This window comes from Paenibacillus taichungensis (assembly GCF_013359905.1).
In the GTDB taxonomy this organism is placed as follows: domain Bacteria; phylum Bacillota; class Bacilli; order Paenibacillales; family Paenibacillaceae; genus Paenibacillus; species Paenibacillus taichungensis.
On record NZ_JABMCC010000104.1, the window covers coordinates 1 to 57671 of the forward strand.

Here is a 57671-nt window from a genome sequence, read left to right on the forward strand (position 1 = left end):
AGGAATTGTTATAGAGTGTAGCGTCAAGAACGGAAAAACAGCTTCAGGTAAAGGAAAAACACTCCCATTCTACATCAAGTCGCATGAATTCAATTGATTTTTTACGTCCATTTTTTATTTACTATTTATATCATAAGGAAATGCATCAAGCTCGTCGATAATGACCAGATCGAATGCCTGGTAAAAACGCATCAGTTGATGTGTGGTCGCGAGTGTGAGCTGCGCGTCTTTCCAGCGTTCGGTGCTGCCTCCGTATAGCGTAGCGAGCGAGATGTCGGGGAATGCTTTCGCCAAACGAGGGGCGAGCTCCAGCACGACATCCCGGCGCGGCGTAGCAACAAGCGCTCGTCCACCGCGCTCCAATATGTATTGGAGCAAAGGGAATATCATTTCCGTTTTGCCGGCCCCGGTCACGGCCCACAGCAAAAATCGCCCCGGCCCATCCCCTGCGGATGGCTGGGCCAAAAACGCCAGCGCCGCGGCAGCCGCCGCGCTCTGCGCAGGGCTAAGTCCCCACCGGGCAAGTCCGCCCTCGGTGGGGGCAACGGCCGTGCCACGCTGCGATGCATCGCGTGGCACGCCCCCTGGCGCTGCGCTGCGCAGCAGCAGCGCACACGCACGGCTGCGCCCCAGCGCGAGGCAAGCCTCGCAGTAGGCGCACGCCGCCAGGCCGCAGGCAGCGCAGGGCACGCGCTGCCCGGCAAAGCTGCCGCATCGGCGGCAGCGGGGCGCGCTGCGCGCGCGACCAAGCCACGCGAGGCGTTGCCGCTGCGTGGCAGGCCCTTCCAGGGCGGCTGTTATGCTCAGCCGCCCACGCAAGTGCGCGAGCTGCGCAGCCGCGCGCCAACCCGAGGCAAGCTGCGGCGATGTGTCCGCCAGCAGCGCCTCTGCCTCGGCCGCCAGCAATTGGCGGCCGCGAAGCCGCTCAGCCAGCAGGGCCGCGCCCCGCTCCAGCTGAGCCCATTCCCCGGCGGGATACGGCTCTGGCATCCTGCCCACCTCCGCACCTCTTTCTGCGCCAATCCTCGCTTTGCCCGCTATCTCTCCCCTAGCCTCCAGATCCCCGGAGGCCCGCTCGTACTTTTCCAGTTTGCGCTGCATATACGCCTGCCAATGCTCCTCTCCCCACTGATCCATCCCCCGCTCCATCTCAAAATTCTCTACCATCCAAGATGCCTGACTTAAAGGCAGCTCCCTGCCTAACAGCAACCATCGCAACGCCCGCTGTCCGCTCCCCCCCTCAAGCCACCACGCTACATCCACTCGGACATCCAGTGACAGCATCATCTTCCACTCTTCTCTCACTCGGCACACATACAACCCAACCTTCATCTGCTCTCCTCCCTCATTCTCCATGCCCCAAAACGCAAAAAAAGCACATGCCAACCGACTATTCGTCGGAGCATGTGCTTCATGTCCATATCTAATTCCATTCAATATCCATTTGTATTATCACTATATCAATTGTGGAGTCGTCCCACAAGTCGTTTAGTTTCCAAAAGCAATTGTTACAATCATTTTACCAATTCAATTAGCATCGATAATCTTTCTTTGATCATGCGAAACTTTTTCCAATCTGCTTCGTCTATACTTTTAACTTAAGAGTTCTGAATTCAAAAAGGTTCGTGCTGCGATCCCCACAAGGCTCCAACAGGGACAATAACCATAGATTGCATAAAAACCCATATTTAATTTAACAGCAAGCTTGGCTACAATGACAAAAAAAGACTACAGCATAAGCTGTAATCTTTAACCTCGAACATGATGAAATTCACGCTTATTTTGGCAAGCTGGCATGACTTCATTGAAAGTGCATTCTGACTGATGACACGCTTTAGCCAGTCTGTCTCAGCAGCTTGCACGATGAATGAGCCCAACTGTTGCAAAAAAAGCATCTACTGCTTTGGCTCACGCAAATCGATAAGGCGAATAGAACGATTCCCGGTCTGATTCCACTGTTCCATATCGGTAGGGACAGCAGACAAGTAGGATAACTCCATTCCTTGCCTAAGCATAAGCTTCTCAATAATACGAACCGTTTCGGCTTCCGTACGATCAGCGACAACCGTCAATGTGAAGCTCTTTCCACGGTAAAATAATTCCCGGCAAAGCGCTCTTACAATGCCTTCTATCCGCTGCTCCTGATTGGAAGGAATGAGCATAATCTGCTCGTAGCCCTCGGGGTCCGGACGGGAAAGATGGCGCTGGTGCATGGCATGAACGGCCATTGCCGCCAGGAAGTATATGAGCAGAATCATAGTCAGATGAGCAACCATGGCAACTGCACCTCCTCGGAAGGTCATGCTCACCCATGGCGAACATCCCTGTATACAGCAGTATATGCTGCATTCCCCGAAGGGTTACACTTGCAAATCCTAAAGCGCATATTCCATTCTGATCGACACCGGACGAAGAAGACAGGCCAGGTCGTTCACTCATTCATGCCGAAGCTTGAACATAAGTTCGCCTAACTTCATACTTTGCTCATTTGCAGTAATAAAGTCCATTAACCCGCTAACCAGTCCAACATTCTGGAATGGGCGCGAGTAAACAGAATCCTATAATTGCTATAATCAAACTGCATCTAAATACAATCGTATATTAGAGGGTAACCCAACCATATTTGATCGAGTTGATAACCGCTTGTGTACGATCGTCCACTTCCATCTTCTGCAGAATACTGCTGACATGGTTTTTTACTGTTTTCTCACTGATGAACAGGAACTCACCAATCATTTTATTGCTCTTACCTTCAGCCATCAGACGCAATACTTCAGCCTCACGACGAGTAAGCGGATTATTGTCGCCAGCGACAAATTTAACGCCTGCTTCCTTCGAAGCTCCTTCGCTCATTGCCCCTGTCTCATTAAGGTACGTCATACGACGCAACTGCATGATCAGTTTGCCAGTTACTTTAGGGTGGATGAATGCATGCCCTTCATGAACAGAACGAATCGCATTGATCAGGGACTCGGCCTCCATATCTTTCAGCAGGTAGCCATTAGCACCTTTACGCAGCGTCTCGAACACATAACTCTCATCATCATGAATAGACAAGATAATGACTTTGACATCTGGGAACAGCTCACGCAATTTCTCCGTCGCTTCAACCCCGTTTTCCACAGGCATGTTGATGTCCATCAAGACGATGTCCGGTTTATCCTGATTACAGAATTCGAGCACCTGAATCCCATCGCCGCATTCGCCGATGACCTCAATGTCGTCCTCCATATTTAAAATGCGTTTCAGACCTTCACGGAACAGCTGATGATCATCAGCCAAAAGAACTTTAATTGATGTCTTTCCAGTATCACGGTTTTCCATCCTGCTACTCCTTTCCCTTATCCACGTTTGTCGGGATATGAATCACTATTTTGGTTCCTTGATTTTCCGCGGACTCGATCTCTATTCTTCCTTCTAACAGTTCAACCCGCTCTCTCATCCCAATCAGACCGAAGTGGGTATGATCCTTGCTCTTCTTCGCAAGAAGCTCCGGTTTGAACCCAAGCCCATTGTCCTGCACGACAATCTTAACGAGCTGAGCCTGGTATGTAATTTCCACTACAACATAAGTGGGATAAGCATGCTTCGCAGCATTGGACAGACCTTCTTGCACGAGGCGGTAGATCGCAGCCTCCATTGCCGAAGATAAACGGTGTTCCTTGCCTCTCGTTTCAAAAAGCGAGCGGATTTTTGTTTTTTCTTCAAAATCCTGCACGTACTTCCGAAGCGTTGGAATCAATCCCAGGTCATCCAGTGCCATAGGACGCAAATTGAAAATAACTTTTCTCATTTCTCCAAGACTCGAACGAACCTGGCCTTTCAAATCTACTATTTCGGCCTGGACCATCTTAAAATCCTGCTTTATGAGCATTCTTTCTACAATTTCCGTCCTAAGCACTAGATTTGCGAGCATCTGCGCAGGTCCGTCATGGATCTCACGGGCAATACGTTTCCGCTCTTCTTCCTGGGCCAAAATTATTTTCAAACCAATCATTTGTCGATTTTTGGCGGATTCAATGATGCGGGTCACTTGACCCAGCTCACCCGACAGATACTCCAGTACAACCCCCATCTGGGAACCGATCGTCTCGGCGCGCTCCACGGAAGCTTCCACATTTTTGGCACGCTTCTGCAGATCATCCCGACGGGCTTTCAGATACATTTCCTTCTCACGGTAAATCATCAGATCCAGCTGTAACTGCGTCGCTTTCTCATACGCCTGCTTGATATCATGCTCGGAATAACGGACGAAGTCGCGGCTAACCTCAGTTAGCCGGATCCGAGAGCGGCGGTAGTTCAGCTCCAATTGATCTACTTTCTCGATCGTTTCCGCCGTCTCTTTCAAAACCGACTTCAATTCCTCGTTCAGCGTTTTTAGCTCATTCCGAGTCGAGTCCATAATCTCAAACATTTGATATTTACTGTTTTCCATGACTTGTATGGCGTTTTTTATGACGCGGTCTATGGCATCGGCTTGTAAATCCACGTTTGTTCGACTCCATTTCTATCGTTTCCGGTATATATCATACCATATCACGATGAGATGGTAACGGTCTTCGTGTTCTGTTCCCATTTTACAGTCAGTCCAAGCTGCTCTGAAACGAGTCTGAGAGGGACTAAAGTCCTACCACCAGATACGTAAGGTGCTACTGTCGCACTTTGTCTTTTGCCATTGATGATGAATTCTTTCTGGCCAACAACCAGATCAATCAGTTTGCCGCCACGTACAACGGTAATCCGTTGATTTTTGCTATCCCAGCTCGCCTGCCCGCCAAAAGCATCCAATACATGCTTGATTGGGACATATGTTGTACCATTTTTCAGTACTGGCGCAGCATCAATTGCCTTTTTCGTTCCATTCACGGTCATCGATTTCTGTCCAAGCACCAATGAAGCAGTTCCTGTAGGCAAGCCCACTTCACTGGATTTGGATGGCATGGTGAAAGCAATATTGTCAAAAGCAACCGTGCCCGTCTTCGCGCGCTCATCCTGACCTTCTTCCACATTCACCACATAAACCCGTTTCAGCTTCGCCGGATAAGAAATATTCAGCCCATTCAGGTCCACATTCAGCTTTTTCCAACCATCCCAATCAATCGCCTTAGCGAGATCGGCATAAACCGTTTTGCCACTGGCATCCGTAAATTCGGCACGCAGCCAGTTCAGGCTCTTATCTCCCATAACATCCATTGACATGGATGTCGCAGTTGCAGATACCTCTTTGCCAGTGGAACCGTTCAATTGGGCATAAGCATACATTTTCCCTATTCCTGCAGTCATGTCATAGCTCAGCTGCAGCACCTTGGAGCCAGCCTTTTCACCTGTTCCTGTTGTCACGGAAGCCGATCCAGTTACACCTGATGCGTTAGTCGTGAAGTTGATCGGGTAGCTTACATTCTCGAAGTTCTCCCATATCGTTTCACTTGCCGCAGCGGAGAGCACAACCACCGTGCTGTAGCCGTCATAACGACCGATCGCATAGCCAACTTGAGCGCCGGAGTTCACGGAGGATACAGTTAATTGGTCTGCAACCACTTTACCTTTGAAACCAATAAATTCCCAAGTTAGCGAGTCCGCCGGAACCGTTACACTTTGTCCGTCTTTGGTCTTCGCCGTTACCGGAATGGAAATCGTTGTGCCCGCTTGAAGCGATCCCAAGCCAGATCCGGCTGTCAGCGAAGCCAGTTCATTTCCGCCCAGCACGGTAACTTTAATGGAAGATGATGCACCATTACTTGTTGCAGTCAGCGTCGCTGTACCTGGTTTCACACCTTTGATCGTTCCATTGCTTACACTCACGATGGCATTGTTGCTCGATTTCCACGTCATCTTGATATCGCCTGTCGCAATCGGGTTATAGTAGGTGTCATATCCTTTGGCTGTATACTTGCCCTCTTGCCCTACCAGCAACGTTTGGCTGCCACTCACGGCAAAGCCTTTCAGCTTACCTTCTGGAGCCGTAGAGAACACGCCCAGCGTGTTTACGACCTGACGCTGCTCTGTACCATACTCTGTATTGAACGTAAGCCCTGCTGTCTCCTCGCCAAGTGGACGAGTTACCATCGTTGTGGAGCCGCCTCCGTCCAGATTCATGCCTTTCCATACACCAATGCTGGTCATGAAGGATTGCAGTTCTGTCAGCGACAAACCGCTGCTGTTACTGTTTTTCTCCGCTGCAATAATGTAGACATAACGACCATCTTGAGAGTAGCCGACTGCTGTTCTCGCACGAATGCCACCGATGCCGGAAGCAGCAATATCACGGGAAAAAGTAGCCGCCTTGCCACCATTCACCAGAATGGTATGACCACCGATCATCATCTGCAGATTGCTTGGATCAACGGTCTCCCCCGTCGTTTTGGCTTTTAACTTGTAATCCGCATTCAGCGACTGTCCTACCGCCAGGTGAGTCATAATCCATGTCGCTGCCGTTCCGTGCGCACGCAAAATGTACCCATCCGCCGGCACCGTCATGTTTAACGCCTTTTTATCGGAAATTTGGGTGATCACACCGTTCTGCACAAGTACCTCAGTTGGTGTTGTGGAAGGATCATTCGGCCGTTTTGTGGACGTCCAAGCCGGTGTATAAATATACATCGAATTGGCGTGACTGTACTTCACCGAGCTCGATTCGACCGTGTAGTCCTCTTTATTTATCCCACGCAAAGCAAACGTTGAACCATCATCTGCCTTCACGGTGCCATCGAATGAATATTCATCAATCATCGGCTTGCCGTCTTTGGTTACGGTGAGGGCATACATCCCTGACAGTTCGGATGGAGTAGATACGAGGACCCCATCCGAGACCTGTCCACCAATTGGGGCAAGTTCCCCGGATACATTAAAATAATCGCCGTTCACGGCGGCTACTGCACCATTTTCCTTAGCCATGCCACCCGTGCTTTGTTTACTATTCAGATTGCCACCCTTGCCTGTCATGACATCCAGCTTCACATAGGGATTTTGCAAATCCACTTGAATGACGTCTGCCAGTACGTTCACCTTCGAGCCGGAACGTGTCGTTGTATAATTGTATTTCATCAACTTCGCACCCGAAGTCAGAATTTCTTCACTCAGTTTGCTTGTTGTTGTAGAAGCCGCTGCAGCCACCGACTGCCATGAACTTCCCGACCACACCTGTTGTCCCGCTCCCAGAACCGGTGCAATCCAGATCACGCCTGCCAGTGTCACAATCGCCCATTTCTTCGCCTTGCTACCCTTAACGTCGTTCAGCCGTTTCCCTTGTTTCCCCAGCATGTTTGAAACGTCTCTCCCATCTTGTATATCAATCTTAGATATCACGATCTCTCCCACGTGGCAGCAGATAGCGAGATTTCTAGTATACTCTTCTATTAATAGACTACTTTTTGTGGAAAAAGTTACGCCCCGAGCCTGAATTCAGGTATTTATTGGGTTACGCGACATCCTATTGTTTTGTTATACGTTTTTACAGTCAAAAAAATAAACTTCAGTTATGCTCGATTTAGCACAACCAAAGTCTATTTGGAGTAGATCTAGCTGTTGAAACAATTGATGTAACCAAATCAACGTTAGTTTCTACATTTAGGAATGTTGAAGCTAATATTTACGGTGACGGTTTTGAAATGATAAATTCACCAATAATTGTTGTTCCATCTTTCTCGTACACAGGTATACTTCGATCCATCTTCTGCTGGCTCTGCCATTGCAACGCTTCTTCAGGGGTTCTGTGATCTGGTCCAAGACCAGAACTATCTAGTATTAAATATAAAAAAGGACCATTTCAAGAAATAAATTTCCTTGAAATGGTCCAGCATGTTACTTTCGTTATCATGACTATTCTTGGATTGCACTATTGCAATATCACTTCGTTTTACAAGTATCCTAACTTATCCAACACACGCTTCAACATTACCGCTGCTTGTGCACGAGTAGCATTACCTTGAGGGACAAACGTTTTTGACGTCATACCTTGGATGATTCCTTCTTGCACTGCTTTGGCGACAGAATCCTTGGATTGGATTTTGTTGCTATCCTTGAACTTCGATAATGTTGAGGAAGCTGAAGATTGGAGTGAGACCGTTTTTCCACCATAATTCATGGCCCGAACCATCATAATGGACATCTGTTCACGGGTAATTGGACGGTCTGGCTTAAAGGTACCATCCGTATTCCCTGTGATGATTCCTGCTTCAGCAGCTGCACCGATATAAGCACTCGTTGTGCCACCGCCCAAAACATCACGGAAACGGCCTGCTGCTGTTTGGTTCCCCGGCAGCCCCAATCCTCTAGCTACTAATTCAGCAAATTCTGCACGTGTAATATTCTGATTCGGTCCATAGAAAGAACCGTTCGGCGTACCGATAATCCATTTGGCAGAAAGCTCTTTAATGACTGCACTAGCCCAGTGGGATGATGTATCCTGGTAGTTTACAATATGTGTAACAGGAACAACCGTTTGATTGCCATTCAACTGTCCTTGGATAACCACACCATTGATCGTGGTTTTAAACGAACTAGGCACGTTAGATAGGATAAATGTACCTGGATCCATATAGGTTAGCCCTGAAGTTGTCGTCGGTGTTTTCAGTGGCAATTGTATAGCGAGCAGGCTTTTAATGTTCTGCTCCACACGTAGGTTGTTATTTCCGTTAAATGCAGATAAGTATATATTCGTATTATTGCCTAACTTCTGTGCGCCTGCAGCTAGTAACAAGCCATCCAATGTACCTGATCCGGATACCGGTACTGTCTCGATCTGCACGTAAAGATAGGAAGAACCTACACTCGTTGATCCCCCCACGTCTTGAATCATGGAGGACACATCCAAACCAGACAGGGGAAGTGTCCATAGGCGATCACCATATTTGATTCCAATTGAACCCGTACGATTGCTCGATGCCAACTGAGCCAGTGCGCTTAGTGGGAAGCCGACATATGCTGAAGATTCATCAGCATTCATCTCAAATACAACAGGCTGTGCCGTTTTTCCAGCTGTCCTTGCATACTCAAAGGCCTGTAGCAATTTGGCAGCATCTACGTTAAATTGGCGAGTGGAGAGATTGTTGCGAGTCATTGCTGACACATTGGTAGCCGTATCGTTACTCATGACAAGAACAGCCTGACCATAACTCGATGCATCTAATTCTGTCAACCAGGAAGGACGGCCATTCGTCTGACTGCCTGTGGAATTGCCATTTACCTGTAAGTTAAGCGGCCCGAAGGCTACAATTGTGTTATTGGATGCATCTCTTAAAGGTACGGCTCCCGGTACGTAACTAACCGTTCCCGTCTGTCCCGAGGTAGCTGAACTTGAAAGCTTCAGAGTTACTACGGAACCGGAACTTGCAGCTGAAAGTACACTTACCGTGGAACCACCAAGCTGTACATTGAACTGTGACGATGTAAGTGCTGTCTGAGCCTGAAGTGGGTCCTTAAAGTTAATGGATACGGTGTCTCCCTGAAGGACAGCCGAAAGAATTTTTCCGTTTCCATAGGTGTAGGTCACTGGCGCCAAATTAATGTAACCAGCCGGGTTGCCATTCAAGTCGGTTAATCTCAATGTTCCAGGCACGTAGGATAAACTAACGTTTTGCGTACTGGAGACGGCACTTGCCAATGTTAAGGTAACCAAGTCATCCTCAATTTCTGTATCATTTACAAACACTGCCTTCCCATCTACCAATACGGAGTATTGACTCTTTAGGGGCTTGTTCGTCCTGCTCAGCGGTTCATTGTAACGAATCCATAACGTAGATCCGCTTACTTCTGCGTTTTTAAATTCGGGAGCTTTCGTATCAAGACTATTGCGTACGTAGAATCCACTAAAGCCCGCAAGTGCTTGTCCACGAGTGTCTTTTACAGGCCATGAGCCTGGTTCATACGATACTCTAACCACTTCCCCATTTTGTATGGAACGACTGAGGCTAAGTGTCACCAGAGAACTGTTGTTGGTAGAAATGCTGTTAATTCCCACCGCTGTGCCGTCAGCCGTAACACTAAACTGTCTTACAGCATCACTTGAATTGATATAGACCGTCTCTGGGTAATACAAGCTAATCGTACTATTATAAGCTGTACCTTCACGTGGTTTGGACATGATGGAATCCAGATTATTCTCCACATCTCTGGCAGAGAATGCTGCTACAGCGTTAAAAGACAAATCTTGAATTTTACGAGTTCCTGTTCCCGGGGCGTACGCAATTCTAACAACCTGTCCTACCGCTACACCCGTGTCCAGTACAACATAGACACTATCTCCTGAGACATAGGAAGTACTCACATTCCGGTTCTCTCCGTTAACCGTGACCGTGAAGCTGGAAGCAAACGGATCAATACTTGAGAGCAACTCGTCATATGTCAAACGTATGATGCTATTGCTGTACATTTTAGCTGTCTTTAAAACTGGAGCGGTGGTATCCGAACCCAATGTCCTGAATGTCCATGAGTTTGTCCCATTCAATCCTGTAAACAAGTTTCCCGCGTTATCCCGCAGAAAGCCTCCTAATATATCCACAGTGTAGGTGGTATTGCTTGTTAGACCATTTAACGGAATAATCCGTAATTGTCGGTTGTTAGTACTGTTGAGTAATACTGTTGCGGGTATTGCAACACCATTTGCATTTTTTAATATAACCGCTCCAGTAATGTAAGCTGAGCTCAACTCTTTGCTGAATGTCACTGTAAGTTCACTCGTTAAAGAAACATTGCTTGCTCCATTAGTCGGAGATAACGAGGATACGGTTAATGCTGATGGATCAGAAGAAAACGCAGTGAAGTTCCATTCTCCTCGACTAATCCCTTTTACATCATTACCAACGCTGTCCCTTAATACCCCTTCAGGTATCACAACGGAGTATGTAGTGTTATTCGAAAAGTTGTTCGTTGGATCAATGGTGAGCGTTCTACCATTTATCACAATTCGCGGTGCACCTGCACCTATATCCAGTTCTTCAACAACTGTACTTCCTTGTAGAAGCTGAATTTTGCCTACACCCGCTGAAATACTATCACTGTAAGTCAGTTGTATGTTGGACGTAGTAGGAACAGAAACTGCTCCTAGATTGGGGAAATAGGAGGTTACCATAGCCGTTCCGATTCCCTTTGTACTAAATTTCCATTGTTGCGATGTCAGGCCTTTGACCGCAGTCCCTCCATCAGCAGTTAGCAGGGAGCCTGAATCGAATTGTACATAGTATGTTCCTCCACGTAACATTGGATGAGCAATACTTACTTCTTTTCCTACCCCTTCAACACTCTCAGGTGCATCCGGATCTGCTAGAGTTCCCTTGATCTTTACATCCGGGCTATCCATTCTAACAGTAGCCACTGGTGAATTATCCTGAAAACGTCTGATTATTACATTTCCCACAGCGTTTTCAGACTTCTTAACCGCTTCCTTGAATCGAATTACGAGCGGTGCTGCACCATCAACCTCCGTTGATCCCACCGCAGGGATTGTAGTTTCAATCAATGTGTCGTTAAATTCATCGGCGGCATACACCGTATTTGTGTCCATAAACGGAATACCTTGCCAACCTTGAATAGACATCAGCACGATTAACAGTCCGATGATGCCCCTGCGAGCCGTTCTTTTTAAACTCACCGTTCCTTCCTCCTCATCCTGTTTCATTTCAACTGTCTGATGTACAGACCTCATTATGTATGTCGGTTACATTACCAATTTTATTTAGTTAAAAGGAAATAAAAGGAATATTATTACGTTTCTTCAAAGTTCTTAATGTTTGCATACAAAAAGCCCCTAATTCCATATCGGAATCAAGGACTTTATTTAAAGATCGTATCGTTAACTTACAGACCTGCTTGCTCTTTCAAAACGTCTGCTTTGTCCACTTGTTCCCAAGGTACATCCAGATCTGTACGGCCGAAATGACCGTAAGCAGCCGTTTGTCTGTAGATTGGGCGACGCAGATCCAGCATACGGATAATACCAGCCGGACGAAGATCGAAGTTGTTACGCACAAGCTCAACCAATTTCTCTTCGCTGACTTTGCCTGTTCCGTATGTATCAACGTTGATCGATACCGGGTTGGCTACACCAATCGCGTAAGCGAGTTGGATTTCCACTTTGTCGGCAAGACCTGCAGCAATCAGGTTCTTCGCAACATAACGAGCTGCATAAGCCGCGGAACGGTCTACTTTAGTTGGATCTTTACCGGAGAACGCGCCACCGCCGTGACGTGCATAACCGCCGTAGGTATCTACGATGATTTTACGTCCAGTCAGGCCTGCATCTCCTTGAGGTCCGCCAATAACGAAACGTCCTGTTGGGTTGATGAAATATTTAGTCTGCTCATCCAGCAATTCAGCTGGAACGACAGGCAAAATTACGTGTTCTTTGATGTCTTTTTGGATCTGCGCAAGTAGAGTCTCTTCAGCATGCTGAGTAGACACGACAATTGTATCAACACGCACCGGTTTGTCACCGTCGTACTCAATCGTTACTTGAGTTTTACCATCCGGACGGAGATATTCCAATGTACCGTTCTTACGCACTTCAGCCAAACGGCGAGCGATACGGTGGGACAATGCGATTGGCAAAGGCATGAGTTCAGGTGTTTCATTCGTTGCAAAACCAAACATCAGACCTTGGTCACCGGCACCAATGTTCTCTGTCTCGCGAGCCATTTGTTCCGGGTCACGGTTCTCCAGAGCTGCGTTAACGCCTTGGGCGATGTCAGCAGACTGCTCGTTCAGAGAAGTCAGGACGGCACAAGTATTATAATCGAAACCGAACTTGGCACGAGTGTACCCGATTTCCTTAATCGTATTACGAACGATGGACGGAATGTCCACATATTCAGACGCGGAGCTGATCTCACCGATGACAAGCACAAGGCCTGTAGCTACGGAAACTTCGCACGCTACACGAGCATTTGGATCATTCGCCAGAAACGCATCCAATACGGCGTCCGAGATCTGGTCGCAAATTTTATCCGGATGTCCTTCAGTTACAGACTCCGATGTGAATAGATGTCGGCCTTTAATAGACATTGAAGTTTCAACCTCCCATAACGAGTAGTATGGCGATTGCCCGAACAAAACATTTACGTTGATTCGTTCACTGTACCCTCGAAAGCTTTCCGGGCGGAATAAGGACGCAGGGTCCGCAGTTACGAAGATAAGGATTTTTCAGGTAATGGCCTCAACAAAAAATCAACCTTTCCCTAGCGGAAAAGGTTGCGTACCTCAACTGCCATCTTAACGTATTTGTCAAGACGTGTCAAACAGATTGGGATAAGGAAAACACCCTATAAGTGCTGCTCTGCCTGGCGAATTAGCCTTTTCGTAATCTCTCCACCGACCGATCCATTCTCACGGGAAGTCAGATGGCCCCAGCCTTTATACTGGCCATAAGAGTGATCACTCACCTCACCCAGTTCAGAACCAAATTCGGTATCTGCACCAGCAAGACCTCTACCGCCATATCCCACATTCAGACCAAACTCAGCGGCAATTTCATACTTCATTTGATCCAACATCTGACGACTTTCGGGTACCACTTTGCGGTTGCTTCTAGCCATGATTCCTGCACCTCCGGTTATTGGTTGTGTACAGTTATAGAGTGAGCAGGAACAAGGCTGGCTAGCCGTATTAATGTTTGTTAGAACTGGTTAATCTGAACAAATGAAATGAATAAAAAGTCTGACAAGTGCTCATCCTATTTCAGAGAATATCCACCACGTACCATGACAGTCAGGCTGTACTTGTTACCATCCAATACCGTTATACCCCGTCCATCTCTTGGAAAAGAGAGCAAGTGATTAGTCGGCGCTGTCTGACCATTCGTCAAATCAACCCCGTCCGTCAGATCAGCTACACCATTCGTACCTTCACTGACGATCACAGCTTTACCGCTACGCACAATGAACTCCGCGCCAGATGCACCGATCAGCTGTTGACCAGGCTTCACGGTTACAATCTCAACAGCATCAGAGGCACCAGAGACCAATGGAGGTAACGATGTATCTCCACCTGTACTGCCCGAGTTGCCATTTCCCGTAGAGCCGCCGCTGTTACTACCTGATGTATTTCCAGACCCTGTGTTCATGCCTCCACCCAAAGCTTTCTGAATTTGCTGATCAACATAACTCTTCGTCACTACCGGATCATCTGCTGTTCCCGGTTGACTTGTGCCTGCACCTATTGCTGTATTGCTGTATACAGACCCTACCCACACGCCAACACCAATCGCTAGTGCAGCCAGGGATACTTTCATATAAGGTTTCATGTGATTTATTTTCCTCCTCTGGAAATCTATTAACTTTAACTATAGAGAAAAAATAGTGCTGCGACAAGCAAAACCTCGCTTCCGTTGTGATAGAAACGAGGTTCGCAATAATAATAGATCATTAAAAATGCTATTCTATAACAGGTTCTTCTTTAGGAAGCTTAGAGATATCATATCCATAGACTTGTTCGGCAACACGAAGACGTTGTCCCTGGAATTGATCATACACGGTTAGACGGTAAGATCCTCCACGCATTTTTTCATAAAAGCTATCCTCCACGCTCCAACTTAACGTTTGATTGGTGCCCACCTTCAGATCGGTACCTGGAGTCAGTTCTTTCTCAAATACTTTACCGTTTTGATCCGTAAGGGTAACAATCCACTTGTGTTCATTCTCAGCCATCTCAATCTCTTCGCTACGAGTAAGCGTGTAATTCATATCAACTTGTACTGAATTACTGCCAGCCAAATATGCGCGCACACTATTAGCTGTCAACGTATATGGATAGAGGTCAATATTTGAAAGATTACCTTGAACACTTACGGAGATTGGCGGTACCTCGAATGCAATTGCATTTACATAAGCAGTCGCTTCCCCTTCACCCGTTACAAACTTGCTGTCTGCAATACCTTCACCCACAATCAGGCGCAGGTCTGAGAAGGTAACGGACTTCGGAATCTTAGCCCAGAACGTAACAATCGACTTCTGACCGGGCCCAGGAAGACGCTCTGCTTGCTTCGCAGTTGCTCTGTAATACTGGCCATCGGAAGTTTTGAAGTATCCAACAAGTTTACCTAGACCACTCTGACGCAGTGACTTGTTCGTCATTTCAAATTCGGTATAAACAATGTCCGATGATGTCCCTGGGTAACGAATTGTTCTTCGAACACCCATCTCAGTCTCTTTATCTGCAATACCAGTTGTATAGGTCTTACCCGTTGCTACGTAAGATACGGGCTGGATCAACCCCGACGTATTTAACGTGATCCACTCATTTGTTTCTTCTTCACTTACCTTTTCAATCAGACTTACTTCTAACCGCCCCATACGAAGTTCAGAAGGAATTTTGGTCAAAAGATAAGCCTCAGTTGTCATACCCACCCCAAGTAGTTTTCCGCTTTGCGTATAGATTAACTTTTTATCTCCATCAATTTGAGCCGAGTCAATGATGAACATGGCTTCGAGCTCTGGGAGCTGCACCGTTTTGCTGCCCGCATTACGAATCGTTACTTTCGCAGCCACAATGTCACTATCTGACCAAGGCAATCGCTGTAACGTGCCCAATGAGACACCAAACGTTCCTTTACTATTCTTAATGACAGTCTCTGTTGTCAAACCGTCTCCAGTGGATACAGATTGCGGAATGGCATATACGCCTACAGGATAGGAGAAAACAAAGCTACTTGTACTTGTTGGAGTCGTTGACTCCGTGCTCTCAGTTTTATCCACAGGGCTCATAGCGTACAGCTTAATTTTGCTCGTATCTCCATCACCTTGTATGGTTGCGTTAAGTTTAATCGTTTTAATATCTCCTGGGTTCAGCTTTAATGCGTCTAATGCCTTGGTTTCAATCGGATAGATTGTTCCGTCATCAGTTCGTACCTCAAAGGTATAGGTCGGCACTTTAACAGCTTTCTTACCTTCGTTCTTAAGCACAAATTGCATATTCAGATCATATTCACCGTCATCAATACGAACCTTTGCTGACTCAAGCAATGTAGATAGTCGTTGTCCCTCAATAGATATGATATTCGGTTGATTCGCAGCCACCTCTACGTTCCTTACTTTGCTTGCCTCAGGCAGCTGCAACGCAGCAACAGGTAAGACCGTTTTCTCTTCACCCTGCTCTTCAACCAGCAATAATTCAGACTTTTGCAGCATCACCGATGTGGGGAGAGAAGTCATCAGACTCAAGGCCTTATTGGCCTGTGCCTGTATACTGACGCTTGTACTATCCTTGTCTGGCGTCAACGGATAATTCGTGCCACTTGGCGTACGCAAAATCCATTTGATATTCGGGTTTTCGAGTAATTTGTAACTAATATTGTTTAAATTTACACCAATTTTCACATACTGATTCTTATCTTCACCTGGGAACACTTTAATACCAGACACTTTTACCTTCACGGCAGAATCACTTAGACGAACCGTCTTCGGTTTGCCTACGGGTGTCGTAATACTATAGGATGCGGGTACATTAAACTTACCCAACGTACGTTCATAGTTAGATTGACTGAAATCCCATTTTACGATGAGGAAATTCAAATCACTCAGCTTCACTTCGCGACCAACCTTCATGACGTAAGTCAGATCAACCGTTGACCCAGGTGCGACTGTTTTCTTTTCTTGATCTTTCGCAATCAATTTAGGCGAGAATAGCGTTCCACCCGTGGTTTTTACCTTGCTCCAATAATCTAGCATCATCATTGGGGTGCTGTCATTGTTCTTATAAGATAAGGTGTACGTAACCACATTGCCATCATCCTGAGCCAAGATATTTACATCTGTTAATCTTACGGAACTTCGTGCTGTCACTTTTACAGGTGACAGGTTACCCAGTGTATGTACAACCTGTTTGGTGGTTGTTGTCGTTTTCTTCAATGTACTGCTATCTGAACTGGTGGCAGAAACTTTATTGGTTGTGCTCGCTGCCATGGCGATGCCAGCCGTTGAACTGATCAACATTGCACTTGCGAGCAAGCTCACAAACATTTTCTTTTGATCCACTTCCAAACCTCCCATAGTTTGCTTGTTGCTATATAGTATAAACGTTTGGGATGGGGAGAAAGTTACGATGTTGTTGTGTTTACATACAAAAAAAGATCCCCTACAAGTAGGGGATCTTAGTAAAACTATTATTACTTAGTGAAAGTAGCTGGTGCAATTACATTACCGTCAGCATCTTTGATGTTGCTAACAGTAACAGAATCATCAGTATCGAAGTCATTAGTGAATGTTACAACAACTGATTTGTTATCAGCTGCAGGAACTGCACTAACTGTAGCATTACCATCACTTACAAAATTATCCACATCTGCAAGAGTTGCATTATCAACGGCTTTGTTGAAAGATACTTTAACTTCTTTGAGATTAGTAGTACCAAATGCTGCAGTTGCAGTTACTGCATTGTTAATTACGATAGCGTTATTGTTAACAGCGTCGTCTTCAACATTGAAGTTGCTCACTGCGTTTGCAAGTGGTGTAGAACCATCGAAGTCAAAACCAGTTGCTTTGTCTGTTACATATTTAGAATCATTGTTGAAAGTAATACGATAGATACCGTTGTATCCACTTACTTTAGAACCATTAGGGTTCAATTTAATTGTAACAACAGAACCAGAGATTGTTGCAGTGTAATCTGCACGTACTCCGTAAACCAATTCAGTACCATCGGATTGAGTCACTTTGAACAATTGACCAGCAACATCTTGGTTAGCTGCTTGGATGTCTTCTGTGAAGTTAACCCAGATAGTGTTGGAAGCAGCATTGAATACGATACCGCCTTTTGTAGCATCGTTAGCTGTAGCAGTAGCAACAACGATTTTTCCATCAGCGTTTTTCAGAACACTTGCTTTGATTGCATCTTTCACATCAAGTGCAGCAGTAGCAGGTTTAATTGCAGCGCCAGCAAGAGATTGAGAAACACCATTAGTTTTAGCATTTACTTTTACGTTAGTAACAGCTGTATCCAAAGTGTTGTCAGCCAATTTAACGTGTACCAAAGTGTTGTCGGAAGCATCAACCCATGCATCAGTTGCAGATTTTGATTGTCCTCCAACAGTTACATCGTAATCACTAGCAATAGCAGATGCAGCAGGTTGAGTCAATTTTACAACGATCTCATTCGTTGCAATTGCTTTTGCTTCTTTAACAGTGAAGCTGTCAACTACATAATCTGCAGCAAGAGCATTCGCAACATATCCGTTCAATACATTACCAGCAGCAGATCTTACACCTTGAACAGTCAAAGCAGTAACTTTAACGTTAGCAGGCAGTTTAATCAAAACGCTCTTTTGATCAGCAAGTGTTTCATAAGTTGTACCTGCTGGAAGTTGGCCTGTAACAGCGCTGTTACCATCAACTGTGTAAGTAGCATAGTAGTTAGCTGGGTTCAGGATTGAACCTTCGCCGTCCAATGCCATTTTCTTATCAAAATTCAAAATGAAAGAAGAATCAGTTTTTACTGTAGAAACCAATTTAGGTTGAGCAATATCACCTACAGTGATTTCACCAGTGTAAGGCAACATAGTGTTAGCCAAAGTTGTAGTATCTTTCAAACCAGTCAACTCAAAGCTGTATGTGCCTGCACTCAAAGCATTGGAGAAGTTAATTGTCAATGTTTTGCTAGCATCAGACCAAGCTGGAGTGAAGATATTAGTTACTGCTTTACCAGTGCTGTCTTTGATTACTACGTTTTTAGCTGCAAATGTAGTAGTGTCAACAGCTTTAGTGAATTTCAATACAGCGGATTTATTAGTGTTAGTATTGAAAGTGAAGCTAGCGACTTCTGGACGAGTTTGGTCGATTACTGCATTCACAGTTGTTTTGGAATCAGTAACGATTTGGTTTCCAGAGTAGTCTTTAACTCCATTGATATACAAATCAGTAGCGTACGAAGGAAGTTTTTTCAGTCCAGTGAATGCGAATTTGAAAGTTTTTCCGTCGATTTGTTTTTCATAGCCACTTTCGGCATAACGTTTTTGGCTTCCATCCAACCAGTAGATGTTAGCACCGGAAACTGTAGAAGGATCTACATCTTCACTGAATGTTACTGTTACACCTTCGAAAGTAACATTAGAAACGCCTGCAATTGTAGGAGCAGTAGTATCTTCAGCTACAGTAAAGTCAAAAGTTTTTTCAAGTACTGGGTATCCAGCATAGTCTTGAATTGCTTTTTTAGTAACGATTTTGTGGTCGCCGTTAGCAAGTTTAGTGAAAGATTTGATAATTACAGTGTTGCTGTTTACATCGAGTGTACCAGACACAACTTTACCATCAATTTCAAAGTAGTTGCTTGCAGCAGATTTGTTAGTGATATTTACTGGCTCGCTGAATGTTACTTTAACAGCGGAGTTACCCAGAGCTTCTACTTTATCAACTGTAGGAGCAGCAACATCTGCAGTTGTGAACTTAACATCTTTAGTAGTTACGGAAGTAGTACCACCTGTTTTAACACCTGTTGCAGACAATTTGTATGAAGTGTTGTTCAACAGAGAGTTTGTAACAGTCAAAACTACGGATTTTTTATCAGCAGATACTGTAGCTTTTTCAATAGTGTTAGCAGTAGCACCTGTGATATCTCTTACTACTGAGTACAATGCAACTTGCTCAGCAGAAGTTTCATCAACGCTACCATCGAAGTTTACAGTTACTTCTTTCAAGTTAGTAGCAGTTACGCTCTCAACTTTAGTAGCTGTAGTTACTACATAAGTAACTTTCTCAGTGAACTCTTTATCTTTGTAAGTGAATTTCACTTCAGTTTCTTTGTTAGCTTCGAGAGCTTTATCCAAAGTTACTTTAACGGATTCACCGTCGCTGATTTTGAAAGTAACAACTTTACCAGCTTCGCTTACTTCATAAGAAGCAACTTTCAAGCTTTGAGCTTGATCAATTGCGTAAGCAGCGCCTACAAGCAATTGACGGGAAGCGTTGGATTGGAAGTTCAAGCTAGTGTCAAGCAAACCAGCGTTGATTGCTGCTTGAACATAACCTTTAGCCCATGCTGTTGCAGTGTTATTAGTTTCAGTTGGAACTTCGAGGTCCAAAGCGATTGTCAGAACTTTCGCCATTTCTTCGATTGTTACTTTACCGTTGAAGTCGAAGATTTTCTTCTCAACGTTTTTACCTTCCATGATGCCTGCAGCTGTTACTGCTTCGATGTAAGGAGCAGCCCAGTTTTTAGCATTGTAGTTTTTATCGTTGTAAGAATATACACCAGTGATTTCTTTCAGGCCAAGCAATTTAGTGATAACTTTTGCGAACTCAGCGCGAGTCATCTCTTTGTCCAAACCAGCTGTTCCATCTGGGTAACCAGTGAAAACACCTTTTGCTTTCAATGCATCAAACTGTTGTTGTGGCGAAACTGCTGTATCACCGAATGCTACAGATGCAAACATTGAGAATGCCATTGCTGTAGACAGAGCTACGGATAAAATTTTCTTCATAACCTTTTTTTCTCCTCCTTGGGCGTTCATAACATTGGAATTTTCTTTAATAGGGTCGCTCGTGTTCCTCATTCTATTGTCGCACCCCCTTTCCAGAGTCATGAGCAAGTTAATATAAATGATGTCTGTGAGCATATCACAGAAACTTGTAAACGAGAATAATGATAGATCCATACGAAAATAGAGTAGTTTCCTAATCCTACCTTACGTATTATACAATGGGTCTTCCGTGCCGTAAAGCAATTTTTTCTAATAAATAGACAAGATTCTTCACGAGGTCATTCTTGGTAAGTTCCCCAATGTTTTTGACTCTACATCTTAAACGCAGCAGATTTCAAAAAGTTGCGGATTCATCAAAAAAAGTTTTGAACTTATTTATGTATTGATGCAGTGCGGGTAAATGCGAGGTTCAAAACCTTTAGACCATCAATGATGGAGCAGTCTGCATGAGATTATGTTGTGTCTGGATTGATGGGGACGTTTATTTATACCCGATAACCTGCTGCATGAAGCGACAAATTCTTCTAAATACAAAATAAATAAAAGGCATTCCATATGGAATGCCTTTCGTAATGCTCTGGTTCTATAACTTAGCGAATTTTCATCGCAAGATCAATAATTTGAGCACGCATATTCGGATCACTATTCAATCTCAGATACATGTCGTCAATGGGTTGTCTATTTTCCCGGTATGTCTTTTCATGCTTCATCGTGGTGTGAGACCATTCAATTAAGTCATTCTCAGCCAGAACCAAATTGTTATACGCATCATGGAAGCCAGTCGCCTTGACAAGCCCTTCCATCACTTCTTGGGAAACTTCCTGCGTTTTACGTGTATCTTCTATTTTCTTCTCCAGAATGACTGCTTGTTTCTCGAACTGTGTCTTTGCCTTCATGTAGCCCAGCTGGGCTTTCGAATAAATCGGTTTCATTAGCTAACTTCACCCTCTAGATCATTGTGTATTTACCGCTATTGTATCTTAATCTCTAGCAAATTACAAAAATAGATATTGGTAAAAAACAGATTTCTTCTATTATAAAAGTGTTCTTTACCAGTTGATTTACAGTCATAAAAAGACCCGTCCCTTTAGTCCAAGGGACAGGTCTTTCAGAATTGAATAGTTTTCTATACAGATTAGCTCAAGTTTTTAGGGAACAGCTTCGTACTCTTCTTAAGTAATTCAACTGCAATTTTGGCAGCTTCTGCACGAGTCATATTACCCTTTGGATTGAACTGATATTGAGCTTTGGTTGCGCCAGGCACCGTGACCGGGCTACCTTCCATGATTTTCGCTTTGGTTATTGCGAGAACAGCAGGACGAGCATAGAATTCAATAGAGCCTGAGTCCAGGAATGACTTTCCAAGCGTAGCAGCTAGTTTACTGTCGTTCGTCGCCAAATTGGAGTTCATTGCACGAGCAATCATAACGGCTGCCTGTTCACGTGTAATTGGCATTTCCGGTTGGAAATATCCATCACTCAACCCCGTAACGATACCTGCCCGAGCAGCTGTCTCGATAGCTTCATAAGTCCAACGATCAGACTTGGTGCTGATTGAGACGTCCTGGAACGTTTGTTGGTTGGCATAATTCAACGGAATATCCAGACCTCTAACGAGTAACGTTGCAAATTCTCCACGAGTTGTCTGATCATCTGCACCAAAAGAACTTGCTCTCAATGGATTCATAATTCCTTTGGAATACAAAGCATTAAGCAAATTACGAGCCCAAGGGTGGTTTGTAATATCAGGATAACTTCTACTCAATTTCATTACTTTGTAGTATCCGAATTCATCAAATGGTACCGTAATCGTGTGACCTTTTGTATCAACGACTCCCCCAATAGGAATCCACTTGCCTACATTGGTTTTATCTGAGTATCTGAATACTGTAATGGTAGAACCTACATCGTCTACAATGGAAGGATCATAAGCGATCGTCAGGCTACCTCTTTGAGATGGAGTTAGGACTCTCTCAGCAGCATATTGCGTAAAGTTCCCTTCCAGACTGTAAGGAGCCAAACCATTGGTTCCTGCGCTATAGCCACTTTCTCCTTTATCTCCAAGCTCCCCAATACCACCGTGAATCCAGTAAATATCAGAAATTGGTGTAAAGTTGCTTGTATTGAGTGTTGAACTAAACAAACCCGTAAGTTCAGGCGATACAGTAATGAAACTTTGTGCATTTTCACTACCTTCATCCGGAGATCCGATCCAGTTACCGTAATCATTCTTTCTCTCTACAATCCCTTTATCCGGATCAGCAATTCCGAACAAAATCTTGTTATCTGGATAGAACTTGGTCATATTTCTTACTGTTGTGGATTGCAGAACCGTTCCCTTCGGAAGTGAAAGCTGCAGCTCTTTGTTAAATACAGTATATTTATTTGCAACTTTCGGAGCCATGTATTGCGTATCTGTTGTAATTGTAGAGGTATAGAATACATTGACTGTGTCATTAATTGTTCCGCCCGGACGAGTAATTTGAATCTTGATTGCGTTATTTTTGTCGGGTTTCAAACCTACATAGTCCAGTATAAAACGATTGTTAGAATCCGTACGTTTAACCGCAGGCTGCTTATCAATAACAACCTGAGTAGCCCCTTCTGCCTCAATATCGAATCTTACAAAGTTTTTATTAACAACAATCTTATCTCCTACGGTTGGCTGAGGAGCAAGAATGCGATAAGAAGATGGTTCACGTACAATCTCTAAGCGCTGAGTTGTTCTAGCACCTGTTCTATTAATAAGTTCGAGTGTATACACGTGCGTTCCAGGTGCATCAAATTTCAGGTTTTGAATTCTTACGAAGAACTGATTTTCATTACCTACAAAATCAAATGTAGGCATCCCATTTTCACCTAATTTATTCGTTTGTAGTACACGATCAGTAGCTTGTGTATGGGTAAACACTAGTTTGGAGCCAAAGTAAACGTTAGCAATTTGTGCTCCACCGCCATTAATCACGAGATCATAATTTTCTTCACTTGTTACATATTTATCTTCTTTGAATGCAAATTCAGGCGTAACTGCGAAGATTTTCTTCAGTTCATCCTGTGTATAACTGGTTAGAGCCTTATCAATAAAAGGTTGTCTGGAATCCTTAGGAACCAGCGTAGGCATAAAGGTTGTCACTGTTGATTGGTTCGTATCAATAACATTGATTCTAAGCGTTGTTGTTATAGTTGTAGGCTGTTTGTTGGCATCCTCATCAATTGCACGAATCACAATCGTGTTCTCACCATATACAATCGGCCCTTCCTTCAACACTTTCAATTTAATGGAAAAATCTCCATCGCTGTTCGGGAAACCTGATGTAACCTGTGTATATTCAGTATCTTTAAGCACCTTACCATTCACTACAAGCTCAGGCTTAAAATCAATCCCCAGCGTCTTAAAGCCAATAAACTTACCTTTAACAGACATTGTCTGTTCCGTACTCTTCGAGTCGAAACTATACGTCTGTCCATCTTGCAAATTCTCTACATAGATCGAACTAACAGATGAATAAGAAATCTTGACTACTTTCGGAAGATCGGTTGGTTTACCGAAATAAAAACGAATTTGCTGTTCACCACTTACAAATCCCGTAATTTGATAGATCTGTTGTTTTGTAGTCAATCCCATTGCGGGAACAGTTGGGACAGCATCAATTTTCAGTTTATTTACACCTGTAGGTAAATATTCACCAAAAAGAGTTGCTGCATTAATATCTTTGCTGGATTCAACCAAAATGAAGAATGTGTCGCTTTTCACTCGTGATCCATCCAGTTTGGTCTTGGACTCTATCGGGCCACTTTTGTAATCCGGAAGGTAGTACATATTCAAGATATCCTGGGAACCAGGCGAATACACGTATCCTCCAGTAAATCCTGTGCTGAAATTACCATAAGTGAGGCTGACTTTCACTTCCTGATTCTTCTTGACATCAGTCCCGCCCTCTTCCAGCTCCATTTTGAAAGGCGTGTCCACTACAAAATCCACGAGTCGATATTCCAAACTAATTCCGTCTGCTCCTGCAATCGCAGTTGTTTTGGTTACGTGAAAAGTGAACGTTGGAGGTTGATCTATATTGCTATTCGATAATGTAATTGTTCCATTCGTTGGACTAAAATCCGTGCTACTTGCTGAATAAGGTAATAATGCTTGTCCAGACAATTTGCCTTCTTTTTGGTCCGCTATTGTAAAATTCGGATTTGTGTCATTCAATATGGATTGCGTCTCTGTTCCTACCGTTAAGTCGAGCTTAGTAAACGGTTGGTTTTTATCAAAATAATACACCGAACGCTCCGTTTCAATGGAGTTTGATGCACTTGATATTTTAAATTTCAACGTATTTATTCCTGCTTTAAGCTTAAGCTGCGGCAAGAAAAATGATCCATCTTGTAGCATAGCCGAATCAAAAGAATCGCTACCATTTACTGTAACGGTAACCTGCGTAGCGTTTTGCACCTTACCTTGGATAGATACACGTTCCGTATTAACAACTGTTTCAGAACCTGCGTTAAGATCGTAGGTTGCATTCCCTGTACCTCCAGAAACAACCGTGGAGATTTTGAAGTTCTCTATAAAGGGAGCTTGGTCATATAAAACATAAAATGTATCCGAACGTTCAACAGAACCCTGTACTCCTAAAAAGGTGATCTTGTTGAATCCGGGAAACAGTGTAAGGTTGTTTGCATTAAACTTGTTGTTCCCACTGCTATCTGCAGTGACTGCAGTTGTAATGGATTTCGTTTCATCTGGAACCCACTTATCCACATTGCCTTCAGTCGTGGAATTCAACTGCTCTACTTTTACTTTCATCGTATCTTTCGAAACAAATGCATATGAACCTGAGATACTAATAGTTGAAGTTGATGTGGTATATGCGTTACTTCTTGAAAGGAATTTCTTGCCTGTCTCTCCTGAAACCAAAGACAGAATGGATGTTTCCCTTAATACCTTAATATCTGGTGTAAAGTAAGTTGAATATGCGTTAGATCCTGTAGTGTCACCGTCCGCAGCCGAAGCAACGGCCCCACCGAACAGACCCTGTGGGAACAATGAGAACACCATAGCGACCAACATGATCCATGCCAACGGCCGTTTCTTTTGTTGCATTACGTATCATCTCTCCTCTTTTTAAGTCAGTTACCGTTATATATCGGCCGAAAGGTTCCAATTATTTAGTAAAAACAGCAAAATAAACAAAAAACCTTGTCCACGAGGGACAAGGTTTGGGTTGAAAGAATATTCAATAAGATCAGTAAACGAGCGTTTCTATTTAGGATTTCGAGCGGGTCTCCGGGTTCAACTTGACGCGCATACGCATCAGGAAGTTAATGACCGGCCTTCTGGTTTTGCTTACAAGTCCAATGACTTCTGCTCCAACCTGGAGGAAGAACATCATGATACAGATCACGACGAACGTTACCCAGTTGGCTTCGAACATCGCAGCAGAAGATTGGATAATCGCCAGTACACCGAAGAATGCGGCAATACCGTAGATGATCAGCACCGTCTGACGGTGACTGAATCCAAGCTCACGCAGGCAGTGATGCAAGTGACCTTTATCCGGTGAGAAAATCGGTTTCCGTTGTACCGCACGACGAATGATCGCGAAGAAGGTATCCGAGAGCGGCACACCGATAATGATCAGCGGTGTAATGAAGGACACGACAGCAATTTGTTTGAATCCAAGCATGGACAGCATTGCCAGAGAGAAACCAAGGAATAGAGATCCCGTATCCCCCATGAAGATCTTGGCTGGGTGGAAGTTGAAGAACAAGAATCCAACAATACTACCAAGCAGTACAAGACACATCAAGGCAATCATCATGTTACCCATCAGGAAGGACATCACAGCAATGGTACCAATGGCGATACCGGATACCCCAGCAGCCAGACCATCCAGACCATCAATCAGGTTAATTGCATTTGTTACACCAACAATCCAGAGAATCGTCAGCGGAATGGATACCCAAGCTTCCAGTGAGGAGTAAGCATCCTGAAAAGGAATATTGACGAAGTCTACACGGATATTGAATCCGAATACGACTACAGCAGCAGCAACAATTTGTCCGAGCAGTTTCACTTTGGCTGACAGTTCAAAACGGTCATCCAATGCACCAATCAGTACGATGATCGATCCACCAATCAGAAAAGCACTGACAAAGCTCATGTCTCTTGTCGTAAACCATGCTGACACAAAAGGAAGCAGAGCAGCAACCGTAATGACAAAGGCCAGGAAAATCCCTAGACCACCAAGACGTGGCATAATCCGAGTGTGCACTTTACGAGCATTCGGCGTATCCATTGCTCCGATTCTGACTGCGAACTTTTTGACAAGTGGTGTCAAGGCAAGAGCCAGTCCCATTGACACGATAAATCCAATGATAAAGATCGCTACCATTTGAACATTCGACCCCCAATTATAATACCTGTAAGAAATTATAAATCCCCTGATCTCTTTTTATATATAAAAAATCATTTGTTAGTCATTTTTGAATACTTGTTACACGATAACGAAGAGAGCAAGGAAAACCTGAAGAAGCGAAGCGTTCGCCTTTATCACCTGATTTCAACCTTATAAAGGGTAATAAAAGAAATCTGGGGATAACAGCGATCGGAAGGTTGCCTTGCTATCGTAGTTGCTCAGTTGTAACGTTTTAATTCAAGCAGCACGACACATGTAATCCGGAATGAATTATACGCTGATCACAGGCGAAATGCCAACCTCAATTTTTAGCAAAAACGTGCATTTTACTCGTAATAGCCTAATTTTAACGGACTTTAGTCACGTTTTCTTTGTCCCGCATCACTTTGACAGCGAATTTCGGAAGCGCAAGCATTCGGCCAGCCCGGCTAGGTTCCCGAAGTAGACGATAAAACCATTCCAGTCTTAACTTTTGGAACACTTTAGGTGCACGTTTGGTTTTGCCCGAAATCACATCAAAGCTGCCTCCAACCCCCATGGTAACGGGAACCTGAAGCGCGTCTTTGTACTTGTGAATCCACGGTTCCTGTGTGTCTGCCCCACGTGCAACAAACAGGAAATCAGGTGCAGCTTCACGGATGGAAGCGACAACCTGATCGTCCTCAGCCGAACCAAAATAACCGTCGCGATAACCTACAATTCGAATCGCCGGATATTGCTCTTGTAACCGAACTGCCGTTTCTTGAATCACCTCAGGTGTGGAACCGAGCAGATACACGCCCCACCGATAGTTTTCTCCAACACGCAGCAATTCATGTAAAAGCTCAAATCCAGGTACCCGCTCTGCCACAGGCTCCCCACAATAATTGGCAGCCCATACAACCCCTGTTCCATCGGGTACAATCATTTCCGCAGACTGCATAACCTTCATCATCGCCGGGTTTTCCAGCGCGGCCATGACCATGATGGGATTGGCTGTAATGACTTGGTGCGGCTGTTTTGTAAGCACTGCTTGGCGTAGAACCTCCACCGTTTCTTTCATCGTTAGTTTGGAAAAAGGAATACCATAGATTGAAACGGTAGGTATTGGTCCGGTCTGATTCATCTTATTTCACCCTTTGCGGCCTAAATATTTAATAATTTGCTGAGCAGGCACTTTGGCTTCCTGCTTCAATTCGGTAATGCCTTCTTCATGTTCCTTCAGCCACTGTGAACGCTGATCCAACAGGTTAGCCACCGTCTTCGCCAGCTTATCCCCATCCAGCGCATCCGTACTGCCCACGGTTTCACTATCCAGACGCAGCATGAACTGATCAATCTTCGGATCATACGAGATACCAACGGGTGGAACATACTGTGATGCTGCATAGATCAGACTGTGCAGACGCATGCCGATAACGACATCACAATTGCTGACTTCCTGAAGCATCAGCTGCGGATCGGTGAGATCCTTGGTAATACTTACTTCGCTACCCTTGTTACCGAGGTCACCGAGCATTTCCATGACAAAACGCGAAGCCTGCTCATCAATCGGTAAGTGAAATGGCATAAAGCGCAAGTGAACGGCTTTTTTGGAGCAAAGCTTCTTCAATCCAGCAGCAATCGCTGTAAGCTCTTTCCGATCCGACTCCCAGAAACGTACGGATACGCCGATCACCGGGAGTTTGGTATGAACGCTTGCTCCTTGAGCATTAACCGCGACTGAACTTACTTCTTCCGCTTGGACTTCAGGCAGTGGCAGACCCATCACAGGGTCAGGGACCACATGAATCTGATTCCACTGCAATCCGAGTCCGCGCAAATATTCAGCAGATTGTTCATCACGTACAGATACATAATTACAAGCCTTAAAGACCGAACGAATCATTGGATTGAACATTTTGCGATTTACAGGTCCAATGCCCTGCGCATAGATAAATGTTGGTTTTTTCAACCATTGTGCCAGTTTGATAACACCCAGGTAGTAAGGGATGGATTTTAGTCCAGTTGCATCCTGCAGCAGACTTCCTCCCCCACTAATTAAACCGTCACTTTCCTTGATCGCGTCGCGAACCTCCTTCAACTTCATCCGATGTACTGAACGTACACCGTACATTGAAGTGGTCGACTCCGGGTCACCGGAGAGCACAATCGGCTCAATCGTGACATTCGATCTGTGACTCTCCTCTTCCAGCGCCGTCAAAATTGACTTAAGTACCGCTTCGTCTCCGCTGTTGCGGAATCCGTAATATCCCGAGATGACTAACTTTTGAGAAGTGGTGACCATTTTTTCCAACATCCTTCCGCTACTTGCCACACACCCACAGCAACGATACCGAAGATTAAGCCAAGTCCCAATCCCATCACTCCACGAATGAGTGACAATACAGCTGGCGTATGGATATGCGCGAACGTATCCACCATAGACAATTGTCCAATTGCTGCAATAATGAGCACAAAGATGACTTTACGATATTTTAAAGCGGCGAACACGCCAACGATAAACAGCGGGTGTCCCAGCATAAATTCTTTGAATCTTGGTCGCACGCCGAACGTGTCTTCCAACACAACACGCAGGAACATCTCGAAAGGCGTAACCGAACCCGAGTTGCCTGTACGACTCAAATAGTAATACCCAACAACGGCAGCAACAAGTGCCAATACAACCATTACAACGGTGATCGGAGTACGAAGCAGGTTCTTAATTTGCTTAATGGAGAATGTACCCGAACCACGGTAAAACACAATATAAATCGCTACCAGCGCCATAGGTGCAAAGTGTAACAAACTCACGCCTCGGAACTGGTTGATCACCAGACTGTACGTAATGCTGTTCAGCAATGCGATGACAAAAGGCACCGCCAGGAACGAAAGAATCGACGTTCTTACATATAAGAAGATCGTTTGTGCCAACCGGCGACCCGCAGGTGCGTCTGGCTGACGCTGTTGCTGATAGTTCACTGTACGAACCGCCAGTACCATCGCGATGGTCGGAGCACTAATCGCTACTAGTAATGCAATTCCTTGCTCCAGCAGCGTCGGTTTGAGCAAGAATAATCCGGCACTACCCACCAGAGCCAGCGCAAATACCAGTAATGTCAGCAGTGGTACAAAATAAGAAACCATAAGCGTAATCATTGCGATTGCACCAATCAAGGCAACCAGCTTGGCATAACGCTGAATGGAAGAATCCTTAACCGTGAACGCTTCAGCTTGTCCGAGTTCAAAGCCGTGTTTGCCCATACGTTCAATCGCATGACCTGGCTCACCCAAACTGTTGATCAAATTATCAATCGGATTGGTGATCATAGCTTTGGCTGTATTCCGACTTGGCGAAGCATTCATATAGAGCATACGAATGTTGCGGTCTTTGGTAGCCAAAACAAAACGGTCAGCAATGGTGTCTACATCCAGATTGGCATCCCCGTCACTTAAGGAGTACAGACGAGTTACATTGTAGTCAATTTTATAGGAGAGAGTCTCAAAACCGGATTGTGGTTTCTTCAAATTCTCAATAGCCGCCAGTCCAATATGGTGCTTGTTCAGCAACTGGGCAAACATATCGATACTCTTCATCTCTGCATTATCATTGTACCCTTTCACAGCATCGCCATCAAACAAGATGCGCTTTACCCCATTTTCTTCGAAGAAGGTAAGCAGGCGTTCCATGGATTCCTGATTGTAAGGAACACTGTCTGCGATCCGTGGCAAAATGTAAAATCCTTTATCACGCAGCATCTTCACGGCAACCGGATCTGGTTGCAAAGGCTGCATGTTGGCATTCTCCGGTGGAGTCTGCAATATTAAGCCGCTACGACCTTCATATTCCCATGGAAGCACAGGAATCTCCCGATCGGCGAACGTTTGTTCAATGATAGGGGTATACGTTTGTGCATTTTCCTCGTTTGTGAATAGCACATACGTGTAATTATCGTTAGCAGGAATGACATTTTTGGTCATGTTCGCAAGGTCCTGCCCGTTATATACCATCAGACGGCGGGACTTCTTCAACTCATCCAGTGTACTTTCGAACACCGCCATGGTTGTCACTCCGGCGTCTTTCAACCGAGTCAGTTGTTCATTCATAAAGTCTTGCGGATGGGCCTGATAAGCCGAGATATCCAATAGCCCCCGATAATTGAAGACAAGCTCCACCTTTTTGGCGGAAGATTCCGTCTGTACCCGATCACTGATGACAGGGATGGAAGCAATCAAACCGATAATGACAACAATCCACAGCCACTTCCGTGAAGCGGTATTCCAATAAAGCCATTTTTGACGCACTACATGTACCTCCTCAAGTGTTGGAACCAAATGCACGTTCAGCTCATGATTTTCATTGCATAATAGTGAATAAATACCGGATACAAACAGCTTGTGTCAACAAACGTGCATCTATCCGCAATTCATCCAAAATAGACGTAGGAATTCACCCTTTTTACCTAAAAGAAAAGCCCCTCCGCCAACCAACCTTACGGTGCGGAGAGGCTTTCTCATGTTCTTGCTCAGTACTGCATTCATATTTATTGTGCGTCTACACGCGTCATCACCGTAGTAGCCAAACGCTCAATACGGCTTTCCGCGTCTTCCAGGTTCTCTCCGCGCACAGCGAAGTATACTTTGATCTTCGGTTCTGTTCCCGAAGGACGCAGGCAGAACCAGGATCCGTCTGCCAAAATAAATTTCAGAACGTTCTCTTTCGGCAAGCCATCCAAGCCAAGGGAGTAATCTAGCACATCTTGTACAGCGATGCCGGCTACTTCTTGTGGCGGATTAGAACGCCAGTCGGTCATTTTCGCCTGAATTTGAGCTACGCCATCCTTGCCTTTCAGCGTACGGGACTCCAGCTTCTCGAGGAAGTATCCGAATTGGCTGTACAGCTCTTGCAGGACATCATAGAGCGTTTTGCCTTGGTTTTTATAATAAGCAGCTGCTTCAGCAATTAGCATTGCAGCCAGGACTGCATCCTTGTCACGTGCGTAACTGCCTGCCAGGTAGCCGTAGCTCTCCTCATAACCGAACAAGAACGTATGACTGCCGGTTGCTTCGAACTGGTTCATTTTTTCACCGATATATTTAAAGCCTGTCAGGGTGTTCATCACTTCTGCACCGTAATGCTCGGCAATGACCGCTCCCATCTCGCTTGTAACAATCGTTTTGATAACCGCGCTATTTTTCGGCAGTTTACCTGTCTCTTGCAAGCGGCTCAACACATAATGCACCATGATGGCTCCGGATTGGTTACCCGACAGTACAAAATACTTGCCATCCTTGTCTTTCACTACCGCACCCATGCGGTCTGCATCCGGATCTGTACCAATCAGAATGTCCGCACCCACGGATTCACCCAGCTTCATTGCAAGCGTAAATGCTTCGCGCTCTTCCGGGTTAGGGGATTTTACTGTGGAAAATTCAGCATCAGGCTGTTCTTGTTCTGCCACAATGTGAACCTGCTCGAAGCCGATCTGTTCCAATACACGACGTACAGGCACATTACCTGTTCCGTGCAGTGGAGTGAAGACGATTTTGAAATCACGGCCGACGCCGGATTGAATCAGGTCACGACTTAGACTTACGCTCGCAACGGTATCAACGAACGCCTGATCTTCCTCTTCCCCAAGCCATACGAGCAACCCTTGAGCTTCGGCTTCTTCCTGCGTCAGCTTTTTCACATCCGCGAGGGAAGGCACTTCCTGAATGTATTGAATGACTTTCTCCGCTTCGTGCGGTACCAGTTGGCCACCCTCGTGGTTGTACACTTTGTAGCCATTGTATTCAGGAGGATTATGGCTCGCTGTCACCACAATACCGCCGGTTGCTTGCAGATGACGTACACTGAAGGAAAGCTGAGGCGTTGGACGCAGGGAAGTAAACAACTTAGCCACAATGCCATTTCCAGCCAGAACCAAGGCAGCATCCAGTGTGAACTCAGGTGAGAAATGACGGGAATCATGCGCGATCACAACAGAAGGTTTACCTTCTTTGTCGCCATGCTGCTCCAGCAAATAACGGGCAAACCCTTGCGTTGCACGACCCACGGTATAACGGTTCATCCGGTTGCTTCCCGCTCCGATCACACCACGCAATCCACCTGTACCAAACTCCAGATTTCTGTAAAAACGATCCTCCAGCTCTTTCGGCTGATCCTGCAAATCACGAAGCTCCTGTTTCGTCGCTTCATCAATCGAAGCATCCTCCAACCACTGCTGCAATGTTTGTGCTGCTGTTGCGCTTAACTGTTCCATTCCTGCAAACCCCTTCCTTCTATATAAAATTCAATTAAATGCTGAACGATACAATCATTAGCTTGGGTCAGACAGTGCGAACATGATCTCGCCTTCAGCTACCACTTTGTCGCCTACTCTGGCTGTAGCTTTGCCTTTACCAATTGAACCTTTGAGACGTGTAATCTCCACTTCCAGCATCAATGTATCTCCAGGCACAACTTGTCCACGGAATCGGAAATTGTCCAGTCCCGCCAAAAAGCCAATTTTGCCTTTGTTGCCTTCCAAATTAAGAATGGCTACTGCACCGACCTGTGCCAGTGCTTCTGTAATCAACACACCCGGCATTACCGGATACTCTGGAAAATGACCAATGAAGAACGGTTCATTAATGGTTACATTTTTCAAACCAACGGCACGTTTGCCATCCTCTAATTCTACAATCTTGTCCACCAGCAGAAACGGGGGACGGTGCGGAATAATTTCTTGGATCTGTTTGATATCGAGCACAGTGTAATCTCCTCTCAGGGTCATTTATACGAGGGTCATCCCCAACATAATGTATTGCCTACTACCAGCGTGTTGAACGTTACGGTTACGGATCGTCCTTCTGATCGCTGTTGTCTCCAAATTTTCTAGATGCAATATTAGAAAGGTTAAAATTTGGAGACAAAGGCGAGCGCTTTGCTTCTTCAGGATCGATTCCGTCCCCTCCACTACGCCGGTGGTGAAACAAACATTATGATAATGCACCTCATATAAATGTGGTTTTCATTTAATTTGTATGAAAAGCATATTTTCAGTTAACACTAGTTATATCCTTCATGACTGCAGTAGTGAAGGTTGAGATAAGGGGTCTCTCTTCGCGATGACGAATGTCTTTCGCAGGGGAGGCCTCTTTTGACGTCAAACGTCATCCATCATTATACTGTTTTCAACGCCAAAAAGAAAACTCCTGCCTGCGCAGGAGTTTTCGCATATATCGTTCATCTACGGAGCGAATACCAAATCATATACATGTTCCCATGTACTCCACTGCAATACGGAACCGATATCCTGTTTGCCCAGTACCACGTAGCCAGCCACCAATCCGCCAGCGAGGGCAAGAACAAGCAGGACCGGAACCAAAAACCATCTTGCGATGCGCCATCCACTCTTCTTCTTCTTGACTTTCGTCTTATCCGGCTTGCTGTTCTGCTGCTGTGTATCTGTCATCACATTCACCTTTTATGCTCTCATATTGTTGGCAAGACCCGACATTGAATCACTGGATGTCAGTGCGCGTGCCGCCAGTTGGTAAGTCCGCTGTCCTTGCATCAGCAAAGCCATCTCTTGTGTCAAATCCACGTTGGATTGTTCAATGTAGCCTGCACGGATCATGGCTGTCGCTTCACGTGTAGCTGCATTAGCTCCAAATACATCATCCTCGGTCAGACCCGCATCCAGACCAAACAGGTTATCCGCATACTGCACAAGCCCTTCCGGGCGCTCGATATCAACGAGTTGCAATTGGGCTCCAATCGTTGCATTGGCTTCATTGCCACGACGGATCAACAGATTGCCTTTTTCATCAAATGCAACCTTGCTGTTATTCGGTGCCGTAATGCGATTACCTTGACGATCCAATGCAAAGTGGCCTTCGCCATTGACCAATACCATCATGTCTGGCGCATTGGGATTCGTTTTGGGTCTTGTATCAGGGACAAAATGGAATGCACCCTGACGCGTCCACATTTTCTCACCATTTGCTTCAACTGCAAACATTGCATTTCCTTCAATTGCCAGATCGGTAGGATTGCCTGTCTCATTGAGTGTACCTTGAGTCATATCCTTTGTCACATCAGCCAAACGTACGCCAAACCCGAGGTTGTATCCCATCGGGGTGGAGCGTCCATCCAGCTTGTACTTGTCCGGTTGCTGCTGCACACGTGTCAGTACATCTTCAAAGGCTGCTTGCTTACTCTTATAGCCTGCCGTATTTACGTTGGCAATATTATCGGAAATGACATCCAGACGCTGCTGTATTCCGGTCATGGAGACCATTGCACTAATCATGGAATTATTCATTCGGTGGTTACCCTCCCTGGTTCTACCCTCCCAAACCCTCCCTGGTAGGGAGGGCCCCAGATGGCGCTGCCCTCTGGACTCCCGAAACAGGCGGAGTGGGTGCGTGGGGTATGATCTTGCTAAGCGACGGTGGTGTATGTGCGCCGCGACTGCCCAACTAATATTTACGCCATAGTTTCACATGGCTAAATATTAGTTGGGCACGCTCTTTGTGCGACGAGTAGCTCCGCGTGGTCTCTCCTTGCTTTGCTCCGCAAAGGACTCTCGAGACCATCGCTGCGCTTAGGATAATGCTGCGCAATCCTCGCATAAGCTCGGTTGCGTTTTGGCTTTACGCTCCGCGTGGTCTCTCCCTGCTTTGCTTCGCAAAGTACTGTCGAGACCGTCGCTACGCTTGGGGTAATGCTGCGCAATCCTCGCATAGGCTCGGTTGCGTTTTGGCTTTACGCTCCGCGTGGTCTCTCCTTGCTTTGCTTCGCAAAGGACTGTCGAGACCGTCGCTACGCTTAGGATAATGCTGCGCAATCCTCGCATAGGCTCGGCTGCGTTGGCTCTGCGCTTCGCGTGAGCCTTTCCGCTTTGCTTCGCAAAGGGCGTTTGGCTCTCCGCTACGCGGCTATATTATACGTTGGCGTTATACACGCCCAACTTCATTGACGGCTTTATCCAGACTACGGTCGTAGAATTGCACGACTTTCTGGTTCGCTTCATAAGCACGGAATGCTGCGTTCATATCTACAGTTGCCTGTGATGCATCTACATTCGAACCTTCCAGGTAGCCCTGACGGATCTGCACATTATCACCGGCAGCCATCATCCGGGCCGTTGCTCCATTCTGATCATTCAGGCTGAAATTACCATCGCCTTGACGTACCAGTTGGTTGGGTTGATCGATGACACTGATTCCCAATGTAACACCTGTGGGCGCACCCGTCTCTGCATTAACAAGACGACCTTGCTCATCCACTTTAAATTGGTCTACCGAGCCTGTCAACACAACAGGTTGTCCATTATTATCCAGAACTTGTGAACCTGTTGAGCTGAGCAGCTGTCCGGTTCCTGTAACCTCGAAGTGCCCATCACGTGTATATCTTGTGTTACCTTCTGCATCCTGTACTGTAAAATACGCCTGAGGTTGGTAAGTTACCGTGCCATCAGCTCGTACAAATTTGCCCGAACCGTCAAACGGGACAGGTTGTCCTGTCTGTGGATCATTCACGGCCAGATTGGACGAAATGGCAAAATCACTCTTTTGCCCACTTTCCATAATGGCTCCCTGCAAATTCATGGACAAACTTTCTTCCGCGAACACACCCGTGTTCAGCTTGCCCAGCCGCTTTGTCGGAAGATTAGCGTCTCCGCCTACCAAAGTAATGAGCATTTCCGGGAAAGAACGGCTTACGCTGTTCACTTGTTTATATCCCGTTGTGTTCATATTTACGATATTCTGTGTTGCGGTGTCATGGCGGCGTTGTTGCGTTATCATTCCCGCGGTAGCGGTGTACAGACCTCTTAACATGTATTAACCCCTCTCCTCAAGCGCTTGTCCTTCATTACAGGATGGCTGCTTGTCCGTTCTGCTTCCCGAGCTTGTGCGAACCTTTGCTTTTTATATCGGCAGATTAGAACTTTTTCTTAACCACTTGATCCAAATTATTCAGCATAATGCCTGTCCCCTTCACGACACAATGCATCGGATCCTCTGCAACCCATACCGGTACATGCAATTCATTGGACAACAGTTCGTCCAGTCCGTTCAGCAAAGCGCCTCCTCCTGTCAGCACGACACCTCGGTCAATAATGTCCGCTGACAATTCCGGTGGCGTCCGCTCCAATACCGACTTGGCTGCAACGATGATGGATTGCACGGAATCCCATAGCGCCTCTTGCACTTCATTCCCCGACACCGTTACGGTAACAGGCAACCCGGATACCATATCCCGACCGCGAATGTCCATTTCCGTTTGACGTCCGCCCGGATGTACGGAACCAATCGCAATTTTGAGATCTTCGGCTGTACGTTCACCGATCATGAGTTTGTATTTGGCTTTGATAAACTTGATAATCGCTTCGTCGAACTTGTCCCCTGCGACTTTAATAGAAGAGGCGGTGACTACGTCGCCCATAGACAGGACTGCAACGTCAGTCGTTCCGCCGCCGATATCCACGACCATATTGCCGCTCGGCTGAAAAATATCCATTCCCGCACCGATCGCTGCCGCTTTCGGCTCTTCTTCCAGAAATACTTCTTTGGCACCGCTGCGCTCAGCAGCTTCACGGATAGCCTTCTGCTCCACGGAAGTAATGTTGGTTGGTGCACAGATCAGAATACGCGGGTGGCTGTACCAGCTTCTTGCCCCCACACGATTAATGAAATGTCTAAGCATTGCTTCCGTAATCTCGAAGTCCGCAATAACACCGTCACGCAGCGGTCTAATGGCAACAATGTTACCTGGAGTACGCCCCACCATACGACGCGCTTCTTCCCCAACAGCAAGGACCCGCTTCGTATCGCTTTCAATGGTCACGACGGAAGGTTCATCGAGGACAACCCCACTTCCTTTCACGTGAATAAGCACGTTCGCCGTGCCAAGATCAATACCGATATCCTTGCTAAACATAAAAGAGCCCCCAAAGTGATATTATTTGGTCAGCGTATCCTGTGAAAAAGAGTCCCTTATCACGTCACCGCTCGTTCGACAAAGTGCAACATATATATGTAAAAATCGGGCTGATAAGATGTCATAATTCGATCCTGTACCAGCTTTTAACATATCATACTTCAGGGGAGGGATTCAATGCATGTGTGAGCTTTTTGGCCTACGTCTTTCCGCAGGTCCCTACGATTTAGCGGAAGCCAACACCTCGCGTTTTTTACCGCTTGTTTTTTTGTATTTAATTTTGGTCGCTTCACCGCCCCGCAAATGACGGATGGACTTATGATACTCCAGAATGTGTTTCACCTGGTCAGCAAGATCAGGGTTGATTTCCGGCAGACGCTCCGTCAGATCCTTATGCACAGTACTCTTTGACACGCCGAATTCCTTGGCTATGGTACGGACCGTATTCCTCGTCTCAACAATGCAGCGACCAATTTTTATGGTCCGTTCCTTGATGTAATCGTGCACGCTCCCGCCTCCCTACTGTGTGGATAGTTTGGTACATTATATGAGGAGCATGCCTATATATTCGCGGTTTAAAGGTGTGACAAGCTTCGAAGGTCCCATTATTTTCTGAAAAGCACAAAAAGAGCAGAGGAGAAATCCCTCTGCCCATCATGTCGCTGCGGTAAAAATCATTTATTTTTCCGGAAGATATCCTTGCGGGTTAACCGGTTGTCCGTCTTCGTAAACTTCAAAGTGAAGGTGGTTGCCCAGCGTTTTTTCCAGTTCATTAACGCCAGCCGATGCAATTGCATCTCCTTGCTTCACTTCATCATCCTGTTTCACTTTGACGTCAGCCAGGCTTTGGTATACGGTTTTGAGGTTATCACTGTGCGTGATTTCCACAACTTGACCTGTCAGCGGGTTTTGTTCAACCCGGGTAACTTTTCCGCCGAGTGCTGCTTTGACTTCGAACGTTTTGTTATCCCCACGTGCCAGATCTACACCCGTGTTCGGAATAAATGTGTCATTGTACTGCACCATCGCTGCTTCATGTTCCTCACTTGAAGCTTCGTTGTCATAGAAAGGTTTTACTACCGAAATTTCTGACGGAACCGCTACTGGCCATACAAAATTCTCCGACTTTGCAACAACTTCCACACTTTCCTGTTCTCCGTTAACCGCTGTTTCATCTGTACCCGCCGATGCGCCTGTTTCTACTACCCCGTTAGCAGGGTCCGAGTTCAGCGTTTTGTCGCCTGTGCCCTGATAGACCCACACTAAGGTTAGTATAATGCCTGCTGCTGCGATGTAGGTTGCCGGGAAGACCCAACGTTTGGACATTGCTCTTTTCCATGAAGAGGGCTGGCTAGCCGGTACTCCTTGAGTTGTTTTAGGAGTTTCTTCTTGGACTGATTTTTTGTTTTGTTCATTCATCTTAATCACCTCAGTAACAAGTGTTACCGGGTGCAACTCTTTTATACACGCGCGACTCTAATTATTTTCACGGAGCTTTCAAAGAGTGCTATATATGCTGAGATGAGTGTTAGTACGTGCACCGCTTCGGGGCCAGAAAACCTTTCGACCGGCTGTTACTCCCAGATTTCTTCTATCACCTTCTTTAAAGGTGAAATCCGGGAGTAAAGGCGGACACTTCGTTTCTACAGGCCTTTTCTGTCCCCTGCGCTCTCCATACGCTCGCACACTCCGCATATATAGCCAAGTCTTGAAAGCCCGGAAGGGGTGGTTGGTAGAGAAACCTGGATTGGCTGTAATAAGCCATTCCTTCTATGAAGTGAGTTGATGAAATCAATTTAACGTGATTATTAGGTAGGATGAGATTAGCTATATTAGGCGATATAAGACGTCTGGGATTCGTTAGATTGCTCCGCTAGAGTAGCGAGAAGAGAAAGCACAGGGACGAAGAGGCCGCTCTAATAATTATTTCTAACGCAAACAATTCGGGAGCACTATAATACTACCAGATACCTTTCTAACAATACTGTGCGCTTTATTAGCAGAAGGACAGTTTTCTGGAAAATAACATATCATCATGTCTTATGACAGTAAAACTTCTAACGAACCTGATCGACGCTATTGCGGCATTTCACGTCCACAAGGTGACTCTGATTCTTTAACTCTCCAACAGAGAAGATGGGGAACCTGCACAAATCACTGTTCAACTGCTGGTTTTATCTTTATCCATTCATTCCAGTGTTTCTACTTCGATGCCAGCATCTTGGATGCCTGTCCGAAGGAGATGCCGGTGTAGTAGTGTTTGAGAATCTGGGTTGCGGTGTGACCCTCCTGTGCCATGCCGTTGGCTCCCCATTGGCTCATGCCGACTCCATGACCGTATCCATACGTTGTAATTTGAACCTCGTCTCCATCGGTCTTCCAGCTGAACTGGCTGGATCGAAGCCCAAGCAGCTTTCGAACTTCCGGCCCGCTAAACGTTTTACCTGCAATCTGCATCACCTTGATGCGATGGCCTTGCGTTGTAGACAATACTTCCATCCAGCCACCGCTTTGCTGCGCACTCACAGGGATAGCATTTGCACCCAGATTCAACTTTTGGAGAATCTCACTGCGCTTCATGGTGATGGTTTCTTCAAAGCCGGGAGCCAGATTTTTATCCCACGGACTCGCTACACTTTGCAAATAAGGTACTGGGTTGCCCCAGACATCCTCAGCATTCTCCGTATACCCATTACTTGTGGAGAAAAAGGATGCAGTAATTGCCTTGCCTTGATATGTCATGACGGAATCTTTGCTTTCGCGGACAGCCTGCTGCAGCTTCTCCCATTCTTTCGCTTTCCCCAGACGTGTCCAGTCTGCTTTTACTTGTTCTGGTGGTATAAACACCTGATGACTCACAGTATCCGTTACATCCGCTTCTCCTGAAGGTACACCGCTTGTATCGTTGGCTGCCAGTCTTCTCACAATAAATGTCCTTGCAGCAATGGCCTGTGCCTTCAGAGCTTCCAATCTGAACTCCGCTGGCATCTCGGCAGCGACTACTCCGGTAACATAATCTTCAAGCGGGAGATTTATCGTTGTACCGGTTGCAGACAGGTATACTCTTACTTGGGGTTCAGGGTAGGTAACGGGTACAGCCGGAGAAGGTGCTGGAGTCGTTACACTGCCTGTACCAGGTGGGACAGGGATCGGTTTAACAGGATCATCCGTCCGCGGCCAGACCAGAATGGCGGGGATCAACAGCGCAAGCGCCAGTACTGCCGATACAGCCGCCGCTGGTTGCCAACGAGTGTTGTTCTTGCCCCATCTGCGGCCTCGGCCGAACGTACGCATTCGGCGGCGCTTTACACGGCGAAACTGGTCTAATTCAATGACAGGTATGTGTATACGTGCCGTAGTGTGTTGAGCTGACTCCTGTTTGGTGGCAGCCCCTCTAGGAGATGTTGTTATGGGCTCATCTGGAACAGTTCTGATGTTCGTTGAAGCAAGCTTGTCTTTTTCCACACCGAAACCAGCAATTTCTTCTGGCTCCTTCACTAGTGGACGAGGGACAAGAGGTACCTTAACCTGCACACGAGCTTCTTTCATTTTGATATAACCCTCCGTTGTCCATGGCCGGACAAGCGCCGGTCCTTTTGTTCAAATCCATAGTTTAGGGTATGAGCTGCGTGGATCTGATAGAACCTGATTTAAGAGAAACGAAGGCATTCCATATGTGGCGATTTCCAACTTAATTCTGCTATGTATTATTAAAAAACATTGATCTGTCGCGGAATCCGGTTCCATAAGGTACCATCCGTTCCTCAAAAAGCATGCTCTTTCATTTGTTCAGAATTGGTACAGAATACGATGTTATGCTATATAAGTTAAGACCAGCTATTAATAGAATCAGGTACTGATTCAGTTGATTATTGAACACAAAAAAAGCCAAGCCAGATGGCTTAGCTTTTGATCTGAATTTAAATGACAGTACGCATGCTCTCGTCTCCGCAATTTACAATGATGTATGATTCATACTAGAGAGCAACGCCTATTTGTCTAATTCGATGTTATGCCCAGGTCGGTTGTACTTTGAACAGTGGTACTTCTTCCCCGACTTTTTCATTCGAAGCTTTAACTGCATCCAGCTTAGGCTCTTCAACCGAAATACGATAAATATCGGCTCCAAGTCCGTTAAGCTTCTCAGCGAGATGTACGTAGCCACGGTCGATGTGATGAACACCGCCCACTTCCGTTGTACCTTCAGCAACAAGACCCGCGATAATAAGTGCGGCACCCGCACGCAAATCGGTAGCTGTTACTTTGGCACCCTTCAGCTTGGCATTGCCCGTGATGATGGACGAACGTCCTTCAACTTTGATCTCCGCATTCATCAACTGGAATTCATCCACATGCATGAAGCGATTTTCAAAAACAGTCTCTGTTACAACAGAAGTTCCTTCAGACGCAAGCAAAAGGGCCATCATTTGGGATTGCATATCGGTAGGAAAACCTGGGTATGGTAATGTTTTCACATCCACAGCCTTGAGCGGACGATCTGCAATGACACGAACGCCATTCTCGTCAGGATGAATGGTTACACCCATTTCTTCCAGCTTTGCAATAACAGAACCCAAGTGGTCTGAAATCGCACCTTCGATATACACATCACCACCGGAAATTGCAGCAGCAGCCATATAGGTACCTGCTTCAACCCGGTCAGGAATGACGGTATGCTTCACGCCAGACAGTTTCTCCACACCTTCGATGCGGATGACTCCTGTTCCGGCACCTCGTACTTTTGCACCCATTCCATTCAGGAAGTTGGCAAGATCCACGATTTCTGGTTCTTTTGCCGCGTTCTCCAGAACAGTTACACCTTCAGCCAATGTTGCAGCCATCATAATATTTTGAGTGGCACCTACGGAAGCCACATCCAGATAAATTTTCGCGCCACGCAACCGTCCTTGGCTGCGAGCTTCTATATAGCCTTGGCCCAAGCTGATCTCAGCGCCCATGGCTTCAAAACCTTTCAAATGCTGATCAATAGGCCGTGTACCGATGGCACATCCACCAGGAAGCGAAATTCTTGTATGACCCATACGCGTCAACAATGGCCCCATGACCAGAAATGACGCCCGCATTTTACTTACCCATTCATACGGTGCCTCACAGGAAGTAAGTTTCTCCGCATTTACGGTAATCACTTCGTCCCGGTATGTAACACCCGCTCCTAGCGATTCCAACACCTTGTTAATCGTCATCACATCGTCTAGAGGAGGAGCGTCAATAATAACGCTTTGTCCTTCTTCCCCTAAGAGAGAGGCAGCGATGATCGGAAGAACAGAATTTTTAGCGCCGCTAACTTTGACACTTCCGGTCAACCTTTTGCCACCGCGGACGATAAATTTGCTCATCATGGTTCCCTCCGCGCTTTTATTCCCTTTTCTTCATTCCGGAATACGTGAGCCCTTCTGTAATAGAAAAGACTGTTGCTGTGTGTGGAATTTCGACATAGCCTGGCAAATAATGCCCTTGATGTCTATTCAGAAAAGAATTGGTTTATAATCCATATCGATGATACCACGTGCGTTGCATGATGCCCTCCGACTTGTAAATGTAATGCCTTACAGGCCAGCAAGCATCTGAACAGACAGAATGGGATGATTATTAGCCGGATTCAACCGGGTATCCCGTTTATAACCACAAAATAAGTGAACAATTGTGAATTCCCTAACTTCCATCATAACATTGTTGAATTGTACGATACAAGCATTTTTACATAAAACATCTCAAATTCATCCAATTCCACGTCACACTTTTTTCTTAATTCATTTGCCGACAACTCATACTCTAATTGTTAACACAATTAATCGATGTTATTCGACATTGAACTGCTTGAAGAACCTAACAGATGATTAACCAACCATCTCAACATTAAAACAAATGGCGCAACATTTGTGTCCATGACAAATAGTCAATGACAAAGCCTGAAACAGCATGCCCAAGTATAATGGCCAACAGTAAATGTAACAGTCTTCCCTGTGCTCCTCGTGGCTGCCTGATGATTAAATCCAGCTTGAGATTCTGCAAAGCCCACCACGACAACGCTATACATAAAAGAGAGACGATAATTGAGACTAAGCCATTCGTACTTAATGTCTGGTTCAACTGATTCGTCAGGTCAGTATCCATATATTCATTACCTCCACATTTGTTGCAGCGATCAGCATAATTATGCCTGGCATCCATAACTTGTTAGAACAATGGAATGACTTGAACACAACATACCGAGCCTACTGTCAGACTTACTCCTGCCATGCAGGAAATCTGGATGCCCAATCCGGAGCAGCAACAATCTGGCTGTGAATGACTATGGAATTCATCAACGCAGCTTCCTGCATCTGCTGACTCTATGGAATATAGGCTCTTTCATCATACATTGTCAATTACATTGATTTCCACTTCGATAATATTTTAAATTCAAAATGCCGGGATTTTGTGACTAAAACGACATAAAAGAGCGTTATTTCGATATCGATCCTGTCATTTCCTCGGAAATAATTCAGATTTCCGTCGTTAAAAATGGTTCCAACAGTGATCATTATCGACACGACTTTAGTCCTACATTCTATTCAACTGCCCATAAACGGTGAATGCAATTAACTTTATTTGCCGTTAAATCAAGTACTTCAACCGCAGATAATGTCCATATAGTTTACTGTAATTGGAAAAGATAACACTCCAAAAACTCAAAAAAGCCTGGCAGACTAAGCCGCCAGGCTCCGATGAGTAGTTTATTTGCCGTATACGTTGATCCGGTTAACCGCTTTTTGCAGAGCAATCTCTGCCCGGCGGTGATCAAAATGGTCCTGATTGCTTTGGCTGCTGAGACGGCGTTCTGCCCGCTCTTTCGCCGCACGCGCACGGTCCACATCGATATTTTCCGGGAATTCGGCACTTTCTGCGAGCACAACAACCTTATCTTTACGGACTTCGATAAACCCGCCACCAATAGCGACGCGTTTGCTTTCTTTTCCGTTTTTGATATAGATCGGTGCGATCTGTAAAGGTGTAACCATAGGGATATGGCCTGGCAGAATGCCCAGCTCCCCTTCAATACCACGAGCCGTGATACTATCCACTTGTTCTGAATATACCAGACGCTCAGGTGTTACGATTTCCAACAAAAAGGTGCTCAATTCCATCCCTCCTGAAACTATCCGAAGGATAGCTCGCTTCTAAGGACAATCCTGGATTCAGATTATACCAGTGTTTTGGCTTTCTCCACTGCCTCTTCAATTGTACCCACGAAGAGGAAAGCTGCTTCCGGAAGATCGTCGTGCTTGCCTTCGAGAATTTCTTTAAAGCTGCGCACCGTTTCTTTAACCGGAACGTATTTACCCGGAATACCGTTAAATGCTTCAGCAACGTGGAAAGGCTGGGACAAGAAACGTTGAATCTTACGAGCACGGTAAACGAGTGCTCTGTCTTCCTCACTCAACTCATCCATACCCAGAATCGCAATAATATCCTGCAATTCATTGTAACGCGCCAAGATGCGTTTAACGCCTTGAGCTACGTTGTAATGCTCTTCGCCTACAACTTCAGGGGACAAGATCCGGGAGCTGGATGCCAACGGATCTACCGCAGGGTAGATACCCATCTCTGAAATTTTACGTTCCAGGTTCGTCGTTGCATCCAAGTGGGCAAACGTCGTTGCTGGAGCCGGGTCAGTATAGTCATCCGCTGGTACGTAGATGGCCTGGATGGACGTTACCGAACCTTTTTTGGTCGAAGTGATACGTTCTTGCAGTTGACCCATTTCCGTTGCCAGCGTAGGTTGGTAACCTACCGCGGAAGGCATACGTCCGAGCAAGGCAGATACTTCTGAACCTGCTTGGGTGAAACGGAAGATGTTATCGATAAAGAGCAACACGTCACGGCCTTCTTCATCACGGAAGTATTCCGCCATGGTCAGACCTGTGAGGGCTACACGAAGACGTGCGCCTGGAGGCTCGTTCATTTGTCCGAAGACCATTGCTGTTTTGTTGATAACGCCTGAATCACTCATCTCGTGATACAAGTCATTACCTTCACGTGTACGCTCACCAACACCTGCGAATACGGAGATACCGCCGTGTTCTTGTGCGATGTTGTTGATCAATTCCTGAATCGTTACGGTTTTACCTACACCGGCACCACCGAAGAGACCGATTTTACCACCTTTGGCGTAAGGAGCCAACAAGTCGATAACTTTGATTCCTGTCTCCAGCATTTCAGCTTGGGTAGTCAGTTCATCAAATGCAGGAGCCGAGCGGTGAATCGGATTTTTATGTGCAGCAGCTACAGTGCCGCCAGTATCAATAGCTTCGCCGAGTACGTTAAATACACGACCCAGTGTCGCTTCCCCAACAGGTACAGAGATTGGAGCTCCTGTATCTACGGCTTCCATACCACGAACGAGACCATCCGTGGAGGACATCGCGATACAACGTACCCGGTTGTCACCCAGATGTTTCGAAGCTTCGAGTGTCAGATTCACACTTACGCCGCTTTCGCTTACTGTAGTGATCGTAATGGCATTGAGGATTTCCGGCAGACCGCCGCGATCAAACTCGACGTCAACAACCGGACCCATGATGCTCACAACGCGTCCTTTGTTCATCTTAACGTTCCCCTCCTACAAGCCTGCTAGTTTTGCAGAAATAAAGTTCCGTTCTCTGTTATCTCTGCACTGCAAGCCTTCATTAATAAAAAACGGTTAGCCTTGTGCTGCGTTGGCACCTGCCACAATTTCCGTAATCTCCTGCGTAATCGCCGCTTGACGAGCACGGTTATAGGTCAATGACAAATCGTTGATGAGTTTCGATGCATTTTTGGTTGCATTACCCATCGCAGTCATTTTGGCACCCAACTCACTCGCCTTACCATTCAGAAGTGCACCGTAGATCAGCGTTTCCGCATAACGCGGTAGCAAAACTTCCAGTACAGCTTCAGCTGAAGGCTCGTATTCGTAGCTTGCCGTCGGTCCTTCCGCAGCAGTTACCTCAGGTGTTTCCATCGGAAGAAGTTTTTCTACCGTAGGAATCTGGGTCAACGCATTCACAAAGCGGTTATAACAAATGTACAATTCATCAAATTTAGCCAGCTCAAATCCTTGAACAGCTTCGTGTGCAATAGATTTGATATCTGCAAATGCTGGTGAATCGGATAGATCCGTTGTAGTGGATGCGATCGCAATTTCGCGCCGTCTAAAATAATCGCGTCCTTTACGCCCTATGACGAACAATTCGTAGTCATCCTGAGAGTTGTGTTTTTCTTTGAGTGTCAGATTGACCTGACGCAAAATATTTGCATTGTAACCACCCGCAAGACCACGGTCCGATGTAATGATTAGATAAGCTGTCTTTTTGACCGGACGACTCTCCAGCATCGGATGTTGAATTCCCTGCGTGCTTGATGCAATACTAGCCACAACTTCTTTCAGTTTCTCCGAATATGGACGAGCTGCTTCCGCTTTTTCCTGCGCTTTACGCAGTTTTGCAGCAGCAACCATCTCCATTGCTTTGGTGATCTGCTTGGTGCTTTGTACGCTTTTAATTTGCCGCTTTATTTCGCGCATGCCTTTTGCCATGATTTCACCACCTTCAAGTTTTGACGTAGTCAAAACTACTTCGTAAGCATAATCTTACCTTTGGCGGAGCCAAAGTTACACATGCAGACATGCGGAATCGGTTAAACAACTCCGCAACTGCATATCATCTATTTAGACGGAGACAGAAAAGCTCTTTCTGAACTTCTCGATAGCGCCCTTCAGAGCATTCTCATTGTCTGCAGTCAATTCTTTAGTATCACGGATGGATTGAAGAATCTCAGGATGGCTGCTCTCCATGAACGCGAGGAATTCTTGTTCAAAACGAGTCACATCACCTGTAGGAATTTCATCTAGGAATCCTTTAACCGCTGTGTACAAGCTGACAACCTGTTGTTCTACAGGCAAAGGCTGGTTCACACCCTGTTTCAGGATTTCCATCATGCGAGCACCACGATTCAGGCGGGCCTGAGTCGCTTTATCCAGATCGGAACCGAACTGGGAGAACGCTTGAAGCTCACGATATTGAGCGAGGTCGAGACGCAGGGAACCTGCAACCTTTTTCATCGCTTTGATCTGAGCAGAACCACCAACACGGGATACGGAGATACCTACGTTGATCGCCGGGCGTTGTCCAGCATTGAACAAGTCAGCTTCCAAGAAGATTTGTCCGTCCGTAATGGAGATTACGTTCGTCGGAATGTAAGCAGATACGTCGGAAGCTTGTGTTTCAATGAACGGCAGTGCGGTTAAAGAACCACCACCAAGCTCATCATTCAGCTTCGCTGCACGCTCCAGCAAACGGGAGTGCAAGTAGAAGACATCACCCGGATAAGCCTCACGACCCGGTGGACGGCGAAGAAGCAAGGAGAGTTCACGATATGCGGAAGCTTGTTTGGTCAAATCATCGTAGATAACCAACACGTGCTCACCTTTGTACATAAAGTACTCACCCATCGAACAACCGGAATACGGTGCGATGTACAACAATGGTGATGGATCAGATGCTGCTGCAGTTACAACAATCGTGTACTCCATTGCGCCTTTACGACGAAGAGTTTCTACGACTTGTGCAACTGTAGATTGTTTTTGTCCGATAGCAACGTAGATACATTTCATGCCGCTACCTTTTTGGTTCAGGATCGCATCAATTGCGATTGATGTTTTACCTGTTTGACGGTCACCGATGATCAACTCACGTTGTCCGCGACCGATTGGAACCATTGCGTCAATGGCTTTGATCCCTGTTTGCATCGGCTCATGAACTGATTTACGATCCATTACGCCTGGTGCTTTACCTTCAACCGGACGGAATTCCGTTGTAGCGATTGGCCCTTTGCCATCCACTGGAATACCGAGCGGGTTAACAACGCGTCCAATCAATGCTTCGCCAACAGGCACTTGCATGATTTGACCGGTACGTTTTACTTGGTCGCCTTCACGAATATCATAGTAAGGTCCCAGGATAACGACACCAACGTTGCTCTCTTCCACGTTCATGGCGAGTCCCATAACACCGCTTGGGAATTCAACCAACTCGTTGGACATTACGTTCTCAAGTCCGTATACACGAGCAATACCATCACCGACCTCAATAACTGTCCCGACTTCGACTACATCGATATCGGTTTTGTATTGTTCGATCTGGCTCTTAATTAATGTACTGATTTCTTCTGGTTTGATACTCAAGTGTCCTCACCCCAATCTACTGTACTCGTCTGTTAAAAGACTGCTCAAGACGTTCGAGCTTGCCAGCCAAGCTGCCGTCATAGATCGTATCGCCAATGGCGACTTTCAATCCGCCCAGCAGAGTCGGATCAACAAAATTCTCGATACGAATCTTTTTATTCACACGGCCTCCGAATTCACGGGCAACCGCTTCTTTTTCTTCATCATTCAATGCATAAGTCGAGTAGACGCGCGCATCAGCTATGCCGAGCGACTCGCCTTGGATCTTCAGATAATCATTCAGCAAAGCTTCCAGCAATTCAACGCGTCCGCGCTCAATCAACAGCAGAACCGTGCGAAGGACAGGCTCGGACACCTTTCCATCAAGGCTTGAATGAAGGACATTCTGCTTTGCTTCGTCCGAGATGTTGGGAGATACGATGAATTTTTCGATATCAGCATCCCCGGTCAATGCACTGACAACCACACGCAGTTCCTGTTCAACTTCAAGTACCTGCTGCTGCTGGAGAGCAACTTCGAACAATGCTTTCGCATAACGCTTGGCAACTATCGTATCGCGGCTCATTGTCGGCCTCCTACCTCATTGAGGTATTGGTTCACAAGTTCCTCTTGTGCAGGACCGTTCTCAACTTCTTTTTTGATCAACTTGGAAGCGATTTGAACGGAAGCTGTACCCAGTTCGCTGCGAAGCGCTGCGACCGCTTTGTTCTTCTCACTCTCAATCTCACGTACAGCATCGTCTTTGAGACGATTAGCTTCTGCTTTCGCATCAGCCAAAATCGATTCGGCTTGTTTACCGCCCGTTTGTTTGGACTGTTCAATGATGTCGTAAGCATCTTTGCGCGCTTGCTCCAGAGCTTGTTTTTGTTCCTCCACATAGGCAATGGCCTGTTCCCGAGTCTGAGCAGCCTCATTCATCTGCGTCATCACGAGTTCACGACGTTTTTCCATAATGGAGAACAAAGGCCCAAAAGCATAACGGCTAAGCAGCCAATATAAAATTGCAAATGCAATAATCGCAAGAAGCGTATTTTCCCATAAGAAACTCAATCTGTTCACTCCTTCCTGGAGGTATCCTTGAAACGTCATCCGTTAGAACGGACATTACCTAAAAAGAAGGCGCGGATGGCTATGGCCTTCCCCGCCAAACCTGTATCGATTTAATTAAGCCATACCGTAGAACATGAACGCCAGTACCACACCGATGATCGGCAATACTTCGATCAGACCTACCCCGATAAACATTGTTGTTTGAAGAGTGGATTTCGCTTCCGGTTGACGAGCGATACCTTCCACCGTTTTGCTGATTACCATACCGTTACCAATACCTGCGCCAAACGCGCCCAGTCCTGCAACAATTGCTGCTGCGATTAATGCCATTGCTCCCATTTGTATATCCTCCTTAAAATGTTAAATCGAATTTTTTATTGTTCAGCCTGGTGAAGAAATCTTCGTAGGGCTTGAAACTTAATGTTCGTCATGCGTCTCGATGCTTTGTGAAATGTACACCATCATCAAGATTACAAAAACAAATGCCTGGATTGCGCCGATAAAGATACTAAAGCCCTGCCACACCATAAGCAACGGAATCGCTGCAATGGCACCAAACACTTTGAACGTGGTCAGCTTCAGGATCGTTGTAATCAGTACCTCGCCCGCGAAAATATTCGCGAACAAACGCATTCCGTGTGTCAGCAGCTTGGATGCCGTCTCTATCAGGTTGATCGGCAAGAACAAGGCGAACGGTTTAAGATAATGCTGGAGATATCCTCTTGTGTTACGGAACAATCCGAGTCCATGAGATACCAGGAATGCTACGAGTGCCAGTCCCATCGTTACAGACAAGTCGGCTGTCGGTGATTTCCACCAAGCCAGTTCAACGTGTGGATGTGCTTCAGGGTCCTTGGCATGCGCTTCGTTAAACGCATCAACAGCAGTGACAATCGGTTGATTGAATACCTGCGCCTGACTAACCTCCGTAACTTCAGTAACCGCCTGAAACGGAAGACCTAGCATATTACCTACAAAAATGAACATAATCATGGAAAGAGCGAGAGAGATAAAATGTTTCCCTTTCTTCATATCCATCGTGCTGGAAATCAGATTGCGGACGAATTCTACTGCCCACTCCATAAAATTTTGCAGCTTGCCGGGATTTTCAACGGATAATCTACGTGTTGCCAGTACAGCAAAAATGAAAACAAGTGCACCTGTAACCACCAGCATCAACAGAACCGATAGATCCAGTCGAAATCCGCCAAGCATAATAATTGGAGCTTCATGCATATTTTTCTCACCCCTTTCTCGACTTGAAAGCTGCAGCACCTAACATCATTCTGCTCTGCGGGAATAGACGATCCCTATAATCAGTAAGGAAAATTGTGCAATGACCAGACCGCCTGCAACCGCATATGTATTGAAGTACTGCGGAAAGCGCATCGATATGAAGATACCGAGCACTGCGAGTGCCGCTCTTGTCAAAAATCCCAGGTTCACACGCTTCAAGTTACCTTCTGCCGCATCATCAGACATTTTCCTTACTTTGAAGCCCAGGTAAAATGCATTGATCCAGCTAATTCCTGTACCCAGGGCCAGTCCCAAAGCAATTGTCTCCACACGTGGCATAAAGGCCGCTGCGAGAAAACAAATCATAAGAAAGTACATGATGAAAACAGTCATCATTCTGCGGTATCTGGTTAGTTCACTCATCACTTTCCCCCATGAATTTTTTCGCGATAAAGTAGATGCTTACGCCGCCTGCTGCCAAAAAAAAGAGAACGCTTACGGCGATCCATATTCCGCTACCCCCGATGGTCTTGTCCAACCAGGAGCCAACGTAATATCCGGCAACAGCGAGAATGGCAATCTCGATTCCAAAAGCTGTCACGAGCCCCATTGCTTTCCACACATTATCATCATGGTTACGGGATGAATTTGGTTTGTTCGAATCGGCCATTTTCCACGCCACCCTTGCAATCCCAGTTAATTTTACTGAATGATGAGAGCCTTTGTCAATTGAATGATTTTAGCGTTTTAAAGGGGAAAACGACGGGATTACAGGCCATCAGAGCCCATAAACCCGCGTAAACCGTACAGTTTAACTGTATGCTGTACCCTTTATTAATCCATCAGAAAAAATGAATTATTTTTTGAATTTTCTGTGAAATGATTCCGGACGTTCACTATTCACACCAAAATGATGCAAAATCGCATTGACAATTCTTTCCGAAGCATGTCCATCACCATACGGATTGGCAGCCTGACTCATGCTTGCATACAGTGTTTCGTCTGTAAGCAGAGCTTTGGTCCGCTCATAAACACGTTCCTCTTCGGTACCCACCAGCTCCAGTGTTCCAGCCTCAATTCCTTCCGGGCGCTCCGTTGTATCCCGAAGGACAAGAACAGGCACACCAAACGAAGGCGCTTCTTCCTGCAAACCGCCTGAATCTGTCAAAATCAAGTGAGTATGCGGGTAAAAGTTATGCAAATCCACCACGTCTAGTGGATCAATAAGTTGAATACGGGGGTGATTCCCCAAAATCGCGTGAGCCGGCTCCTTCACAGCAGGACTCAGATGCACCGGATACACGATGGCAATATCCTCAAACTCGTCGGCAATCCGTTTGACGGCCTGGAAAATGTTACGGTGAGGCTCGCCTTGGGATTCACGGCGGTGAGCTGTCATCAGCACAAGACGCTTGCCCTGTGCCCAATCTAGTACCGGATGTGTGTAATCCTGCCGTACTGTATATTGAAACACATCTGTTACCGTGTTGCCTGTGACATACGTACTAGACTCCGATTTATTTTCTTTGGCAAGATTGGAAGACGACCAGTCCGTAGGCGCAAAATGCAAGTCAGCAAGCACTCCGGTTAACTGACGATTCATTTCTTCCGGGTATGGTGAGAGCTTGTTCCATGTGCGAAGACCTGCTTCCACATGCCCCACCTGGATCTGCTGCAGGAACGCAGCATAGCTGGCTACAAACGTTGTCAGCGTATCACCGTGAACCAGCACGATATCCGGTTTTGCTTCACGCAAAACCGGCTCCAGGCCTCCCAGCACACGAATTGTAATTTCATTCAGCGTCTGGCGATCTTTCATCACATCCAGATCGTAGTCTGGATGAATATTGAATACTTCAAGAACCTGATCCAGCATCTGACGATGCTGTGCAGTAACGCAAACGATCGATTCAATAGATTCGGGATGTTTCTGCAGTTCCAAAATAAGCGGAGCCATCTTGATGGCTTCCGGGCGCACCCCGAATATCGTCATGACTTTAATTTTCTTGGACATTGAAGCAAAGCCCCTTTTCTATAAGTTCCGATTACAAGCATGCGATATGCTTATTTAGTGCCGTATAGACGGTCTCCTGCATCTCCCAGTCCGGGAACAATATAGCCGTGATCATCCAGACGGTCGTCCAGTGCAGCAACGTAGATGTCTACATCCGGATGCGCATCCTGAACAGCTTTCACTCCTTCAGGAGCTGCCACCAGGTTCATCATTTTGATTTGCGTGCAGCCGCGTTTTTTGAGCACGTCAATAGCAGCAATGGCAGAACCGCCAGTTGCCAGCATCGGGTCGATGACAATCAACTGACGCTCTGTAACGTCCGTAGGCAGCTTGGTGTAGTACTCAACAGGTTGCAGGGTTTCCGGGTCACGGAACAAACCTACATGTCCAACTTTTGCCGCTGGCAGCAATTTAACAACACCATCCAGCATTCCAAGGCCTGCACGCAAAATCGGAACCAGCCCAAGCATACGTCCAGAAATGACTTTTCCTTGTGTTTCAGCTACTGGTGTCTGTACATCAATAGTCTCCAGCTCAACATCTCTTGTAATCTCATAAGCCATCAGTGTTGCCACTTCATCCACCAATTCACGAAAATCTTTCGTATTCGTACGCATGTCGCGTATAAACGTCAGTTTGTGTTGAATCAAAGGGTGATCACATATTACTAATTTTCCCATCTAATTTGTCCCTCCGGTATGTTCTTCATGTTCAGCATTACCAAATATGCCTAATCATCATTCATAGGCCCCGATAAATCCTGTATATTATATCATCACCTACACCGAATTACACCATCAAAGGGCACTCAATCATTACAGAAAACCGAATCCTATAAAAATAGGACCGGAAAAATGAGTCTTCCGGTCCTTTTTGCTCTCGCTGTTATGTCAGTTGAGATGATGAAATGCATGTAAACACAATGATGCTCCGCAAACAGAATGACCCTTCGATCGCTGTTATCCCCGGATTTTTTTGAACCCCTTTAATAAGGGGGAAATCCGGGGATAAAGGCGAACGCTACGTCTTCATTCTGTCTGCTCCGTCTAAGTGTTTACATAAGAACATCTCAAATACAAACACCATGAGCAAGTTTTTTTTAGTATTTAAGGTCAGTGTACAGTGGGAATTGGTCCGTAAGTGCCGTTACTTCAGCACGGGCTTCGTCCAATTTAGCTGCATCTTTAGGGTTTTTCAATGTTTTAGCAATGATTTTACCAATAGCTACCATTGCTTCTTCGTTCATACCACGCGAAGTAGCAGCAGGTGTACCGATACGGATACCGCTCGTTACAAACGGGCTAGTTGGATCAAACGGAATTGCATTTTTGTTCACGGTAATGCCGATGGAATCAAGTACATGCTCGGCTTCTTTACCTGTGATATTCACGCTGCGTGTGTCGATCAGCATCAAGTGGTTGTCTGTACCGCCGGATACGATGTTCAATCCTTCAGCAATCAGTGTTTCAGCCAATACTTGTGCATTTTTTACCACGTTTTGTGCATACGTTTTGAACGAAGGTTGCAATGCTTCACCAAATGCTACCGCTTTGGAAGCAATCACGTGCATCAGAGGTCCACCTTGGGAACCCGGGAATACCGCTTTATCAATCGCTGCTGCCCAAGCTTTGCGGCACAGAATCATACCACCACGAGGTCCACGCAGCGTTTTGTGTGTAGTTGTCGTTACGAAATGCGCATGTGGAACCGGGCTTGGATGCAAGCCTGCAGCAACCAGTCCTGCGATGTGAGCCATATCCACCATGAACAAAGCACCTACATCATTAGCGATGGAAGCAAGCTTTTCAAAATCAATGGTACGCGGATATGCACTTGCACCTGCAACGATCATACGAGGGCGATGTTTAAATGCCGCTTTGCGCACTTCATCATAATCAATCAGGAATGTATCTTCTTGTACACCGTATGCCACGAAATTGTACAGCAATCCGGAAGCGTTAACCGGGCTACCATGTGTGAGGTGTCCGCCATGCGCAAGGTTCATACCCAGAACGGTATCACCTGGTTTCAGAGCCGCAAGGTATACTGCCATGTTCGCTTGTGCACCGGAGTGAGGTTGAACATTCACATGTTCTGCTCCAAACAATTCTTTGGCACGATCACGCGCGATATCTTCTACGATATCAACATGCTCACAACCACCATAGTAACGTTTGCCCGGATATCCTTCAGCGTACTTGTTGGTAAGTACAGATCCCATTGCCTCGATAACCGCTTCGCTTACGATGTTCTCGGACGCGATCAGCTCAATGTTGTTTTGTTGACGTTTTAGTTCAAGATTCATCGCTTCCAGTACTGCCGGGTCATTCTTGCGCAATTGTTCCATGATTAAATTCCTCCAGTTATAAGTGAAGTTATAAAGCGAAATCATGTTTACACGAAAACGGAGAGTGCAACACCAATCTGGAGAAGCAGAGCGTTCGCCTTTATCACCGGATTTCCCCTTATATAAGAGATTCAAAAAATCTGGGGATAACAGCGATCGTAAGATGGTGATGCAATCGAAGTCAGGAGTGTAACCAATCGTTTCGGTTTATACGTTAGTCACAAAATGTCGAATCTGGTTGCTCTTCCATACGATACACTGCACGCTCGCCACCAATCAACTTTGGACGAGTCAATGCTGTAGTTACACGGGCATCACCGATGTAGCGGAGTGCTGTGCGGAAGGGTACTGCCACATGCCGCAAATGCATGCCAATCATCGTCTCCCCAATATCCAGTCCCGCATGGGCCTGCACATGTTCAGCCAGGCATGGATCGGTCAGCGAGCGATACGCTGCGGATGCCATGGAACCACCTGCTTTGGGCACAGGTACTGCACCCACTTCAGTCAATCCAAGACGTGTAAGCAGTGAACGCTCCATAACCAGTGCACGGTTCAGGTGCTCACAGCATTGGAATACAACATCAAAACCGAACTCCTGCTGCACCTCGCGTATACCCGCAAGAAGCTGCTGCGCTACTTCAACCGCACCGCCTGTACCAATCCGTTTGCCTGCGACTTCACTTGTACTTGTACCGATCACAACGATCTGTCCAGTTCCAAGCTGTCCGGCAAGCGCCAGTTCACGCAGAATGGATGCGGTCTGTTCATGCAATCCGGGTTGTTCCGAATCTAATTCAATAGTCATCCTATCGCCTCCCGATAAAATCATGCCCGGCTTCCTCTTGGTGCCCTTGGTATTCTTGCATGGCATTTCAGGTACTATTATAGCGAATAATCAGATGAAAGACGAAAAAAAGAGCAGTCTGCGGGTAACGCAGAATTGCTCTTTTGCCCAGGCGACCGGCCGTTTGTTCCGGTGCTCCATCGTGGTTATGCCCACTTCGTCGCCAGTTACACCGGATCCCTGTTTTCCCATCCATCATAAAACAACCTGCGTTTAAAATCAACGGGTAATTTACATCCCGTGTACGTTTTTTTTATATGGTAATCCACCGGTAGCTGGAATGATTAAACGAATCCAATTAACCCAGCTTGTCCAAAAGTCTGTCGAGCGCGGTCCGAATCTCTGCCGCAGCGATGTTGTAATCGTCGCGACTGCCGCCAAACGGGTCCGAAATATCAAAACTCGGAATACGCTGTCTGATCTCGATTGCCCGCTCACGTTCAGATGCCAAAATCTCCTGACCCAGCGCACGTTTCATCTCCAATGTCGCAAACAGGCTGTCCAATTCCTGAAGATCATTCAGGACTTGTTCATCATTTTCCACATACTCTTTCAAGGTATAGGTCTTGTGTACAGAGTCGGGAAAAACCTGCATAACATGCTGTTTATGACTGCGTGTCAACGTGAGGATCAGATCGGCCCAACCGACCAGGTTGGAGCTAAGTAGCGTCGAATGAGGTGGTCCCTCCACGTTGTGATCCCTTAATACGGCCTCCGCATGACGGGAAATCGGCATGCCCGTTGTGGCGGCTACACCTGCGGAACGAACGTCCACCTGAATGCCCCGCTCAGACGCCAGTTTACGTAAAAGTCCCTCCGCCATGGGGCTGCGACATGTATTCCCTGTACATACAAACAAAATATGTTTCATTGTGGTTAGCCTCCCCATTTTGCAAATGTTGTCGAATCATGTTTGAAACCAAATCTGAACAAATGAACCTCTTAACTATATATTGAAGACTGCACTAGGCTGTAATCATGGTTAACGTCGTTTTTTAAAATATAAACAAAAGTCCAAAAGCGAGCAAGATCGCTCCGCCAACCGCTTCCCCGTAATCGCCCATGTTTTGGCTCACACGCCGTCCCAACAGCAGACCCATAACGGACATCGCTCCACCACAGACACCAAAAGCCAGTACTGTTAACACCAAGTCACTGCTGAACATGCCGAGCGAGACTCCAACGGAAAACGAATCTACACTGACACTCAGTGAGAACAGTATCACACCGAGCAAAGATCGATGATCC

At 46.0% G+C, this 57671-nt stretch carries 43 protein-coding genes, 1 pseudogene and 1 riboswitch (1 of these 45 running past the window's edge); all 44 genes and pseudogenes read right to left on the reverse strand.

The features are described from left to right. Positions 1-132: 132 nt before the first annotated feature. Positions 133-921: pseudogene (locus tag HP548_RS34085) on the reverse strand (DEAD/DEAH box helicase family protein); the annotation flags it as partial. Between the two features lie 974 nt (positions 922-1895). Then, positions 1896-2276: a hypothetical protein gene (locus HP548_RS08415; protein ID WP_091001286.1), complete on the reverse strand. Its 381-nt coding sequence runs from the start codon at positions 2274-2276 to the stop codon at positions 1896-1898. Positions 2277-2601: 325 nt separating this feature from the next. Next, positions 2602-3324, reverse strand: a complete 723-nt coding sequence (locus HP548_RS08420) for a response regulator transcription factor (protein WP_063567747.1) — start codon at positions 3322-3324, stop codon at positions 2602-2604. 4 nt (positions 3325-3328) lie between these two features. Further along, on the reverse strand, positions 3329-4489 hold the full coding sequence (locus HP548_RS08425; RefSeq protein ID WP_024631628.1) for a sensor histidine kinase: 1161 nt from the start codon (positions 4487-4489) through the stop codon (positions 3329-3331). A gap of 47 nt (positions 4490-4536) precedes the next feature. After that, positions 4537-7260 carry a stalk domain-containing protein gene (locus tag HP548_RS08430; protein ID WP_175381396.1) on the reverse strand — a complete coding sequence of 908 codons (2724 nt, stop codon included), beginning with the start codon at positions 7258-7260 and terminating at the stop codon, positions 4537-4539. A 595-nt stretch (positions 7261-7855) separates the two neighbouring features. Then, a complete protein-coding gene (locus HP548_RS08435) occupies positions 7856-11587 on the reverse strand; it encodes an Ig-like domain-containing protein (protein ID WP_175381397.1) in 3732 nt (1243 codons plus the stop codon). 206 nt (positions 11588-11793) lie between these two features. Next, the gene (gene metK / locus HP548_RS08440) at positions 11794-12996 is read right to left on the reverse strand and encodes a methionine adenosyltransferase (RefSeq protein WP_063567744.1); all 1203 of its coding nucleotides are present in this window, start codon (positions 12994-12996) and stop codon (positions 11794-11796) included. A gap of 257 nt (positions 12997-13253) precedes the next feature. Further along, the gene (locus HP548_RS08445) at positions 13254-13526 is read right to left on the reverse strand and encodes an alpha/beta-type small acid-soluble spore protein (RefSeq protein ID WP_017691962.1); all 273 of its coding nucleotides are present in this window, start codon (positions 13524-13526) and stop codon (positions 13254-13256) included. 137 nt (positions 13527-13663) lie between these two features. Beyond that, the gene (locus tag HP548_RS08450; RefSeq protein ID WP_099857642.1) at positions 13664-14233 is read right to left on the reverse strand and encodes a hypothetical protein; all 570 of its coding nucleotides are present in this window, start codon (positions 14231-14233) and stop codon (positions 13664-13666) included. Positions 14234-14363: 130 nt separating this feature from the next. Beyond that, on the reverse strand, positions 14364-16961 hold the full coding sequence (locus HP548_RS08455) for a hypothetical protein (RefSeq protein WP_175381398.1): 2598 nt from the start codon (positions 16959-16961) through the stop codon (positions 14364-14366). Between the two features lie 131 nt (positions 16962-17092). Continuing rightward, on the reverse strand, positions 17093-20470 hold the full coding sequence (locus tag HP548_RS08460; RefSeq protein WP_175381399.1) for an Ig-like domain-containing domain: 3378 nt from the start codon (positions 20468-20470) through the stop codon (positions 17093-17095). Positions 20471-20988: 518 nt separating this feature from the next. Then, a complete protein-coding gene (locus tag HP548_RS08465) occupies positions 20989-21330 on the reverse strand; it encodes a hypothetical protein (RefSeq protein WP_079695642.1) in 342 nt (113 codons plus the stop codon). Between the two features lie 203 nt (positions 21331-21533). Next, positions 21534-25499, reverse strand: a complete 3966-nt coding sequence (locus HP548_RS08470; RefSeq protein WP_175381400.1) for an S-layer homology domain-containing protein — start codon at positions 25497-25499, stop codon at positions 21534-21536. 163 nt (positions 25500-25662) lie between these two features. Next, positions 25663-26790, reverse strand: coding sequence for a glycosyltransferase family 4 protein (locus HP548_RS08475; RefSeq protein ID WP_053782860.1), 1128 nt, complete (start codon positions 26788-26790; stop codon positions 25663-25665). Between the two features lie 370 nt (positions 26791-27160). After that, positions 27161-27919, reverse strand: coding sequence for a WecB/TagA/CpsF family glycosyltransferase (locus HP548_RS08480; RefSeq protein ID WP_175381401.1), 759 nt, complete (start codon positions 27917-27919; stop codon positions 27161-27163). 6 nt (positions 27920-27925) lie between these two features. Beyond that, entirely contained in the window at positions 27926-29080 is a 1155-nt protein-coding gene (gene csaB / locus HP548_RS08485; protein WP_175381402.1) for a polysaccharide pyruvyl transferase CsaB, read from the reverse strand. Continuing rightward, entirely contained in the window at positions 29056-31077 is a 2022-nt protein-coding gene (locus HP548_RS08490) for a DUF5693 family protein (RefSeq protein WP_076287602.1), read from the reverse strand. Before HP548_RS08490 ends, csaB begins: the two co-directional genes overlap by 25 nt. 239 nt (positions 31078-31316) lie before the next feature. Next, positions 31317-33038 carry a phospho-sugar mutase gene (locus tag HP548_RS08495; RefSeq protein ID WP_175381403.1) on the reverse strand — a complete coding sequence of 574 codons (1722 nt, stop codon included), beginning with the start codon at positions 33036-33038 and terminating at the stop codon, positions 31317-31319. 57 nt (positions 33039-33095) lie between these two features. Beyond that, on the reverse strand, positions 33096-33527 hold the full coding sequence (gene fabZ / locus HP548_RS08500; protein ID WP_024632705.1) for a 3-hydroxyacyl-ACP dehydratase FabZ: 432 nt from the start codon (positions 33525-33527) through the stop codon (positions 33096-33098). Positions 33528-34007: 480 nt separating this feature from the next. After that, on the reverse strand, positions 34008-34232 hold the full coding sequence (locus HP548_RS08505; protein ID WP_024632706.1) for a DNA-directed RNA polymerase subunit beta: 225 nt from the start codon (positions 34230-34232) through the stop codon (positions 34008-34010). A 12-nt stretch (positions 34233-34244) separates the two neighbouring features. Continuing rightward, on the reverse strand, positions 34245-35084 hold the full coding sequence (locus tag HP548_RS08510; protein ID WP_076287600.1) for a flagellar hook-basal body protein: 840 nt from the start codon (positions 35082-35084) through the stop codon (positions 34245-34247). Positions 35085-35718: 634 nt separating this feature from the next. After that, entirely contained in the window at positions 35719-36603 is an 885-nt protein-coding gene (locus HP548_RS08515) for a flagellar hook-basal body protein (protein WP_064641898.1), read from the reverse strand. A gap of 103 nt (positions 36604-36706) precedes the next feature. Further along, entirely contained in the window at positions 36707-37705 is a 999-nt protein-coding gene (mreB, locus tag HP548_RS08520; protein WP_076287598.1) for a rod shape-determining protein, read from the reverse strand. 219 nt (positions 37706-37924) lie between these two features. Then, positions 37925-38212: a sporulation transcriptional regulator SpoIIID gene (gene spoIIID / locus HP548_RS08525; RefSeq protein ID WP_024632710.1), complete on the reverse strand. Its 288-nt coding sequence runs from the start codon at positions 38210-38212 to the stop codon at positions 37925-37927. Between the two features lie 171 nt (positions 38213-38383). Beyond that, positions 38384-39124 (reverse strand): M23 family metallopeptidase, encoded by a 741-nt coding sequence (locus tag HP548_RS08530; protein WP_175381404.1) that lies wholly within the window; start codon positions 39122-39124, stop codon positions 38384-38386. Between the two features lie 783 nt (positions 39125-39907). Then, the gene (gene spoIID, locus HP548_RS08535; protein ID WP_175381405.1) at positions 39908-41254 is read right to left on the reverse strand and encodes a stage II sporulation protein D; all 1347 of its coding nucleotides are present in this window, start codon (positions 41252-41254) and stop codon (positions 39908-39910) included. A 461-nt stretch (positions 41255-41715) separates the two neighbouring features. Next, a complete protein-coding gene (gene murA / locus HP548_RS08540) occupies positions 41716-43062 on the reverse strand; it encodes a UDP-N-acetylglucosamine 1-carboxyvinyltransferase (RefSeq protein WP_083678749.1) in 1347 nt (448 codons plus the stop codon). A 520-nt stretch (positions 43063-43582) separates the two neighbouring features. Continuing rightward, entirely contained in the window at positions 43583-43840 is a 258-nt protein-coding gene (locus HP548_RS08545; protein ID WP_062321714.1) for a DUF1146 family protein, read from the reverse strand. A 602-nt stretch (positions 43841-44442) separates the two neighbouring features. Next, positions 44443-44847, reverse strand: a complete 405-nt coding sequence (locus tag HP548_RS08550; RefSeq protein ID WP_076287595.1) for a F0F1 ATP synthase subunit epsilon — start codon at positions 44845-44847, stop codon at positions 44443-44445. 62 nt (positions 44848-44909) lie between these two features. Next, positions 44910-46313 carry a F0F1 ATP synthase subunit beta gene (atpD, locus tag HP548_RS08555; RefSeq protein WP_024632716.1) on the reverse strand — a complete coding sequence of 468 codons (1404 nt, stop codon included), beginning with the start codon at positions 46311-46313 and terminating at the stop codon, positions 44910-44912. A 96-nt stretch (positions 46314-46409) separates the two neighbouring features. Continuing rightward, positions 46410-47282: an ATP synthase F1 subunit gamma gene (atpG, locus tag HP548_RS08560; protein ID WP_076287594.1), complete on the reverse strand. Its 873-nt coding sequence runs from the start codon at positions 47280-47282 to the stop codon at positions 46410-46412. Positions 47283-47414: 132 nt separating this feature from the next. Then, the gene (gene atpA, locus HP548_RS08565) at positions 47415-48929 is read right to left on the reverse strand and encodes a F0F1 ATP synthase subunit alpha (protein WP_076287593.1); all 1515 of its coding nucleotides are present in this window, start codon (positions 48927-48929) and stop codon (positions 47415-47417) included. Positions 48930-48945: 16 nt separating this feature from the next. After that, entirely contained in the window at positions 48946-49494 is a 549-nt protein-coding gene (locus HP548_RS08570; protein ID WP_076287592.1) for a F0F1 ATP synthase subunit delta, read from the reverse strand. Next, positions 49491-49979 carry a F0F1 ATP synthase subunit B gene (atpF, locus tag HP548_RS08575; RefSeq protein ID WP_175381406.1) on the reverse strand — a complete coding sequence of 163 codons (489 nt, stop codon included), beginning with the start codon at positions 49977-49979 and terminating at the stop codon, positions 49491-49493. The genes HP548_RS08570 and atpF overlap by 4 nt, the downstream gene beginning before the upstream one ends. Before the next feature lie 114 nt (positions 49980-50093). Next, on the reverse strand, positions 50094-50318 hold the full coding sequence (gene atpE / locus HP548_RS08580) for a F0F1 ATP synthase subunit C (RefSeq protein WP_017691934.1): 225 nt from the start codon (positions 50316-50318) through the stop codon (positions 50094-50096). A gap of 78 nt (positions 50319-50396) precedes the next feature. Further along, positions 50397-51215: a F0F1 ATP synthase subunit A gene (gene atpB, locus HP548_RS08585; RefSeq protein ID WP_076287591.1), complete on the reverse strand. Its 819-nt coding sequence runs from the start codon at positions 51213-51215 to the stop codon at positions 50397-50399. Positions 51216-51260: 45 nt separating this feature from the next. Next, a complete protein-coding gene (locus HP548_RS08590) occupies positions 51261-51638 on the reverse strand; it encodes an ATP synthase subunit I (protein WP_076287590.1) in 378 nt (125 codons plus the stop codon). Further along, positions 51631-51885 (reverse strand): AtpZ/AtpI family protein, encoded by a 255-nt coding sequence (locus tag HP548_RS08595; RefSeq protein ID WP_076287589.1) that lies wholly within the window; start codon positions 51883-51885, stop codon positions 51631-51633. The genes HP548_RS08590 and HP548_RS08595 overlap by 8 nt, the downstream gene beginning before the upstream one ends. A gap of 186 nt (positions 51886-52071) precedes the next feature. After that, a complete protein-coding gene (gene wecB / locus HP548_RS08600; protein ID WP_076287588.1) occupies positions 52072-53229 on the reverse strand; it encodes a non-hydrolyzing UDP-N-acetylglucosamine 2-epimerase in 1158 nt (385 codons plus the stop codon). 50 nt (positions 53230-53279) lie between these two features. After that, positions 53280-53909 (reverse strand): uracil phosphoribosyltransferase, encoded by a 630-nt coding sequence (gene upp / locus HP548_RS08605; RefSeq protein ID WP_053782842.1) that lies wholly within the window; start codon positions 53907-53909, stop codon positions 53280-53282. A gap of 419 nt (positions 53910-54328) precedes the next feature. Then, positions 54329-55576, reverse strand: coding sequence for a serine hydroxymethyltransferase (locus tag HP548_RS08610; protein ID WP_175381407.1), 1248 nt, complete (start codon positions 55574-55576; stop codon positions 54329-54331). A gap of 214 nt (positions 55577-55790) precedes the next feature. Continuing rightward, complete coding sequence (locus HP548_RS08615) at positions 55791-56384, reverse strand: TIGR01440 family protein (protein ID WP_076287587.1); 594 nt, start codon at positions 56382-56384, stop codon at positions 55791-55793. A gap of 138 nt (positions 56385-56522) precedes the next feature. Beyond that, positions 56523-56604, reverse strand: a riboswitch (ZMP/ZTP riboswitch). A 117-nt stretch (positions 56605-56721) separates the two neighbouring features. Beyond that, positions 56722-57294: a low molecular weight protein arginine phosphatase gene (locus tag HP548_RS08625; RefSeq protein ID WP_076287586.1), complete on the reverse strand. Its 573-nt coding sequence runs from the start codon at positions 57292-57294 to the stop codon at positions 56722-56724. Between the two features lie 124 nt (positions 57295-57418). Beyond that, positions 57419-57671 carry the 3' end of a manganese efflux pump MntP gene (locus HP548_RS08630; protein WP_076287585.1) on the reverse strand. Its footprint extends 308 nt past the window's final position, so 253 of the gene's 561 nt are visible here — the last part of the coding sequence; the start codon falls outside the window, past its right edge — the gene reads right to left on this strand; the stop codon is at positions 57419-57421.

What these genes read in the sequence shown, in the direction of transcription:
- HP548_RS08415 (WP_091001286.1), bottom strand. Translation starts at nt 2,276, where the DNA reads ATGGTTGCTCATCTGACTATGATTCTGCTCATATACTTCCTGGCGGCA.
- HP548_RS08420 (WP_063567747.1), bottom strand. Translation starts at nt 3,324, where the DNA reads ATGGAAAACCGTGATACTGGAAAGACATCAATTAAAGTTCTTTTGGCT.
- HP548_RS08430 (WP_175381396.1), bottom strand. Translation starts at nt 7,260, where the DNA reads ATGCTGGGGAAACAAGGGAAACGGCTGAACGACGTTAAGGGTAGCAAG.
- metK (WP_063567744.1), bottom strand. Translation starts at nt 12,996, where the DNA reads ATGTCTATTAAAGGCCGACATCTATTCACATCGGAGTCTGTAACTGAA.
- HP548_RS08445 (WP_017691962.1), bottom strand. Translation starts at nt 13,526, where the DNA reads ATGGCTAGAAGCAACCGCAAAGTGGTACCCGAAAGTCGTCAGATGTTG.
- HP548_RS08450 (WP_099857642.1), bottom strand. Translation starts at nt 14,233, where the DNA reads ATGAAACCTTATATGAAAGTATCCCTGGCTGCACTAGCGATTGGTGTT.
- HP548_RS08460 (WP_175381399.1), bottom strand. Translation starts at nt 20,470, where the DNA reads ATGAGGAACACGAGCGACCCTATTAAAGAAAATTCCAATGTTATGAAC.
- HP548_RS08465 (WP_079695642.1), bottom strand. Translation starts at nt 21,330, where the DNA reads ATGAAACCGATTTATTCGAAAGCCCAGCTGGGCTACATGAAGGCAAAG.
- HP548_RS08470 (WP_175381400.1), bottom strand. Translation starts at nt 25,499, where the DNA reads ATGCAACAAAAGAAACGGCCGTTGGCATGGATCATGTTGGTCGCTATG.
- HP548_RS08475 (WP_053782860.1), bottom strand. Translation starts at nt 26,790, where the DNA reads ATGGTAGCGATCTTTATCATTGGATTTATCGTGTCAATGGGACTGGCT.
- HP548_RS08480 (WP_175381401.1), bottom strand. Translation starts at nt 27,919, where the DNA reads ATGAATCAGACCGGACCAATACCTACCGTTTCAATCTATGGTATTCCT.
- csaB (WP_175381402.1), bottom strand. Translation starts at nt 29,080, where the DNA reads ATGGTCACCACTTCTCAAAAGTTAGTCATCTCGGGATATTACGGATTC.
- HP548_RS08495 (WP_175381403.1), bottom strand. Translation starts at nt 33,038, where the DNA reads ATGGAACAGTTAAGCGCAACAGCAGCACAAACATTGCAGCAGTGGTTG.
- HP548_RS08505 (WP_024632706.1), bottom strand. Translation starts at nt 34,232, where the DNA reads ATGACAGATACACAGCAGCAGAACAGCAAGCCGGATAAGACGAAAGTC.
- HP548_RS08510 (WP_076287600.1), bottom strand. Translation starts at nt 35,084, where the DNA reads ATGAATAATTCCATGATTAGTGCAATGGTCTCCATGACCGGAATACAG.
- HP548_RS08515 (WP_064641898.1), bottom strand. Translation starts at nt 36,603, where the DNA reads ATGTTAAGAGGTCTGTACACCGCTACCGCGGGAATGATAACGCAACAA.
- mreB (WP_076287598.1), bottom strand. Translation starts at nt 37,705, where the DNA reads ATGTTTAGCAAGGATATCGGTATTGATCTTGGCACGGCGAACGTGCTT.
- HP548_RS08530 (WP_175381404.1), bottom strand. Translation starts at nt 39,124, where the DNA reads ATGAATGAACAAAACAAAAAATCAGTCCAAGAAGAAACTCCTAAAACA.
- spoIID (WP_175381405.1), bottom strand. Translation starts at nt 41,254, where the DNA reads ATGAAAGAAGCTCGTGTGCAGGTTAAGGTACCTCTTGTCCCTCGTCCA.
- murA (WP_083678749.1), bottom strand. Translation starts at nt 43,062, where the DNA reads ATGAGCAAATTTATCGTCCGCGGTGGCAAAAGGTTGACCGGAAGTGTC.
- HP548_RS08545 (WP_062321714.1), bottom strand. Translation starts at nt 43,840, where the DNA reads ATGGATACTGACCTGACGAATCAGTTGAACCAGACATTAAGTACGAAT.
- atpD (WP_024632716.1), bottom strand. Translation starts at nt 46,313, where the DNA reads ATGAACAAAGGACGCGTTGTGAGCATCATGGGTCCGGTTGTTGACGTC.
- atpG (WP_076287594.1), bottom strand. Translation starts at nt 47,282, where the DNA reads ATGGCAAAAGGCATGCGCGAAATAAAGCGGCAAATTAAAAGCGTACAA.
- HP548_RS08570 (WP_076287592.1), bottom strand. Translation starts at nt 49,494, where the DNA reads ATGAGCCGCGATACGATAGTTGCCAAGCGTTATGCGAAAGCATTGTTC.
- atpE (WP_017691934.1), bottom strand. Translation starts at nt 50,318, where the DNA reads ATGGGAGCAATGGCATTAATCGCAGCAGCAATTGTTGCAGGACTGGGC.
- atpB (WP_076287591.1), bottom strand. Translation starts at nt 51,215, where the DNA reads ATGCATGAAGCTCCAATTATTATGCTTGGCGGATTTCGACTGGATCTA.
- HP548_RS08590 (WP_076287590.1), bottom strand. Translation starts at nt 51,638, where the DNA reads ATGAGTGAACTAACCAGATACCGCAGAATGATGACTGTTTTCATCATG.
- HP548_RS08595 (WP_076287589.1), bottom strand. Translation starts at nt 51,885, where the DNA reads ATGGCCGATTCGAACAAACCAAATTCATCCCGTAACCATGATGATAAT.
- wecB (WP_076287588.1), bottom strand. Translation starts at nt 53,229, where the DNA reads ATGTCCAAGAAAATTAAAGTCATGACGATATTCGGGGTGCGCCCGGAA.
- upp (WP_053782842.1), bottom strand. Translation starts at nt 53,909, where the DNA reads ATGGGAAAATTAGTAATATGTGATCACCCTTTGATTCAACACAAACTG.
- HP548_RS08610 (WP_175381407.1), bottom strand. Translation starts at nt 55,576, where the DNA reads ATGGAACAATTGCGCAAGAATGACCCGGCAGTACTGGAAGCGATGAAT.
- HP548_RS08615 (WP_076287587.1), bottom strand. Translation starts at nt 56,384, where the DNA reads ATGACTATTGAATTAGATTCGGAACAACCCGGATTGCATGAACAGACC.
- HP548_RS08625 (WP_076287586.1), bottom strand. Translation starts at nt 57,294, where the DNA reads ATGAAACATATTTTGTTTGTATGTACAGGGAATACATGTCGCAGCCCC.